Genomic DNA, 57671 nt, shown 5'->3' on the forward strand with positions numbered 1-57671 from the left:
TGCGATTAATTCCGGCCTGGTTCACGGAATGCAGAAAATTTGCTCCAGTTCGTATCCAACGCGCCCCATGGTGTGCTCTTGAGGCGGGGCACAGGAGAGTGAGCATGGCGGCCAGCATCGCATTGGAAGCCTTCATCGACGAGACGGTCCGCCTGTCCAGGCAGAACGGCTATCACCCTACCGCGTTCATCGGAATGCGCCAGCGCCACGGGACCATCGGCGCGATATCGCGGCTGGTGGAGAGCGGCGACGTGCAAAGCGGATTCAAGCGGCTCCGAGACCTCGGGCTGCTGGACTGGACGATAGAGGCCGCCGTGATGAAGTTCCCGGACGAGTTCTCCGCCGCCACGCGGGAATGCGCGGCGTTCAGGCTGCGGCTGGCCGGCGAAGGAACGCCCTAGTCCCAGTCCGGCCTGCCCTCGAACATCGGCTTCCAGCGGGCGTGCAGGAACGCCTCCAACAGCGAGAGAAACGGCATCCCGAAGGTGGCCGGGATGAGGAGGTCGACGCGATCTGTATGGTTGCGTATCCAGTCCGCCGCCGTCCCCTCGTCAAGCTCCGTGGCGCCGACCTTTTCCAAGTTCGACAGCAACGACCCACGCAGGGTGCTCTGCGCGCTTCCGGTATAGTGCTGGTAGGTGAACCGCGGCCCGCTGTTCGGGCCGACCTTCCCCACTTTCAGGGCACGCCCGTCGAGAAAGAAGGCGTAGATGGCCAAATGCCCCATCGGAAGAGTCTTGGCCTTATGGGGCTTGATCAGGATCTGGCGACGCACTTGCTCGAAGGGGGCTTCGATGTGCGCCAGGCGCGCGACCTCCCGGAAGTCGGTGATCGCTTCGGAAACGAGCTTCTCCAGCATCTAGGAAGGCTAGCCGTAAGGCAGGCCGACTTCAAACGGCCCCGCCCTCTACCCTGGCAGCGGCCCTACCACTTCTCCCCGAACGGACGGGCCTCGACCTCGAAACTCCACGCCGAGCAGTCTTGGCGGACCAGGGTCATAGCAAGGTCGGCGACGGCGGAAGGCTGGACGAAGAAATCCTCCGCCCGGTCGGGAAGCTGCTTCCGCGCGTCCGGTCCGCCGACCACGCCGTCGATGACGATCAAGGCGACATGAATGCCGGTAGGCCAAAGATGTCGGGCAAGCGATTGGGCCAAGGATCTCTGCGCGGCCTTGGCAGACGCGAACGCAGCGGTCCCAGCCATGCCACGTAGCGAGGCGGTCGCGCCGACCACGATGATCGCGCCTTTCTTCGTCGCCTTCATCGCCGGGATCACGCGCCGGGATGTCAGGAACAGGCCGAAGGCGTTGACGCGCCACGCCTCCTCGAAGTCGGCGGGAGCGACCTGCTCGACGTCTCCCCAGACGCCCTTGCCCGCGTTGTAGATCAGGACCTCGACGGGACCCAATTCGGCTTCGATGGTGGCGTAGGCCGCCTCGATGGAGGCTTCGGACGTCACATCGCATGCGAAGGCGCGGGCTTCGGGGAGTTCGCTTGCGAGCGTCTCGAGGCGTTCCTTGTTTCTCGCCAGCAGCGCGACCGAATAGCCTTCCACAGCGAAGCGACGGGCGAAGGCCTCGCCGTTCCCGGGCCCGGCCCCGGCGATGGCGCAAACGGGGCGGCGTCCTTCTTCGGCTGGGTTACTCATTCTCCGGCTCCTGAAATGCGGCCCGGGATTCGGACCGCGTCCAATTTTCTATGGATATGGGGCATTGGCATGCACGGCGAGCCACACCGTCGGCTCCTTCGGGTCGGTCCATTCGACCCGGTGCTTCGTGCGTGCCGGGATCTCCACGTAGTCTCCCGGGCGCAGGATGCGCGGCGCTTCCTCTCCCTCCAGCAGCAGGCCGGCGGAGCCGCTGAGGAGCACGACCCATTCGGCTTCCTCCTGATCGTACCAGAAGCCCGGCGGGCTTACCTGCCCGGTCGAGACGATGCGCTCGATGCGGGCGCCGCGGAATTCGGCCAAGGTCGTGAATTCCTCCTCGGCGCCGGCGGCGGGCAGGTTCTCGAACAGGTTGCCGGCGGCGGGCATCGTTTTCCTCCATGAGACGTCACGTGCGTCCTCATGCACCCCGTGGCCCCTCAGATGGAAGTGGTCCCTGCGGCCCGTGAGCATCAGCGCGAGGCCGTCGATGGCCATGAGCACGGTCGATGACGAAAAATACAGCGGCCCCGAGATCTCCATGCGCGCGAGTTCCCGCGTGATCGTCTCCCGGCAATCGCCCATGGCGGCGAGCAGGCGCTCGCGGTCGACGAAACGATCCGACCTTTTCGATCGACTGGGCATGGACTTGCGGCCTCTTGTTCTGTATTCGTTCCGATATGAGCCGAGCGGACAGGTGCAGGTCAAGGGCGGGTTTGATGGGACGGACAGGGCGCGGGGGCTTGGTCGCGATCGCCTTGGCGGCGGCATTCGGCGCGACGGCGCCCGCCGCGGCCGGCGAGGTCGAGGTGCACTACGCCCCGGTCGAGAACCTCGAGCGCGTGGATGTCGACCTGTTGCGTTCGGCTCACGCGAAGATCGATATGGCGGCCTATACGCTGACCGACTGGCCCGTCGTCGACGCGCTGGTCGACGCACATCGACGCGGGGTCGCCATCCGAATTGTCCTCGACCCGAACCAGCAGCACGCCTTCGACCGTCTGCGCGAGATCGAGGGCTTCGTCCGGACGGCGCCGCCCGGCCCCTACATGCACCTGAAGTCCTATGCGATCGACGGACGCGTGCTTCGGACCGGCTCCGCCAACCTGTCGGCCTCCGGGCTCAAGCAGCAGGACAACGACATCGTCATCGTGCGCGACCCGGCGCTCGCGGAACGGTTCACGGCCCGCTTCGAGAAGCTATGGGAGGCCTCCAAGCCGGTCCCGAAATCCGGCAACCTGCTCGCATCCAAAGAGGCACCGAAGGGGCAACCGGCGCCGCCTTCCACCTGCTCCATTAAGGGCAACGTCAATGCGCGCGGCGAGCGCATCTATCATCTGCCGGGAAGCCGGAACTATGCCCGCGTCGTCATGAACGGTCCCGACGAGCGCTGGTTCTGCTCCGAGCCGGAGGCCAAGGCGGCTGGGTGGAGGCCGGCGGGGAGGTGAGCTCGCCGGCCCGCGCGTCTGGAGGTCCCGTCCGTCAGGCGCCTTTCGACGAGCGCCCGCGCCTCCTCCACGGGAAGCGTCGGGACCCTGACATTCATGCAAACGGCGATGCCAAAACCGCCGCCCTCACGTGGCCCGACGGAGGTGTGGCAGGTGACCACGGCGCCGGAAACATCCTTCCGGTGCTGGCGGGCCACCAGCTCCAGCGCACCGCCGAAACAGGCCGCATAGCCAGCCGCGAAAAGGTGCTCGGGCGTCGTCGTGCCGGGCAGACCCGGTCCGCCCATCTCCTTCCGCACCGAGAGGTCGACGCTCACGGACCCGTCGGTCGTCTGCGAGTGGCCGTTGCGCCCGCCGGTGTTCACCGCCGTGGCCGTGACCAGCGGCTTGATCGTATAGGCCGCCATTCGCTTCTCCTTCAGAGGGCCGCGATCCCGCGAAGTCATGCGCACTGCCGACTTCATTTGGATCAGGGCGCGCGGCTGCGAATAGTAGTGGCCGTCCGCGCTGCGCTAGGAATGGACCATGTACGGCCTCGCCTACGTCATCATCCCCACCGAGTTCGCCTCCTTGCAGGGCGTCCTCGACGAGGCGCTGGCGCCGTTCCGCCGGGGCGGCCCCGAAGACTTCCCGCGAGAGAAACTCGCCTTCGACGACATCACCGAGGCTCTGCGGAAGCTTCACGCCGCCCGCTTCGGATTCCGGGTCGAGGGCGGCTGTCTGTCCATCGCCGGGGACGACCCCGCGCTGACCTACGATCCAGACTCCGGCGGCATCCGGGCCTTCCTCGACGCTGCGGGCAAGACGTCGTGGTCGGGGAGCATCGCCGACATCGAGCCGGACTTCGACACCTTCGCGGCGCGCTTCACCAAGTGGAAGGCCCGCGACCCCGACGCGGGCGGCTACGGCCAGTGGCTGAACCCGCTCGGACGCCGGGACTGGTGGGAGCTCGGGGGCCGGTTCGACGGCGCGATCTCGGGCCACCCCCGACCCGGCGCCGGCAACGACAGCATGATCTCTTCGGGCGCGAACCCGGGCCGCGACCTCGTCGGCGGCCTCGCGCGCGCCCTCGGCGGCAAGCCGTCCGACATCGAGGCGGAGATCGAAGCGAACGTCGAGATCGTCTCCGCGCTGCTGGAGGCCGCCCACCGGGGCGAGGATCGCGCCTTCCCCACCGCCATCGTCCTGCCGGCCGGCACATGTGCCGACGAATTCCGTTGGATCGACGCCATCGGCTGGCGCCCCATCCCGCCCGAGACGAAGGCCTTCCTCTCCGTCCCCGACAACGCGTCCTTCAAGGACGTCGCACTCGCCGCCTACGAACGCTTCCATACGATGGCGGCGGCGGGGGTGGCGTTTCATTTCTGAGGCAGTCGGACCGCTTCAGGCGATGACGGAGGAGCAGAGAGGAAGTCGAGTCCGGTCAAGAGTTCTATGCGCATTTCCGCGGAGTTTCGATGTTGACACCATGCTTTTTTGTCGGACGTGGTGAGATCACATTCCATGCACGAATTCGGTTGCCGAATCACGTTTCTCATTTCACCGTCGATAACAATGCTGTTTCGGAGCGTACCTTTATGCACCTCGTCTTCTCATGGTTCGCCGATTCCGGCGCGTGGCCGGAACACCCCGGTGCAGGAATTGCCGCGCTCGACCAAGAGGTCGTAGGTCCCCTGCGCCTGCTGGACCATGTCGAGACGATGCTCGGCTTTGGGCGTCCTCAGACCGCTGCCGTAAAACGCATCGCGATCTTCCAGCGCAAGCTACTCGAAGCAGGCGCCGACCGGTTCTGGTCGAAGTCGTTCGAGGTCGACCCTTGGTCGGCGACGCGCGAACTCTTGTCTTGGCGGGACGAACTGATCGAGGCCGGATGGAAGCCGGGAGTCGGGACCGCGCGCAGCCGCCTCGCCGATCTCTCCGTCGCGGAGACCTCGGGGCCGATCCTGCCGCCCGGGCGGGCGGACCGTTTGCGCGATGTCATTGAAGTGCTCGACGGAAAGCCGTCGTTGCGCCTGTCATCGATCACGCTTGTCGACGACCGCTCCCTGCTGCCGGTCGGCTGGCGCACGCTGCTCGACGCCTTGGAGCGATGTGACATCCATATCGAGCAGATGCAGCAGCCCACCGCTCCGACGCTGGACGACGGTCGCTTGGCGCTGCTCTCCGCCGACACGGAACTTGTCGCCGCCGAAGCGCTCTCGGCATGGCTGGCCGCAGAGCCCGCGAACAACGAGGGTCTCGTCTTCGTCCTCGGGAAGGACACTTCCCTGCTCGATCACGCGATGGCGAGAACGGGCCTGCCGCGTCTCGGACTGTCCGCGCAGTCCCCGCATCGGGCGCTCTTGCAGGTGCTGTCGCTCGCCTTCGCGCTCGCGTGGGACCCGCCGGACCCACGCAGGCTCCTCGATTTCCTGCTCCTGCCCACGGGGCCGATCCCGCGGCGCCACGCGAACCGGCTCGCCGGCGTCGTCGCGGCGCAGCCCGGCATCGGCGGCAAGGAATGGCTTGCGGCATGGCGCGGGATCGAACAGGCGCTCGCCGAGGAGGAAGGCGCCGACGCCAGGAAGGACGCCGAGCGGATCGCCGGATCGCGCGCTTTCGTCGAGCCCCCGAGGCACGCTCCGAAGCAGGGCATTCCCCGGATCGAGGCCATGGCGATCGCGGATCGCGTCGGCTCTTGGGCTCTCTTGCGCGCCGCCTCCGACGAGGACGGCAGCGCCCCGCTGTTCCATCTGCTTGCGGGCGTCGCCGCTGACCTCTCCGAGGCGATCGACACGCTCGGCGCGGAGCGGCTCGACCGAGTGCTGGTCGAGCGGATGATCGAGCAGGCCATGGGCGACGGCGCGTCCGATCCGTTGGCGGTGGCCGAGGCGGCCCCATGGCGCGCGGTCTCGCATCCGGGCGCCATCTGGAGCGAGGCGAAGACTGTCGTGTGGTGGCATTTCGCGGACCCAGAGGAGACGAGCGCGGCGGAGCGCTGGAACAGGCTGGAACGGACCGCCCTCGAGGAGGCCGGCTGCCCCTTGGACGACCCGGAAAACGAACTCGAACTGCTCGCCGCCGCGTGGGAACGTCCCCTGCGCCACGCCCGCGAGAAGATCCTGTTCGTGCGTCCGACATTCGCCGCCGGCGCCGAGACGTCCGCGCACCCGCTGTGGCACTCGCTCAAGGCGCGTCGCAAGGATCTGGAGGACGAGATCTCGGTTCGCGCCGAGACGGTGCTGAGCGATCCGTCGCCGTCCATCGCGGGTCGCGCGCTCACCCGCTCCGCGTTCGAAGCGGTCACGCCGCCGGCGCCAAGGCAGATCTGGAAGGCCCCGCCCGAAGCGGTGGCGGCACGCGAATTCGAGTCGGCGTCGTCGCTCTCGACGCTGCTTTCCTGTCCGCTGCGCTGGACGCTGACGCACGCATCCCCTCTCCGCCCCGGCGTGAGACAGTCGGTTCCGGACGCCGACAAGCTGGTCGGCATCGTCGCCCATCACATCGCTCAGGAGATCCTCGTCCCCGGTGCCCCGCCGTCGCCCGAGGCCGTCCGCAGCTTCGCCGAGAAGCGCTTCGAGGAGCTTCTGCCCCAGATCGCCGCCACGCTGCTCCTTCCGGGCGCCGCGAGCGAACTCGCGGCGGCGCGGCGCTCACTGCCGTCCGCGCTGGCCGAACTCGCCCGCTTCCTTCAAGCGGAGAAGCTCACCGTCGTCGGGGTCGAGTCGCGCATCGAGGAGAAGGACGCCATCGCCCCCGGTGTCGGCGTGGCGGGGTGGATCGACTTGCACGCCGCGACGGAGGCAGGCCGGCCCGTCGTCATCGACCTCAAATGGTACTTCACCGAGACCTACATGCGCCGGGAACTGGAGAACGGCACTGCGTTGCAGCTCGGCGTCTACGCCCGTCACGTCCCCGACGGAAGGGCCGGAGGCTCCAAGGATGACGTCGCCGCCGGCTACTACATGTTGCGGCAGAAGCGCTTCCTGACCACGACGCCTCTCGGCGGCGGGTCGGCGACCGTGATCGAGGGCCCGACGCCGAAGGAGACGTGGGAGAAGGTTCTCGTCTCCTTCAACGCCGCCATGCAGGACTTCCGCTCCGGCGACATCCGGGCCGCCATGGAACACGACGGCGTGAAGCCGACCGACTTCTCCGACCCCTACCTGCTGACGCCGCCGAGATGCGGACGCTGCGATTACTACGGCATCTGCGGAGCGCACGAATGACCATCGCCCGGAAAGGCTCCGTCAGCCTCGTCACCGCGTCCGCCGGGACTGGCAAGACCTACCACCTGACCGAACGCATCCAGCAGGCCATTGCGAACGGTCAGGCGCCCGAGCGCATCCTCGCGAGCACCTTCACCGTCAAGGCGGCGGAGGAGCTTCTGGAGCGCGCCCGCGGCCGGCTGATCGCCAACGGCTACGCCGCGAACGCGGTGCGGCTGCTCGGCGCGAGGATCGGGACGATCAACGGGGTCTGTGGCGGCCTCGTCAAGGAATTCGCCTTCGGCCTCGGCCTGTCGCCGATCGTGGACGTGGTCGACGAGAACGTGGCCAAGGCGGCGTTCCTCGAAGCCGCCGACAAGGCGATCGGCGACCATGCGGACGAGCTCGGGAGCCTCGCACGCCTCTTCGGATACGAAGACGCCTATCCACCATCCGACTGGCGGAAGGACGTGAAGGAGGTCGTCGAGCTTGCGCGCGCCAACAATGTCGGCCCGGACGAACTGACGGCCTGCGCGGAACGCTCCTTCGCCGGCTTCCGGGATCTGATGCGGTCACGGCCCGAAGGCGAGACGGAGGCAGATCTCGACACCGCACTGAAGTCGGCAATGGCGGCGGTCGTCGCCGCCTATGCGAGCGCCACCGGCCTGAAGGGAAAGACTGAGACCGTCCTCGAGGATGTCCGCGACCTCGCCTCGAAAAATCTCTCAGAGATCCCTTGGCAGCGATGGGCAAGGCTCTCCAAGCTCGATGTCGCCGTCGTCGACAAGTCCCGCTTCGAACCAGTGAAGACGGCGGCGTCGGCCTTCGCCCGCCATCCGCGCCTGCTGGAACAGGTCCGCCGCTACATCCTCGGCGTCTTCTCCTGCGCCGCCACGTCCATGCGCGCCTACGAGGACCACAAGCGGGCATGGGGCTTCGTCGACTTCGCCGATCAGGACCGACTCGCCCTTGAGCTCCTCGGCAAGGCCGAACTGAGGGAGCAGTTGGCCGAACGCGTCGAGGCGGTCTTCATCGACGAGTTCCAGGACACCAGCCCGCTTCAACTCGCCGTCTTCGTCGCCCTGTCGTTGATCGCGAAATGGACCGTCTGGGTCGGCGATCCCAAGCAGGCGATCTACGGCTTCCGCGGCACGGACCCCGACCTCATCACCCACGTCGCGCCGAAGGTGATGCGGGCGACGATGGGCGGGGAAAGCACGCTCGAGAAGAACTGGCGGAGCAGGCCGGGACTGGTCGCCTTCTTCAACGACGCCTTCGCGCCGACCTTCCAAGCGGCGGGCATGTCGGAGAAGCAGACGCGCATCGAGGAGACCGACCGCAAGTACCTGCCCGGGCAGGGAACGCCGCTAGCCATCTGGCACGTAGAGGCCGGACGTGGACTCCAGCCGAGGACGGACGGGACCGTCGCCGGCATCGTCGACGCCCTCGCCAACCCGAACGACTGGCTCGTTGAAGATGACGGGGAGGCGAGACCATTGGCGCCCGGCGACGTCGCGGTCCTCTGCCGCGGCAACAAGGCGTGCGCGCGGGTCGCCCTCACCCTCGCGAAGGCCGGCCTGAAGGTGGCCATCGAACGGGCGGGCCTCTTCGGCATGCTCGAGGGACGGCTCGCGTTGGCCGCCTTGCGCTGGTGCGCCGACCGGCGCGACACCGCCGCGCTCGCGGAGATGGCCCACCTCCTCAGCGACGGCGACGAGCAGCCCGCGTGGTTCGCAGCGGGGCTCGAAGACGACAGCGCCGAGGCGATCGAAGCCCTCGTGCCGATCGTGCCCGGACTGCGGGCCGTCGCCGAGGGCTCCGTCCACAAGACGCCTCTCGAGTTCCTCGATGCGGTCCTCATCCAAGGCGGCGTCGCCAATGCGATCGCGCGCTGGGGCTCCTTGGAGGACCGCCTGCTGAACCTCGAAGAGCTTCGGAAGCTGGTCGCCGCCTATCAGGACCAACGCGACCGCGAGCGCGCGCCGACAACCGCGACCGACCTGTGCGCGTGGCTCGGGGCGCAGGAGGCGAGCCGGCCGGCGAGCCGCGCCACGGACGCGGTGACCGTACTGACCTACCACAAGTCCAAGGGGCTCGAATGGAAGTTCGTGGTCATTACCGACCTTGAGGACGAGCCGAAGGGCGACGCGTTCGGAGCCCACGTGGCCAGCGATGTCGCGTCCACGGAGATCAACCCGATGGATCCGCTCGCCGGTCGATGGATCCGCTTCTGGCCGTGGCCGCTCGGCTCGCAGAGGGACGACGTCCACTTCGACGGCGCCGCGGCGAACTCCGAACCCGGTCGGGAGGCGGCGCGCGCCGATACGGCGGAGCGCGCCCGGCTGCTCTACGTCGGCGCGACGCGCGCGCGGGACTACCTCGTCCTCGTCCGTCCGAAGACCAAGAAGGGCTGGGTCTGGGTGGATGAACTGCGCTCGGGCTCGGGCGAGCCGGCCATCGCCGTCCCCGCCGCGGGCGACACGACGGTCCTCGTCAACGGCGTCGCCCACCCGGTCCGCGTGGCTGAGCCGATGCCCGCCGGAACAGCGCCTCCCTTGGTCGCCTCGATCGCCTACGTGACGCCGGCCGCGGAGCCGAAGGAGTTCCCGCCGCTCGCCGTGAAGCCGAGCGAGGGAGACGCGGTCGAGGACGCCAGGATCGTCGAACGGATCGACCTCGGCCACCGCCTGCCGATGGCTGGAACGCCCGACATGAAGAATGTCGGCGAGGCGATCCACCGTTTTCTCGCCGCGGACGATCCCGCTTGGCACGAGGCGCGGCGGCAAGAGCTCGCCCGGCGGCTGCTCGACGCGTGGGGCGTCTCGGCGCTCGACCCGAAGGACGTAGTGACCATGGGAACGCGTTTCCGCAGCTTTATCGACCAGCGGTGGCCGGGGGCCGTACTGCGGCGCGAAGCGCCGATCGTCTGCCGGATGGGCCATCGAACCATGTCCGGGCGCATCGACGCGGCAGCCGAGGCGACCAACATCGTCGTGGTGTTCGACCACAAGAGCTTCCCGGGGCGTTCCAGCGAGTATGCAGATCAGGTCAGGAAGCACGCCGGGCAGCTTCGCCTCTATCGGGAGGCGATCGAGGCGGCCCTACCGGCACCGAAGTCGATCCTATTGGCGCTGCACCTGCCGATCACGGGCGAGGTGCTGCTATTCGATACTGGCGAGAGCAGGGATCTGCATTGAGGCTTTCAAGAGTTGCAATGCACTCAAGTGAAATTTGAACGCGAGATGCGAAATGCATATCAAAAAAATCAATATCCAGAACTTCCGCAGATTGAAGAATGTCGAGATTGAGCTCGAAAGAGATATCTCGATATTCGTCGGAGCCAACAATAGCGGGAAGACGTCCGCGTCGCAGGTTTTACAGCTTTTTCTTTCGGCCTCGCGAGACCGCTTTTCACTGCATGATTTCAGTGCGGACTGCTGGGCTGAAATCAACAATTTCGGGGAACGACGCGAGAATTCGAAGCTTCCGAAGATGTCCATCGATCTCTGGTTTCAAGTCGGAGAAGACGATCTCCACCGTGTGGTGGACCTCCTGCCGAGTTTGGATTGGGAGGGGTCTTTAGTGGGTCTGCGCGTCGAATTCGGAGCCACGAACGAGGATGATCTGCTGGCGCGGTTTGAAGCGGCACGCGAGAAGGCGCGCGCGATGGCACCTTCAAGAGACGGAGGCACAGGCTACGAACCGGCTCCGCGACGTCTGCGTGAGTACCTTGAAGATCATCTAACGCGTGAATTCGACCTAAGCTATTACGTCCTGAATATGGGACCGGCAGACGAAGCCGGACGCACAAAAATCACAGCGATGCCGTTGACCCCTGACAAAGGGCGTAGCGGCAAAGAGATCATCGGCTCGCTGGTCAGGGTCGACTTCCTGAACGCCCAGCGGCATCTGTCCGATGGCGGCGACGGCGGGCGATCCGAAGATCTCTCCAAGTGTCTGAGTCGTTTCTACAAGCGGAACTTGGAAAAGTGCGAAAGCGACTACGACGCGATACACGCTCTCGCCATTTCGGAGGCGATGCTGAACGAGCATCTCGCGAAAGTGTTTGGCCCCACCTTGGACAAGCTCCGCACGCTCGGCTACCCGGGGTTGTCGAATCCGACCCTCGTCCTGAAATCCACCCTGAATCCGGCGGCCATCATGAGCAGCCATGACGGCGCCCGCGTTCACTACGCCATGGGAGAGGCAACCCGAACCGAAACTCCAACCTTGCCCGACAAGTACAACGGACTGGGCTTCAAGAACCTAATCTACATGGTTGTCGAACTGCTCGATCTGCATGCCCGCTGGACGGAGGTCGCCGAGAACAGGCCGCCTTTACACCTTTTGTTCATTGAGGAGCCCGAGGCACACCTGCATGCCCAACTCCAACAAGTGTTCATTCGCAAGGTTATGGATATTTTATCCATCGAAGGCGATGACACGACAAACTACGTCAGCCAGGTCGTGGTCTCGACCCATTCCGCGCACATACTCTATGAGCGCGGCTTTCGTCCCATCAGGTATTTCAGAAGGCAAGGGAGCGCACTGAGCCAATATTCAGATATCCTGAATCTTTCCGAGTTCTACGCCAAAAGCGAGCCCCCGACGAGGGACTTTCTAGAGCGCTATCTCAAGACAATGCACTGCGATCTTTTCTTCGCTGACGCCGCCATTCTTGTCGAAGGCAACGTCGAGCGACTTCTGCTTCCCCAGATGATCGAGATGAGCGCGCCAAGACTCCGGTCGTGCTATCTGACTATCTTGGAGATTGGCGGAGCCTTTGCCCACCGCTTCCGGGAGCTGATCGAGTTCCTAGGAATCACGACGCTGATCGTCACCGACATCGATAGCGTCGAGGGTTCTCCGCCTCTTGCTGCCGATGAAGAAGACCGCGAAGATGATGAATGCGACATCGAAACCGAGGGTGAGGACCAAGGCTCGGAAGACGGCGCTCCTTCCAGCAGAAGGCGAAGACCGAAGGCATGTTTGGGCGACGCGCCGGACGCCGTGACGTCCAATCAGACGCTACTGAATTGGCTTCCGAAGAAGAAGTCGATTGAAGAGCTTCTGGCTGCGGGAGACGATGAGCGCTTACAGCAACCAAACGCCACTAGCAGCGCGCTGATCAGGGTCGCCTATCAAACGCGGACCGAGGTAAGCTGGAACGAAGAAAGCCGCAACCTTGTCGGACGCACACTGGAGGAGTCCTTCGCGTTCGAGAACATCACGCTTTGCCAAGACAACAAGGCGGCCCAACTGAAGCTGCAAATCAGGAAATCCAAGCAGTTGGCGTTGGACGCCCTAATCCAAAAGCTCCACGACCGCATAAAAGCTTCTTCGTTCAAAAAGACCGATTTCGCCCTTGCCCTGCTGGCAATGGACCCAACCGAATGGAAGGTTCCTACCTACATCAATGACGGCTTGGCGTGGCTTCAAGATCAAGTCGCACCGGCGCAGGAGGAGACGTCCGAGGAAGCAATCCAGCCGGAGGAAGCGCCGTGACCAAGCGAGTTCGGCAGCCCGACACGGAAGCGGACATAGAGCTCCGCGCCTGCTTGGATCAACAGCCTCCGATCAGTTTCGTGATGATCGCAGGAGCAGGATCGGGAAAAACGACTTCGCTCGTAAAGGGGCTCGCCCACTTGGCGAAAACGAAAGGACCTGAACTCCGGCGGCGTGGCCAAAAAATCGCCTGTATCACCTTCACGGAAGTGGCGGTCGGAGAGATCTGGGCCGACGTTGGGAGCATGGAGTTATTCCATATTTCCACAATTCACAGTTTTCTTTGGACCATCATAAGACCGTTTCAGGTAGATATTCGAAATTGGGTCATGGAAAGAATCGACGCAAAAATTTCTGAGGCAAATGACAAAATTGGTAAGCCGAGGACACAGGCTAAGACCCGAGAAAAACTTGCGGGTGATATTGAACGCTACGCCGCTCAACGAGCAAAGATACAATCAGTTCCGAAGTTCACCTATGGAGTTGGAAGCGATTACCTTAACGGAATTCTCGGGCACGACGATGTCCTCAAGATAGGCCCGAAATTCCTGTCTGAACGCCCCCTACTGCAAAAGCTGGTTTCTCAGCGGTTTCCCTTCATTTTCATCGATGAAAGCCAAGACACCAACCCTGATTTCGTCTCCGCGCTCATGTCAGCCTCCGATACGGTCGGCGGCGACCTCTGCCTTGGCTTTTTCGGCGACCCCATGCAGAAGATCTACATGTCTGGCGCGGGCGACATTGTCCCGAAAGCAGGCTGGAAGACGATCAAGAAGCGAGAAAACTTCAGGTGTCCTAAAAGCGTACTAGACGTCATCAATAAGATTCGAGCCGAAGGCGACGGCTTGGAGCAGATCCGCGGAAGGACTGTCGACTGTGACGGCCAGCCGGTCTCAGTGCAAGGAACCGCTAGGATCGCCATCATCCAGAGCGACGAACGGCGTAACGAGAGAATTGTTCAGCTAAGGGAGTGGCTGGCGAAAGAAGATGGCGATTCTAGCTGGATTGAAGACGGCGATTCGGTGAGGCTGCTTGTTCTGGTGCACAGGAAAGCTGCGGCTCAGCTAGGATTCTTGGATCTTTTTCAGGCCATCAACGGTCCGGGAGCCTCCGCGCTAAAAGATGGATTGCTGGACGGCTCGGCATGGGCATTCAGGCCGTTCCTCAGTTATCTTTTGCCGCTGGCTTCAGCGGTCATGCGGAATGATGATTTTGAGGTCATTTCGCTTCTTCGAAAGCACAGTCCAGTGCTGTCGAGAGATGAACCGGCTCATCAGAACATGAAAAACGTTCTCTTGAGCCTGAAAACGGACATGCAGAGGCTCGGGGAAATTTTGGGGCCGGGTTCCGATGTCCCGATCAAGGAGGTCGTGACCTTCGTTCGGGATAAAGGAATAGCGGCGATCGACGATCGATTTCTGAAATATCTTGAACCTGCTGTCGGCGAGGAAGATAGCGCCGAGGACCAAGCGGTCCGGGGGTTCCTCGCCTGTCCTGCCGGCCAGCTCTGGGGCTACCGCACTTACATTGAGGACAAATCCCCATTCGCTACGCAGCAGGGCATAAAAGGAGCTGAGTCGGAACGAGTTATAGTTATTCTAGACGACGAAGAGGATAATTATTCGTCCTTTTCTTACAACAAATACTTCGGAACACAGGATCTTTCAGAAACTGACCAGCGCAATATCAGAGAAGGCAAAGAGAGCGTCATAGATAGAACCAGGCGCTTGTTTTACGTCTGCTGTTCGAGGGCCCTCCAAGATTTGGTTGTCGCTATTTTCGTTCCGAATCCGGACGTGGAACGGGCAACAAAGGCCATAATCGAGCGCGGTTTTTTTGAAGAGACCGACGTGATCAGCAAGGTCCATTACCCCTTAGCAGACCCTGAGTGTTGACAGTATTCCAATCCTCTGCGCGGATTCAATCAGTTCCGTTTCCCCATACAAAACAATCCAGATCGTCCAGGCGCCGAAGAGCCGTCATGCAGCAGGTCGAAGTCGATTTCGAACAAGAAGCCGCTCCCGCGAGAGACCCGCACGGCCACGACGAGCCGATCAGGAAGCTCGAAAGGTCGCGAAGCGTCCTCGTCGACCCCACGCGCAACAACCGCCTCATAAACGCGCCCCTGAAGGGCAAGAGGCCTTGGTGTCTCGCCGTCGAAGGACAGACCGCCGACGAAGTCCTCGAGAACCTCCATCGCGACGACGGCTTCAAGGGCTACGCGTTCGGCCCCGTGAGGGACGCGCGAGGTGCCGACAACGGACAGGACGGACTGCCCCTCGCGCTGCCCTCGCCCGAGACCGCGGCCGCGGGCACCGCGGGGGAGCGGGCACCGGCATCCGCCCTTCGGCATCCTGCTGCCCCACATCCCCGACGGCGACAAATGGACGGCCTCCGAATACCTCGCGTCCGTCGCGCGCGTGGTCGCGAGCCAAGCCAAGTGGGAGGTCGAGACGGAGGCCGTGGGCCTCGGCTTCTTCGCCTTCTCGAAGCTCCTGATGTGGCGCGACCTGGACCCGGACCTCTGGCCGAACAACGGCCTCCTCGCCAACGGCCTGATCCGAGCCCTGCTCGGCACTGATACCCCGGTCGAGGGCGTCCCGCCGGTGGTCGGCGATGACGAGCCGATCGACGAGAAGATCGACCTCGCGCGGGCGATCCACGTCGCCGACGCGGGCAGTTCCCAAGCCGTGGTCGTCGCGGAGGCCGAGGCGGGCCGCAACCTCGTCGTCCAAGGCCCTCCGTGCACCGGCAAGTCGCAGACGATCACAAACATCATCGCCGGACGGCGGCGAAGATCGCCGATGTCGACCGGGCTCTCGAGATGGCTGGCGCGGCGCTCGCCAAGGCCGGAAAGCCGCACGTCGACGCATCCGTGCGCGGCGCCGGGGTCGGCCCCTTGAACCCGTTCGACCAGACGCGCCTTCAGGGAAGCATGCAGCCTTCGGTCACAAGAGATCGGGGACGCAGATCGTCGCGCACGTGCGCAAAGGGCTGCTCGCGATGGCGAACGCGGGAAGCCTTATGCGGGATGGCGAGTTCTGGACGGTATCAGGCAGGGATCTTCAGGCGGTCCGCGATCGGAGGAACGCCGCCTCGCACGTGAAGAAGGCAGTGAGCATCGCGCCATCGGAATACCGACTGGCGATGATCACTATCGTCGATCGGTCTCGCTCCTCCGGGACGACCTCGTAGTCCAAACCGCCCGCATACTTGGTTTCGACCGAACGGGCCCGGATCTGAAAGCGGAGATCGAAAGGAACTTTGAAGCCTTGCTCAAACAGAGCCAGTTGGAAGAAGCTGGCGGCAGGTTACGCCGCCGCCCCGATGTGGGTGCCCCTACGGGGAGCTAGATCCATCAACGCTGGCATGGTGCGTCGATCCGATCGCAAGAGACAACCTCAAGAGTCACTCGGGTTGCGAGCCCGGATGAGGCCAAATCACCCGAGCCGTCTTGAAGAGATTCCTTGCGCGCTCGTCGATGCACACCTCGTCCCAGCGCTCCTGATACTCCTTGACCAGCTTGGCGTTCATCCTGAGCATGCTGTGGTCATTCAATGCCGAGCGCTTGCCCCTCTCGCCCGGTTCCGGATCCAGCCACGGGGCGTTTGAGAGCGTCGGGTTGAGCTTCTCGCTGACGAGCGTGAGATTGCCGACAGCATTTATCTTGGCGTCGCGTGCCCGCGCCGCCTCCTCGCCCTCGACCGGCCACGTCTTGTGCCAAGCCTGCGGGAGTATGTGTTCGATCTGAAGCGCGCTGTAGTCGAAGTGGACGATGGGTTCCGCCTTCCCGTCGGCGCTCTGATAATGCTCCTCTATGGCCTGCAAGATCATGGCGACGCGGTCCCGGCGGATGTTCCCGTAGAAGGGCCGACGGAGCCAGTCCCGCTCGAACGCTTGGTCATCCGGCCACCTGATCGTCTTGCTGCCAGTCTGAGCCAAGACGTCGCGAATTCTCTGCGCCGCAGGGCCACCGGCGACCTCGTCGAGCGTTTGGAGAAGCGTCATGCAGAGATTTCCGTAGCCGCGGGTGTCGAGGTAGCAGACCATGCGGCGGACCAAATAGCTTTCCAAGATCACGCCGATCTCGTCGCGGTCGGCTTGGTCTGACGCCTCGCGACCCATCAAGCCCATCAGGAAGGGGTGGAACACGACGAGACCCATCGTCGCCAAGCGACGGAGGGTGACGTCGAAACGTGTGTTGCCATCGGGATGCGTGATGACGCGGAAGCGATTGGCGTTTACATCGATGTCAGCCATGACCGCCGGTACGTCGCACGGCCCTCCGTTCCCCGCCTCGGCGGCCTCGATCTCCATGCGCCTGACGAAGCGATCGTAGAGGTGCTTCACCGGGATCATCTCTCGGCATCTCCGCGACAGCCAGTTCTGAAGGAAGGTATCGATCCTGGCGCGCGCCGCGTGACCGGTGCCAACCTCCTTCCGCCAGTATTCATGGTCGCGGTCGAAATGACGCCAGTGCTTCTCGTAAAGTTTCTCAAGCGGCTCTTGGCTCCCCGCCTCCCATAGGAGCCAGTTCTTGATCAGGTCCGCCGGAAGAAGAGGCGTGCCGTGGGCGTTCAGGGTCTCGAAGATCGCCTGCGGTTCGTCCCTGTCCTCGAGGTCGAGGACGATCAGCCGCAGGTGATCCTTGAGCGCGCCCCCCAAGGCCGGCACCCTCTCGGCAACGGGGCCCATTCCCAGCCACTCCCGGGCCTTGCCCAAGAAGTAATGGTAGGCCGCCGCCATCCGGGATGCATCGGCGCCGATCTCTTTCGGACCGGAGGCGTCCATGACCTGCCGGAAGGGCGCCCGGTCCTCGTTGGTCGGCCAGACCTTGTATCTCTCCTCGTCCTCCGCGTAGGCATTGTTCTCGGTCAGGGACGCGATCTGCCGAGCCGCGACTTTGGATGCCTTGGCTCCGGCATCGTCCCCGGCCTCGGCGGACAGACGCTCCAGTTCGTCGAAGGCATGGCGCACGGCATGCAAGCATATTTGCAGGGTCGTTAGCCGCTGCTGGCCGTCGATGATCTCCCGCATAGCAATAGCGCCTGTCTTGTGCGGCACCTGCTCGAGGACGACGGTCCCCAAGAAGTGCCCTCGCACCGCTTTCGCGTCGGAGTTGGCCAAGACCCGGTCGGCAAGATCCGAGATGTCGTCCCAAAGCGGCTCCCAGTTGTCCTCCTCGTTCCAGACGTAAGGCCGTTGGAACAAGGGAACCGTGTGCCGCGTCTCCGAGCCGAAGATCGTCAAAAGGGGCAGGTAAGACGGCTGCATGGAATCGGTTGCTCCTCAAATGATCGTAATTGTTTCAGGCGGTTTCCCGCTCGCCCCAGCCCCGCGACAGACGCTTCGTGACGTCCGTTCGCGCCAAGACTCGCTCGCACAACTCCCACTGGTGCTTGTCCTCGGTCACGCTCTCGGCATAACGGAGGTCGAAGGCGTTGGTCTGTTGCTGCCGCTTCGTCGTGTAGTCTTTCAATTTTTCAGCGAGGTTTTCGATGTCCTCGATCCACTCGTCCTCGATGACATCCGGCAGCGTGCCGAAGATGTCATAGCGGTCGCGCATGCGTTGCGAGAGGGTCGCGTAGACCTTCTCGTCGATCGTGCCTTGGTAGACGAGGTTGAGCATATCGACCTTCTCGCGACGCTGCCCGAAGCGCTTGATGCGCCCGATGCGCTGCTCCAACCGGGAGGGGTTCCACGGAAGGTCGACGTCCATCAGGGTGCCGAGAGTCTGAAGGTTCAGGCCCTCGCAGGCCGCGTCAGTCGCCACGACCAGTCGGATTTCACGCTCCTTGACCGCCTTCTTGATGAACTCGCGCTCGACGCTCTTCCACTCGCCGTCCCTGAAGAGCCCGGATTTCCCGGCGCCGGCGTAGACGGCCACGGTTTCCCCGGGCAGGCTCGCGGTCAGGCGATCGCCGACCCATTTGGCCGTGTCGTAGTACTGGCTGAAGATGATGCAGCCCATCTCCAGCCACGCCCGCTGCGGGTTGAGCAGGTAGTACATCACCGCATCGAGCTTCGGATCGGCGGGGTCCCTCTCAAGGAGGTCGATGATCGTCTGGAGATGCCGACGCTCCTCGTCCACGATGTCGATCTTGCCGTCCCCGAGCTCCAGCCGGAATTCCTCGTCGTCGATCGGGCGTCCTTCCAGCAGCTTCTTGGCCGTCGCCACGCCAGCGGCAACACTGGAGCACAGCCGTTGGAGCAGAAGCCCCTTCAGGAGGCCGGCGGCCTTCTGTCGCCTGCGGAAGGCGGCGGTGAACTTCTCGGCGGCTTCGTAGGCGCCGCCGAATGACGAGGAGGTCCGCAGCGCGACGCCGTCGAACATCACGGGCGCGGCCTGTCCTTCGAGAGGGTGGACATCGACCGGGATCTTCGGGATCAGGCCCGCATCCTCCAAGGTCGACCGGCGCCGCAGCACCACGTGACGGACGATCGGGTTGTTCTTCTGGAAGAAGGTCAGCCCGTTGGAAGGCTCGACGACGGTCTCCTCGAACAAGGGGCGAAGATCCCCGTATTCGTCAGGGATTTCGCTGTAGGCGCGGGTCGCCACGAACGAGGTGTCCGGAAGCTCGATCGCGTTCCGCACGTGGCCGAATATGACGTCGGCCTCCTTGGCCGGAGGCATCGGGTTACGGAACCATTCCCATCCTTCGCGCTCAGTCGTGGGCCGGACCGCGCCGGTGATCATGGGCACAGCTTGGGACTGGTCGCGCCATTTGCTCCACCCGTCGCCAAGGACGAACTCGACCCCTTGGCTCAACACCTTGAGAAGGTCCCACAGGTCGGCGACATCGGTTTGGATCGGCGTCGCGGTTCCCAAGAGGACGTGTCTTGCGCGCCCCGTGGCCGTCATCATGAAGTCGAGCAAGTTGTTCGCCTTGCGCTCGTCGGCTCCCTTGTTCTTGGCCCCCCTTGCCCGGTGCGCCTCGTCCAGGATCAGCAGGCCGAACTTCCTCGACATCAGGAGCCGCCGCTCCTCCGTCTTGTGGAAGATCAGGCCGGTCGAGACGATGGCGATCTGGCGCGGGCACTTGGTGATGCCCTCCGGTCCGACGGACGGAAGCGGCGCCTCGTCGGGATCAAGTTGCCAAGCCTTTTCGTAGGAAAGCCAGACCGCAGAGGGGATGTTGAGCTTGTCCTTCAGCTCCATCTGCCACTGGTTGGTCAGCGTCGCCGGGCAGAGGATGAGAACCGGCCCGTCGCCGAGCAGCGCAGAGACGAGCGCGCTGCCCGCGAGCGACAGCGTCTTGCCGACGCCCACCTCGTCCGCGAGAAGGAGGCGCACCTTTCCGTAGACCTCGCGGTGATGCAGGAAGAGGCCCACGAAGGCCCTCTGCCATGACATCAACTGCTCGCCACCGCGGTAGAGATTGCTCTCGACGAGGGCCGCCGGCGCGAGATCCTGCGCCTCGAGCTCTTCGAGTTGGACTTCGACGCGTCGCGCGCTGCGGCCTATCTCGTCGACGATGGCGTCCGGGAGCGGCTTCCCGAGCGCCCACAGATGCTCGAACTCGTCCCCGACCCAAGCGACGCCGTCGGGCGACGAGTCCTCCCAGACCAGTTCGTAGTTCTCGCTCCAGCCCTCCCGGGTCTCGTTCAGGCTGCCCATGAAGGCCGTCGACGACCCGTCGGCGCCGCGGATGACCCCCGCCTTGCCGTGAAGGAAGGGCGCGTCGACCCGGGAGACCACGCGGATCTCCACGTTCCCCTTCTTCAGGATCTCGTAGAGCCGCTTGTATCGTGGGCGCCGGAGGAAACTCTCGACGGAATCGTCGACGTCGTTCCAGCGCTCCTTCAGGAGCTGCTCTCGGGCCTGCTTCGCGGCGTTTATGTCCTGAGGGTCGAGGTCGGCGTTGCAGATCACGCGGACCTTGCCGATCGACTCGATCTCCTCGTTGACCAGGTCGAAGATCGAGGAGCGGAAGTAGCCGGCGATCCGAAGATACTCGGTAGCCCCCTGAAGGCGATCCTTCAGGTAGACATGGGACAGGCGCCCGTGGCGGGAGGAGAAGCGGTTCAGCCTCCCGCCCCCTACCAGCGCCGTTTCCCGCTTCCCGCCCGCCGCCGCATCCATCAGGTCATCCGAAACGTTCGTTGCGAATCAATCCATGGAGGATACCCGCCGCCCGGGATTCTGCATCGTCCTTCCCGACGCGCTTGGTCGCGACGTATTGGGCCAGCGCCATCAACTCCTCGCGACTGTTGAAGTAATCAGGGACCAGATCGCGAAGGTGCGCGAGGACATCGTCTCCTTCGACGTCGTTCTGAAGTTCGTAGATCGCGTAGAGCAAGGCGCGAGATTTCGAGGCGCCGAACTCGCTGCCCTCGAAGCCGGCCTTTTTGAACTCCTTGGCGGACTTCAGGCGCGCGTCGTTCGGGGCCATCGATCCCATCAGGTCGTCGTATTTGGCGACCCGGAAAGCCTTCCCGAAGTTCTGGTAGTTGTCGAGCTTCTTCGCCCCGGTGGTCTCAATGTCCATCATCTTGAAGAAGAAGCGCTCGCAGCCAGAGAGGCTCTCCCAGACCTTCGGAGGCATGCCCTCGGGGACCATGTGCTCGTTCGCGACCTGCACCGCGAATTCGATGATTTCGCCGACGATCCCCTTCTCGCCCTTCTTGCGCGGACGCAGGGCCTCCTTCGTCATGTCGACGCCATCGATCTTCGCGTATTTGGTCAGCACGCGCAGGGCAGCCGCGTAACCGGCCATCTGAAGGTCGGCGTCCTCAAAGAGGTTCTCGACGCGCCCATGGCCCTTCAGGGACTGGTTCAGGCCGACCATCGTGTCGATCTGCTCCGCGACCTCATAGCGGACCTCCTGAACGACCTCGTCCTTGAATCCGTCCTCGCCGTCTTTCCGCTTGCGGAGGACGAGGGTCACGGTTCCTTGGACGTAGCCGCCCTTCTTGGTCTCGGACGTCGTCTCCGTCGAAACGTACCAAGCGCCCATGACCCTTAGCCCGGCGCCCCAGAAGATCTGCGCCATGTCGGCCCACACGGCGGCGTCCTGATGGGTGAACATCACGATCTGGAGGCCGTTGTCGGGCATGTGCTTCGCCATCGCGCCGTAAGCGTCGACCATGGCTTTGCGGAACGCCTCACCATCGCCAGCGATTGCCAGAGATCGACGAGAGTCCCAAGTCCATCCAGCGAAGGCCGGCGCAGGGTTTCGTCTCAGCCACGCGATGAAGAATTCGGTAATCTCATGATAGTTTACGGCGTCGGCATAGGGCGGATCTGTAATGAAGAGATCGGCGCTCTCCTTGATCGCCTCAGCCGGGTGTGTGACGACCCGCGAACTCGCCTCCAACTGGCAGAATTTGTAATTGATCCGTTCGTTAGTGCGGAGTCCATAGAACGCGCGGGCGCCAAAATTATAGAAGGTGTTCAGCGCTTGATTGTAGAAGACGTGTTCTACACCATCCGCCGAGGCGGCGCGGTCTTCCCGTCCCGGAGAACCTAGACGCCACTGCGACAAGCGAGCCGACTTGTCTGCCAAGAATGTCCGGTCGAAAGCGAGGCAGCCTCGAATCTCCCCGTCCTTCTCCTTATTGATTTCCTCGGCCACGTAGGCCGCGATCAAAAGCTGTCGCGGAGAATAAAGGTGGTGCCAGTGGGTCCAACCCCGCGTTCTAATAGGTTCGTCAGTCTTTTCGCCCGGTTCAATCTCCATGTCCGGGACGAAGCCTTTCTCCTGCCACGCGGCAAGATTTTTCCGAACCAACTCGACGACTTTCGCCTCCCGCTCAAGATCCTTCTCTGACGGAGCCGCGAAGAACGTCGTTTGACGCCCTTTGTCGAGCGTTTCCTTCGCGATCCATTGGATGCAATAAAGACGCTCTCCGAGGATGTCATCCGGACGTGGGACGACATCGGATTTCTCCCAGCGTCGAAGCCGGTTCTCAGTGTCGCGGCCAGCCTTGCGGACGTCGCCACGAAGCGTGGCGATCGGCGTGCGATGCTCCTCCCCGTCGAGCGAGTAGACCAGCGCGCTTTTCTGCACCGTTCCCTTCTTCGCCGCCTCCAGCTCCTTCATCGAAACATTAGAAACAATCTCTATGTCGAACCGCTTCTCCCCGTGGTTCGGCACGAGCCGGCCAATTGTCCGGCGGATCTTGCTGATGACGAGCGACGGCAGGAGGGGGACCAGCCAGCCCGTGCTCGGGCAGCGCGCCTCGACGCAGTAGAGATAGGCCTTCGCCCTGTTACCCTCCTCATCATGCTCGATGCCCAGATCGACTATTTTCTTGTCGACGGCGTCGGTGACGCGCTTCTGGGCAGCCTCCAGGCTGTCTTTTAGCCGATCGCCACCGCCGATAAGATGGAGGGCGCCCCACGTCAGCATGCATGCGATGGGATTCAGATCGGACGCATAGACGTCGCACCCCACCCGCGCCGCTTCGAAGGGGATCGAGCCGGCGCCTGAGAATGTATCGGCGACCTTGGGTCGGTGGCCGAAGCGCATGATACCCAACTGCTCGACCAATTCGACGATCGAACCCGCCTTGGTCCCAAGATGGCGATTCACCTCTGGCCAGATGGCGTCATATGCCGAATTCGCCAGCTCTTCAGGTCGAAGACACTTGGAGACTTTTCCTTCGTAGCTCCACTGCGAGTAGGCGGCGAGCCGGAGTCGATCCTTTTCGCTCTCCGGACAATTCCACTCCAGTCCACCCGCCTCCAACGCAAGTTCGAAATCGTCCTGCGTCGGCTCCTCCACGCGGCGGACCGAAAAGAAACGTGAAAGTTCAGCCTTCTCCAAGGCTCCAGCTTGGACAGCCAGCCCGGCGATTTCGAAAGGCTTAAGCTTGATCTCGCGCGCGAGGAAGGCTCGGTCGTCGATCGCCATCAACTTCTCGAAGACATCGAGATCCGTCTCAGGATCGCCCGTCGCCGGGAGGAGGGCTCCAAGCACGCAGGCGCGCACATAGACAAGGCGTTTCCGCCCTTTCCAATAGGAGCCGAGGGGGGTCAGCGTCTGGGCGCCATGCGCGTCGAATTCACGCTTAGTTTCAACGGAAATCTTCTGCGCCGGCCAGACCCGCTCGATGAGAGAGGGCGCGTCCTTCAATGAGAAGGGCGTCACCGGCACCTTGGAAATCAATTTGTCCATCTCTTTATCCACTCAATCCTCGAACAGACGCGGAAGCTCGGGGCGGTCGGCCTTGGCCTTTTCCTTCGCCTTGACCTTGCTCGTCCGAATGGCGGCGACCTCCTCCCCGGTCGGATTTTCCGTCAGGGCGATCCTGATGGCCTTGCGCCAGCCTACATCGCCGTCGTCCTCACCCCCGGTCATCGCCGATGCCATTGAGAAAAGCCACCAGCGCTCGTCCGACCTCAGGCCCACCCAGTTGCGGATCGCGTTGGAGATAAGGTCCTTCGAGGCCGACTCCACCGCCCAAGCGAGCACGCACAATTCCCGCCCGAGAAGGCGCTCCACCTTGTTGGTCCCGCTCGACCAGCGGCTCGTCGATAGCTTCTTCTCCTTGAGCCGCTCGTTCAGGACGCGTTTCGATTCCTCGGCGATGGCGCCCCATGCGGCGCGCGGCAGGCGGCAACGAACGACGGAATCTGGGCGGCCATCGCTGCCGCCGCGGAGCCCGAAGTGCTCCGTGATGACGACAGGCTCGGTCCGCGCGGCAGGGATCTCCACCGTGAAATGGTGGGGATCCATCTCGTTCGGAACGCCGAAGCCGATCGTCTTCTTGCCACTCACTGCTGGACCTCTTCGGGGTCTACGCTGATCTGGGCGGACGTCTCATCGAGGAACTCCTTCAGGTCCGCGCCGCTGGCGAACCTGAACTCGCCGAAGGCGAACTCGACTTCCGCGCTCTCGTCGCCGAGGGCGGCGCGCGCCGCCGTGACGAAGTTCTCGACGGCCTCGGACGTGAGATCTGTCCCCGGTCCGAAGCGCGTCGTGGCGTTGAGGTCGCCCTTGCCGACGGTGATGACGACTCCCTTGCCGAAGACCGCGTTGGTCTTCTTGCCGGCCTTGATCGTCGTGAACGTGTCCGCCGTCGTCGCGAGCTTGGTTTTCTTCGGGACCAATGCAGGCTTCGCCGGGTCGATGATCGCCTTGCCGCCGGTGACGGCGCGGATCGTGAAGTTCTTGGTCGCCGAGACACCGGCGTCCTCGGCGTAGACGTAGAGGGTCGTCTCCGCCTCGCCGGGGATCTCGATGGGCCCGCCGTAGATCTTGCCTTCCTTGACGTTCGTGCCGTCGATGTTCCACCGGATCTCGCCCCGCGGCTTGACGGTGAGGGCGACCGTCCGCTTGCCCATGACCTCCTTGGGGTCGTGGGTGATCGTCAACGTGTTGGTCCACCTCTCAGGGGCACCGGTTTCGTGCTTGCCCTCCGGGTCGACCGCGACGAACCACAGCACCGTCGCGTCCGTCTCGAAGGTGAACTCCTCGACGGTCGGAGAGGATGCGGAGACGTCCTCGGTCGACGCGTAATGGATGCGGGCCTTGTCACCGGCGTTGGCCGCCGTCAGGTCGATCGTCGCCTTGCCGGTCGCGTCGTCATAGGCGCGCGTGACAGCCTTCACGGAGGTCTTGGCCGCCGGGAACGGCCCCTTCTCGATGTAGCCATCGCCGTTGTCGCGCCAGACGCCGGTGTTGAGCGCGCGCTTCAGAAGCTCGTCGAGGCCCTTGGAGGGGAGCCACGGCCAGCGCACGTTGCAGATTGCCTGCTCCTGGATGTCCTTCCAGCGCGCCCGCCGGTCGCCGCCGATCCACAGCATCGCCTCGGCGCGGCTGCGTAGCGTGTCCCAGTTCTCGTCGGTGATTAACCGGTAGAGCTTGGAAGCCCCGACCGAGGCCAAAGCCTCCTCTACGGCCGTCTCGCCGTCGATCGTATTCGACTTGCCGTCCTTGGCCTTCGTCGGCGTCATCTTGAGGGCGACGGCGAGGAGCGTGGCCTCGCCGCTCTTGGCGTCCCTCCCGGGGTACAGGAGCCGGTTGAACAGGGTGGTGAGCGTCGAATTGAAATCGAACTCGGCCTGCTCCGTCTCCTCGTTGAGTTCCGCCGCATTGGGGGACTTCTCGCCTCCGTCCTCCGCGAAGACCTTCGCCACCGCCCAGATGCGGCGAACCTTGTCTTCGAGCTTCGCGAGATCGCTGCCGTCGCCGGTCAGTATGCAGAAGTTGTTCTTCTCGGGGACGGCCTCGAACAGGCGCTTGGCGTCCTCCGGCGGCACCTTCTTGTCAGGGCTGAGAACCAAGAGGAGGCGTCCGCTGCCCGTCTTGATGTCCTCGACCTTCGGCAGGGCGAGCGCTTGGGAATAGGCGATCTTCCGGGCGGGTTCGAACACCGCGAGCAGACGCCGTTGCATCTCGGTGTCGATCTTCGGCTGCGGCGCCCCCTCGGCGTATTTCTCGATCTTCTTGCGGAGGTTCTCGTTCTTGGCGAAGACCCACGCCTCGTTTTCCCGCTTGTGGAGATACCAGCACTCGGCGCGCAGCTTCTCGAACGCCTCATCGAAGGAGATCGGCGACCGGAGGGGGGCGACGAGGTTCTCGACGATCTGCGGCTTGGTGAGCCCCTTCACGGCGCCGCTAGCCTCGGGGAGGGACGCCATCAGCAGCAGGCTTGCGACCTGACTGGCCGCGTCGCTGCCCATCTGCTCGTCGATGACCTGCGCGTGGCCGCGGGCGCTCTCGGTGCCGGCGATGTCGTGCGCGATGGCGCCCGAGAGGTCGTAGATGTTGGTCAGGCCGTCGCGGATGTCGGCCTGCGTCAGGTCGATGTGCTGGCAGCCGACGAGGTAGACATCGTTCGTGCCCCGCGCCTGCACGGAGCGCACCATCATCGCCGCGAGCGTCATCAGGCCGCGCGTCTGGCGAAAGCTCTCGTTGTCCTTGAAGAGGGCTAGGATGTGCTTGAACGAGGGGTGGAACGGGTAGGAGGCGACGATCTCGTCAGCGATCTGCTCGGCGGACTTGGTGACCGTCTTCGACTTCACGGCGTCCGAAATCGCCTCGGAGAAGGAGGCAGCGACCGCGTCGACCACGTCGGAGTTCGGCTCCTCCAGCAGCAGGCGCTTGCGGAGAATGTGGTAGATCTCGTCGGAGCCGAGTTCGACCGGCGTAATGCTCTTGGCCTGCCGGTTCGCCTCCTTCTGGAGGTCGCCGACGGACTTCTGGATCATCCCGGCGATCTGCTTCGTCGCGTCGTGATAGCTGCCCGACAGGTTCGAGATGACGATGCACAGGCGCTTCAATTTCAGCGCCGCCGACAGCAGGTTCGAGACCGCGTAGACGGTGATGTCCGCGAGATTGCCGCCGCCGACCTGCTGGGTGACGCCGTAGCCGAAGTAGGGCGGAAGCTCGTCGAGCAGGATGAGCGTCGGCTCGTCGCCGAAGAGGTCGATCCAGTCCTTCTCGTTGGGCGCCTGCGGGCTGCCCTTGTAGAACTCAAGGAACTTCTCGGCCTTGCCGAGCTGCGCTGCGAGGTCGCCCCAGAGATACTTGTCGCGGGAGATCGAACGCCCGGAGATCGCGACGACGCGGGCGATCGACGGCGACAAGTCCTTCACGACATCGCCGGGGACGAGGTGCGCGAGGGAGGGGTTCGCGGCCAGATACCCCAATGCGAGCATCGAGTGCGTCTTGCCGCCGCCCATGGACTGCTTGAGTTCGAAGACGGCCTGTCCCGCGGACCCGGCAAGGCGCTGGAGACCCTGCCGGAGAAGGGTCTTCATGCCGTTCGTGACATAGGTCTTCGCGAAGAAAGCCTCGGCAGATTTCTCGTCGTGGCCGACGAGATCCTCGAGCTGTTCAATCTGCTCGCTCAGGGCGTAATCGATGGCCTTCGGGTCGAACCGGCAGGCGTCCTTGACCGTTTGCAGCATCTTATAATCCCGCTCCTGAAATCCATTTGCTTCGGCAGAGACGTCAGCCGGAACGCTTCTTCCCGCGTCGTGCGAGCCAGTCCCCGACCGCCTCCTCGACGATCTCGTAGGCGTTGCGTTCGTCATCCAGCGCGGCTTTCTTCAGGTTCTTGATCAGCTCGGGTTCGAGGTAGGCCAAGAACGGCTTGCGCCCGTCCGCGCGGACGGGTTTCTCCGATTTGGCCTCGCCTTTCTTCCTTCCTACCATGGAAACCTAGATATCTGGCTTTCTGACTTTCAACATAATTAACGTGGCATGAGGACACCGATTCGCCAACCCGATTCCGCGGAAGCCGCGGGAAAACCTGGCTTTCCCGCCAACCCATTGATTCAAATGAGCGGCATCATTTTTCGAAAAAACACGGCTTGGCCGGCTTGCCTCTGTTCTAGGTTTGTTCTTATTTTCACATCCATGAACACGGCTCTCACCATACGCGAACGCACCTTCGAACGGCTGCCGATACGCAGCCGGCCGGCTCCGTTCGTCCTCCTCGGAGCCCGGAGCCACTAAGGCGTAGCGTGGAGCGTGAGTATCGGACCGTCTTCGGGCGGAGGCAGAAGATCCCGGACTGATCAGGCGGTCGCCCCCAGATTGCAACAGCGCTCAGGTGCCTCTCACCTGCCCCGTCGCCTGCGACCGCCCGGCCTCCGGGCCATGTCGGGCCATCTGGCGCCGAACAGGCTCCTTCAGTATCGTCCCGCCATGTGCGGACGCTTCACCCAGCACCTGTCATGGGCGCAGATCCACCGGCTCGCCGGGCTGATCGGCCAGCCGCGCAACCTGCCGCCGCGGTACAACATCGCCCCCACGACGGCGGTCGAGGTCATCAGGCCGACGGAGGACGGCGCCGAACTCGTCCCGATGCGGTGGGGCCTCGTCCCTTCGTGGTGGAAGAAGCCGCTGAAGGAGCTTCCTGCGACGTTCAACGCCCGCGCCGAGACGGTGGCCGAGAAGCCGATGTTCCGCTCGGCCTTCAAGGCGCGCCGCTGCATCATCCCAGCGAGCGGTTTCTACGAATGGACCGGCGCACCGGGCTCCAAGACGCCCCACTACTTCACGGCGCCTTCCGGCGAGCCGCTGGCCTTCGCCGCACTTTGGGAGCAGGCGAAACATCCCGAGACCGGCGAGCCGCTGACGTCGACCACGATCGTGGTGGGTCCCGCCAACGGCTGGATGAGCCGCTTCCACGACCGCATGCCGGTAATCCTCGACTGGCGCGATGCCTCAGCGTGGATGCGGGGCGACGACCCGTCCTCGCTGCTCAAGCCGCCGCTTGAGGATGCCTTGCGGGAATGGGTGGTGTCGACCCGGGTGAACCGGGCGGGCGTTGGAGACGATGATCCCGACCTGATCTCGACCCTTGACGTCGCCTGCACATCTGCCACGCTGAAGTGATTCTGATTCTTCGCTCGATTGATTTGAGAGGAAGCAACGTGAATTTCGATGTCGTTGGCCCGTTCGTCATCACGAGGCACGGTCCGAACAACCTCATCGACACACAATCCTATTTCGACCTGAGGCAGGAGGCCGACGATAAATGGGAAGGCCTTTCGAGTGCTTGCGGGTGCTATGTTTTTGCGATCCGCGCCGGCAAGGGATTCACGCCGTTCTACGTGGGACAAGCATGCGCGACCCGCCTTGTCGCAGAGGCCATGAACGCCTCTAATTGTCTCAAGTATAATCGCGTGCTCCCCAAGAGGGGCAAGCCGGTGATCTTTCTCCTTCCGATGATGACGACAACTGGCAGGCTCAGGAAAAGACCCAAAAGCGGCAAGCTGCTCTCGGTCGACTTCCTCGAGAAGTGGCTCATAGCAACCTGTTTGGTCAAGAACCCGCACCTCCTCAACAATATGCAGACCAGATTGCTCAAGAAGCTCCACGTGACTGGAGTTTTGAACGCGAAGCAAGGCGCGTCAAATGGCGCATCCAGCGCCTTCAAGCGCGCCATCTTCTGACGTTTGAGTCGTTCGCAGGTGATATCCTTGTCGGACCTGCACACCAGTTCGTCAGCCAGTTCTGGGCGCTCCCCCAAAGGCTGCCGAAGTTCGACGTGGCCGTGCTCGCCGGGGACATCGCCGGGTCGCCCCGGCAGGCCGTGCACTTCGGGCATGAGAGCTTCCCCAACAAGCCGGTGATCGTCGTCGCGGGGAACCACGAACTCTACGGACGCGAGGTCGAAATCTCGATGCGGACCGGCAAGGAATACGCCGGGACGACCGCGCACGTGCATCTGCTCGACTGCGACGTCGTCGTGATCGACGGCGTGCGCTTCGTCGGCGCGACCCTCTGGACCGACTATAAGCTCTTTGCACATCCCGAGTGGTCGATGGCTCAAGCCGCACGCGGGCTCAACCACTATCGCATCGAGCGTCGGGGCCCGATGGGGTCCGCCCGCTTCTCGCCCGAGGACGCCCTGGACCGCCATGTCGACGATTGCCGGTTCATCGAGACCACCCTCGCTGCGCCGTTCGACGGCCCGACGGTGGTCGCGACCCACCACGCCCTGCTTCGTCATCGACCTCTCGGACGTCATCGAGGCCCGCCGGCCGGCGCTTTGGATCCACGGGCACACGCACGATAGCTTCGACTACTGCGCGGGCGCGACACGCATCGTCTGCATAGTCGGGGTTGATTAACAGCCACCAAGGAATTGGCCAGCGGCTGAGAGATAGTGAGCCTGGGGCTTGATTTTACTTCAAGCCTTCGGCGGCCGACTTGCGTACGATTCACAGCGGCGGCCCCTACTAAACGAGAGGGCCGCCCACCAGCGCGCATCCAGGAAAGCCAGAAGCTGCCTCAGGGATCACGCGACGCTAACTTAGCGCCTCCCCGCGAAGACCGATCTCCATCGCGAAGGGCGGCAACTGCCCGTAGGTTGCGGCAGCTGTGAGCGCTCCTGCAGCGATTTCGCTCATTCGATCGAGCACATCATTAGACAAAGGGACCGAACTCGATCGAGCTGTCGCCAAGTCGACAATCTCCGTCAACGCTTCAGTGAGGATTGAGAGTTGAGCAATGGCGTCGTTCGTCATGGGCGACCTCTCAGAACTCGTAATCATCTAAGAATGGCGCAAAATCAGCGTCCTCACAACTATTGTGGCCCCCGAGGAATGAGAGCAAGCGCGATGCGAAGGCGTGACTCGTAGAGCCAAGAACGCTCGTCGCCCTAAAGCGGGGTCCCGGACGCTCTAAAGTATATTTTAGCACAGAACCGCCGCCCGCTTGACAGAGAGGGACAGTGCGCGCCGGCACCAAAACGGATCAATCTCGATCGAACCGCTGCACGAATTTCTAGTGCGCACTAAGGCACTGCCTGTAATTACCTTTTCAACCTTTGGTCCCTCGGAACCCCTAGACACAGCCAGCATTCCATAGCCGGGATCCCGCCGGAAGCTTCCGGCGTGGGTGAAAAATTCCGTCTCGGGGCGCTTGCGCCGTTGGCTCGATTTCGTTTAGTATATATTTTACTAGAACACAGAGGCAAGATGCGCGGCCCCGCTCTCGGAATTCTCTTCGCTTTAGGCGCTGCGTCGCAAGTTCTCGCGGGCGAAGCAGCGATGATCGCGCGCGGGCGCACCCTGGAAGCGGTTGTTTCGCCGTCTGGCAAGGTGGTTCCGGCGCCCGTCGCGGACTCAGAGGCCGAACGCGTAGCCGAAGGCGGCGCGCAGAAGGGGGCGGGTTGCCCGAGATCACAATCAATGCCAGCAAGCGCCGCGCGCGACCTCGTGGAGAAAATCGCCCGCGAGGGGAATTTCTACCCCGACTTCGTATTGGCCGTGGCGCGCGCCGAGTCCCAGTTTCAGAGCGACGCGGTTTCGCCGCGCGGAGCGATCGGGCTCATGCAGCTCGAGCCCGAGACCGCCAAACATTACGGCATCGATATTTGCGACCCCGCCGACAACGTCAGAGGCGGGGTCCGGTTCCTGCGCGACTTGCACAGCCGCTATCGGAATCCGCTTTTCATCCTCGCTGCCTACAACGCCGGCGAGAAGGCGCTCATCGAGCATGGCGGCATTCCACCCTTTCCGGAAACTGTGAGCTTCGTCGCCGCGGTCGTGAACGAGTTCTACGACTGGCCCAAGATCAACGGAAAGACTCGTGACGACCGCGCCTCTAGCGCCGCGGCGCCGCAGATAGAAAGCGTCAAGGACCGTAATTGGCGGTCTGGATTCGTTTGGAATCTCGAACAGAATGGTGAACAGGAATGAGGCATTTTAGCAAAGCTGGTCGCGGCAAGATTTCCATTCTGGCCGCGCTGGCGCTGCTCCACGCAAGCTCTCCGGCCTTTGCGACGGGTGGCACGCTTTCCCCCGTGCAGTCGACTCTGCAAACGCTTGTTCAGACTCTCACGGGGCCGATCTCGACGTCTCTCGCCATTCTTGCCGTCATCGCCGCCGGTTTCCTTGCTTGGGCGGGCCGAATGACCTGGGGCATCGCCGGCTCCATCATCTTCGGCATTGTGCTGGTCTTCGGCTCGACGCAAATCGTTCAATTCTTCCAGTCCTCGGTCGGCGGCTGACGATGAGCAACGCCGATCCTGAGAAGCCAATGATCGTCCCGCTCGTCAAAGCGCTGACCCGGGCCCCGACGATTGTTGGCGTTCCCTACATGTATTTCATGTTCGAGATGGTTACGACCTCGGTGATTTTCCTCGCGACGCACAACCTCTTCAATCTGCTCTGGATGATCCCATTGCATCTCTTTGGCTACGTCATGACCTTAAGAGACGATCGGATCTTCGAGGTCCTGTTCGTGAGATCCTCCAAATGCCCGCCGCGCTCCCGTGAGTTTTGGGGTTGCGACTCCTATAAGGTTTGAGGGGGCTTAATGCTGCGGGCGCTGCAGGACCAGATGAGCTTTGGCGCGGTGTCGCGGCGGGAACGCCCCGTCTCGTCGCATTTGCCGTATCTGCGCCACGTCGACGACTTTATCGTCAAATCCAAGTCTGGCCTGTTGATGACCTTCATCAAGCTGGAGGGCTTCTCGTTCCAGACTGCGGACTGGTCCGACATCAATGTCCGGATGCTCGGCCGCAACGACCTCGTGCGCACGCTCGGCAACAGCCGCTTCGCGCTGTATTCGCACATCATCCGGCGCGAGATCGAACCGACGATCCCGTCTAGCTTCGATAACGCATTCTGCCGGGAGCTCGATGCGCGCTATCACGCGGCGCTGTCGAAGCGGCGCATGTTCGTCAACGACATATACCTCACCATCATCCGCAGGCCGCTGCAGGGGCATGCCGGAACCTTTGAAGCGTTGATGCAGACGGTCCTGGGCAAAAAGACCGGCGCCGGCGACTCCTTCGATCAGCATGAGGCGCAAGCGGAGCTGCGAGACGTCACGACGGCGGTCCTCTCCGCCATGGCGGCCTATCGTCCGCGCCATCTTAAGGTCGTCGAGCGGGCAGGGGCCTGGTTTTCGGAGCCGCTCGAATTCCTGGTCCAGCTCGGCAATGGGGCCATCCCGCGACCAATGCATCTTCCCAGAATGTCTCTCGACCAGGCGCTCGGGACAAAGCGCCTGTTCTTCGGCAAGAATGCGCTCGAAATCCGCGGCGGCTCGGCGAGCGAGACCCGCTTTGGCGCGACGCTGTCGGTGAGGGAATATCCGGCGCAGACGGGACCAGGCTTTCTCGACAACCTCCTCGCCATCCCGCACGAATTCATCGTCACGCAGTCCTTCGCGATCATCGACCGGCCTGTCGCGCAATCCCACATCGACCGCGTCGCGCGCCAGGTCGATATGTCCGACGAAGCTGGATCGATCGTCGCCGAGCATTTGAACGATGCGCGGGACGAGTTGCTCGCCTCCGAGGCCCTCTATGGCGAGCACCATATGACGGTGCTGGCGTTGGGTAAGAGCATGCAGGAGGTCGACGCCACGGCTACGGCGGCAGGCGCAGCGCTCACCGATCGCTCCGTGATCTGGGTGCGCGAAGACCTCAATATGGAGCCGGCCTTCTGGGCGCAGTGGCCAGGGAACTTCCCCTATATCGCGAGGAACTCGATCATCAGCTCGAAGAACTTCGCGGGCTTTGTCTCGCTGCATAATTTCCCGAGCGGCTCGCCCGCCGGGAACCACTGGGGGCCGGCGATCTCGGTGTTCCAGACGGCGTCGCAGACGGCCTACTTCTACAATTTTCACGTTGCTGATCTCGGGAATTTCACGGTCGTCGGCCCCTCGGGCTCAGGGAAGACCGTGTGGCTCTCCTTCATCGCGGCGCAGGCGCAACGCTTGACGCCTCGGCCCCGGCTCGTCTTCGTCGACAAAGACCGCGGCGCCGAAATTTTCATCCGGGCGCTCGGCGGCCAATATGAGGCGCTGGAGCCCGGAACCGCCACAGGTTTCAACCCGCTGATGTTGCCTGACGGCGGCGAGACGCGGGAATTTCTCGACCGGCTCTTCTCCTTCCTGCTGCGACCCAAGGGCGGATTGGACACGGACCTCTCGGCCACGGAAGAGCAAGTCATCCGCAATGCGATCAAGACCGTCGTCTCCGGCCCGCGGGAGGGGCGGAACCTTCCTGCCTTCCAATCGCTGCTGCGCGGCCGAATTCAGGCGAGCGAGAGCGATCTCGCCTCGCGACTGGAGCCGTGGATCCGCAAGGACCAGAACGGCTGGCTGTTCAATAATCCTGAGGACCGCTTTTCGCTTAACGCGATCTTCGGCTTCGACATGACGCGGGTCCTCGATAATCCGACGATCCGCACGGCGGCGCTCCTCTATATTTTCCACCGCATCGAGGAGCTGATCGACGGGACGCCGATCATGATCTTCCTCGACGAGGGCTGGCGGCTGCTCGATGACGAGGTTTTCTCTTACTTTATAAAGGACAAGCTCAAGACTCTCCGTAAGCAAAATGGCATCATCGGCTTTGGCACCCAAAGCGCCGCCGACATCGTGCGCTCCAAACCCGCGAACACTTTGATTGAGCAGACCGCGACCAATGTGTTCTTCGCCAACGCCAAGGCGGACGACGAAAGTTACCGCAAGGCCTTTCAGCTCTCCGACCGGGAAATGCGCTGGATCAGGGAGACGGTCCCGGAGGGGCGATCCTTTCTGATTAAGCACGGGCAGGATTCGGTCATCGCCAAATTGGACCTCGGCGGCATGCCGGAGGTCATCAAGGTGCTCTCCGGGCGCACCGAGACAGTCGCCGAGCTCTATTCGTTAATGGAGGCGGTCGGGAGCGCGCCCGAAGCCTGGTTGTCGATTTTCATGGGGAGGACGGTCTGATGCGCGTCCTCCTCACATCAGCTCTCCTTCTCGCCTCAGCGACCGCTGCCCTCGCTGATATTCCGGTCGAGGATGCTGAGCAGCTCACGCAAAAAATCCAGACCTCGGCGCTGACGACGACCCTGGTCCCGGTGCAGCAGAAGCAGCGCGACGGGCAGAAGGGGATCGATTGCGCGACCCACACAGGTCAGAAGGGCGCCGTGAAAAACAACACCGCGACGCCAGATAGGGCCGCGGGCGCCGCCGCTGTCCAAAGCTACGATTCCCAAATGCCGATGACGCCTGCGGCCAACGCCAGCGGCCCGACGCTGGCGACGCAAAACCTCGGTTCGGTCGCGGGGGACGTCGTCGCTGGCAATATGGCGACGCAGGCGACGATCGTCACCAACGGGCCGACCTACCAAAACGCCTCGGTCCTCATCGGCGGGTCGCCGACGATCATGGCCGGCTATGACCAGAATTCCTCCGGAGGCGCGCAGAACGGCGTCAGCTGGAACCAGGTGCTCGCAACCGCCAATCTGCTCGTCAGCGCCTACAATGCGATCAATATGATGCGCGTATCGCAGGCAAGCCAGGCCGCGCGCGGCATGAGCTTCACGTCCTTCGCCTCGGGAAGCGGGCTTCTCCCCGGCAACGCGATTTGCGGCGCTGGCTACCGCGGCGGCGGCACAGCGAATAGCCCCTGCATACTGGCGTCAAGCCAGTTCTGCCAATCGCTGCTCGATGGCGGCTGCGTCGAGCGTCGCGCCACCGACGCTCTCGGAAATGTGACCGTTTATCTCGAACGCGCACAGTCGCAATAAAAAAGGGCTTTCCATGAAACGGGCGATACTAGCTTTTTGTTTGGCGCACCTTTTCTTCGTTCGCGGCGCCCATGCCCAGGTTCCGGTGATCGACGCCGCCAATCTCTCCCAGTCACAGCAGACGGCGACGAACACCAAGCAGATCCTCTCCACCGACCAAGATATTCTTTCCAATGTGCAGAAGACCCTGCAGGCCGTAACCGGCGACCGCTCGTCGCTGGCGCAAGGGCCGCTCGCGCAGATGGCGCTCGGCGGCGGCTTTTCGATGGGGAGCGCGCCGTCGCTCGGCTCGGTCATTTCAGGGGGACCGCTATCTTTCGCGGGGCTTGGCGGGAATTCTCAACAGATCATCAGCTCGCTCATCAATGGGCTCAATCTCGTCAAAACGCTCTCCGGGCTACAAGGCGCGCTCCCGAGCGACACGGCCTATCTCAACTCCTCGAACACAGCCCAACTCATCCTCGGCCTCATCAACTCGACGCAAGGGACGGTCAAGAGCGCAAGCAACGCCTACACGTCCGGCGGGCAGCAGATCGGAAGCTCCCCCGACGTAAAAGGATCGATCGATCAGAATTCGCAAATCCAGGCGCAGAACGGCCAGTCGATCGTCCAGCTCAATGGCGCCGTCAACACCGCTGCGGCGGCGGCCAACCAGGCCAATCTCGACCGCATCGCCGGGCTTTCCGCCGCGGCCCGCGCCATGCAGTTCCGACCCTACGGACAATGAAATTGATGCGGCTTTTCTTTATGGCGAGCGTCGCACTGATCGCGGCCGCTCTTTCTGGCTGCGGCTACAAGCCGTTGGAGGCGCCTTGCGCAATGTCCGAAGGCGGCATGCTAGCTGCGGCGGAACAACCCACGCCCGCGCCGGCGGGCCCGCAACAGAACGCCGTGCAAGCCTTGTTCTATGCCGAGCCGGAAGCCAAGCGCGCGCCTGCGCCCTTCAGCTCCGCCGCCGACGACTGCGGTCCCTTGCGCCCGATCAACGCGGAGCGGCTTAAGTGACCGTCCTGCAGAACTGCTCGGCGCAGAATTACGGGTCCGGAGTCATTCCCCAGATTCTCTCCGGCGTCGACCAGACCGGCTGCACCTATGTCCAAGGGGCCTTTCAGGAGCTCGCCCGCGACGTGACGGCGGGCGGGGCAGGGGCTTCGATCGCCTCGCTCCTTCTCATCGCCTATGTGATCTTTTGGGGCTTCGGCGTCTGGTTCGGGACCGCCACGGGAACCGCGACCGACGCCGCCTTCCGGCTGTTTCGGGCCTTTGTGATCTACGCGCTCGCAACCTCCTGGAGCGACTTCACGAGCTTCGCCTACACGCTCTTCAACGACGGACCGGCGGCGATCGGCAATCGGCTGCTCAGCGTCGGCAACAATAATACTTACACGTCCCCAAACGCCGTCGTCTCGGCGCTGGAAGCGATCTGGAACCAGGTCGCGCAAGGCTTCCAACTGCATTTCGCGTTCAGCCTGCAATCCTTCGCCTCGGCCCTCGTTGGGCTCGCCTGCGTCATCATCATTGCGCTCTTTCTCGCCGTCGCCACCTTCACGATCATTCTCTCGAAGGTTTTTCTGTGGCTGATCCTCGGGATCGCGCCCTTGATGATCCTGCTCCTGCTTTTCGATGCCTCCACGCGCTTCTTCTCCGGCTGGCTCACCGCCGCGGTGATGTACGCGATGCTGCAGGTGCTGGTTTACGCCTTTCTCGCCTTCTACCTCACCGTCACGCAGCCGATCTTCGCGGGTCTTGGCGCCGCCATCAACAGCGGCCAGGTGGATTGGGGCGCGCTCGCGCCTTTCTTTCTCGTCGGTCTGACCGGCCTTTTCCTTTTGAGCCAACTCCCCGGCATGGCTGCGGCGATTGCCGGCGGCATTCCTCTCTACGCGACGACGATCGGCGGAATGTGGCGCTCGATCACGGCGAACGGCGCGCTCGTCGCTTCAGGCGCTTATCGCGCCCGCTTGCCTTTTGGTTACGGCGCGCGCCTCGGCCTCGACCGGTCGCTGCAGGATCGCCTCACGCGCGCCCGCTATGAGCGCATCTACGGCCAGCGCGCCGCCGATGTGCTCGCCAAGAAAATGGATCGGATTTGACGATGAGGAAACCGCCGTTTTGGCGCCTCTGGCGCGGCGTGTTGCGAGAAGAGTTCGCTCCCACTGCGACGGGCCCTGGGGCTTCCGCGACAGGGGAGGGCGGACGCTATTACCGGGAGGGCGGGACCTGGGAAGAGGACCGGACGCTCTGGAAAAACTCCTCGCTCTCGATCGCTTGGATCATCGCCGCCGTGATGACCGTCATTGCGCTCGGCGCGATCGTCTCCCTCGTCAGCCTCGCGCCCCTCAAGACCTTTGAGCCCTATATGATCGTCGTCGACAAATCCTCAGGCTTCGTCGAGGTCAAGCGCCCGATGGCCGAGGGGGCGCTCAGCCAGGATGAAGCCGTCACCATGTTCAATGTCGTGCGCTATGTGAAGGCGCGCGAGACCTACGATCCCAAGGCGCTCAAGGACAATTTCGATCTCGCGCAGCTGCTCTCGACCGGCGATGCCGCCCGCGATATCACTGATATTTTCAGCCCCGCCAATCCGAAGAACCCGGTCAAACTCCTCGGCGCGACCACGGAGGTCGCCGTCTCGGTCAAATCGGTGACCTTCCCGAACCAGCGCACGGCGCTGGTGCGCTTTGGCACGGACGAGAAATCCGCCTCTAACATCGTCCATCGCGACTGGGTGGCGTTGGTGCGTTTCCGCTATTCCGGCTCGCCCATGTCGAACCAAATGCGCTTCGACAATCCGCTCGGATTCCAGACGACGGAATACCGCCGCGACCAGGAAACAGTCCCGACCGCAACGGGAGCCGACAAATGACCCGGCGTCTCGGCCTCCCCCTCCTTCTCGGCTTGCTCGCGATCGGCGCTCCGAGCCTCGCGCAGGCTGAGGAGTCTCCCTGGGCGGGCCGCTACGACGCTCGGGTGCGGGAAGTAAGTTTTCGTCCCGACGAGGTCGTCGCCATCAACGGCTCCTATGGCGTCTCGACGATGATCGTGCTGGGCGAGGACGAGAAGATCGAGACATTGGCGCTCGGCGACTCTGTCGCCTGGAGGGTCGAGCCCAACAAGCGCGGCAACATCATCTTCGTCAAGCCGGTCGAGAAGAATGCGTTCTCCAATTTGAACGTCGTCACGTCGAAGCGGATCTATTCCTTCCTCCTGCGGGCGGATTTCCGGCAGGGCAGGGCGCAAGTGTTCAAGGTGCGCTTTCGCTTCCCCGAGGACGAGGCCGACGCCAGGCTGATCGCGCTCGCCAAGGAGCGCGCAAGCTATCCCAATACCAAGAATTTCAACGTCGCCAACGCCAACAGCGATTACGCCTATAAGGGCTCCTCGCTCTCGAAGCCGACCGCGGTCTTCGACGATGGCGTCAAGACCTGGTTCCGCTTTGCGCCCGATCAGGAGACGCCGGCGATCTTCGTTGTCGACCGCGACCGCAAGGAGAGCGTCGTCAATTTCCACAAAGAAGGTCCCTACATCATCGTCGACAAGGTCAATTTCCAATGGACGCTGCGCAACGGCGCGGAAGCGATCTGCGTCTTCAATCGGCGGCTGAACAATCTCCACGAACCTGACGGCCTCGAGCCCTATGCGCCAGAGCGCGTGGGCTTCAATGGCCTTCGATTTTGGTAGGGAGCGAAGATGCCGTCGCCCGAACATTATCGTTCGCTCGAGCTCGAAGACGCGGCGAGAAGCTCGGTCCAGCGCGCGTCGCACGTGATGGGGAATTTCATCAAGATCGGCGTCCCCAGCGTCGCAGCGCTCTTCGTCGGCTGGATGGTTTACGCCTCCCAGCATAAGGAGACGCGGCCGATGACCGCGCCGGAGAAAGAGGAATTTCACACCACCGCTTTTCCGGCGCCCGCGATCGACCAGCGCCCAAATCTGGATCTCGGCAAGATGACGGCCCCGCCGCCGCCCCCAGCCGCCGAGGTTCCCCCGCCGCCGGTCGCCCCTCCCACGCCTCTTGTCGCGCCGCCGGCCTTCGACACCGAGAGCGAAGCGAAAGTCGACGACGCCGAGGCCCGGCGTCTCGCCGCCGAAGAGGAGCGGCGGCGATGGGAGCGGCTACGCGCGCCCCAGCTCGTCGCCGATGGCGCAGTCGGCGCGGCGGCAGGGAACAATGAGCAGGCAGCGGGCAGCGCCTCGGAAATCGCCGACGACGATCCCAACCGGCGCTTTCTCGCCCGCGCCGGCTCGGCCGGCGTCGAGCGGTCCATCGCGACGAAAAATGAACGGATCGACGCCCTCGTGCCGCAAGGCACGATGGTCCACGGCGAGCTGCTGACCGCGATCCAGAGCGACCTCCCGGGCTCCGTGAAAGCCATCACCCGCGAAGATGTCTGGTCCTTCGACGGCCGCCGTGTGCTCATCCCCTCGGGATCGACCCTGATCGGCGAATATCGCTCCGGGCTCGCCCGCGGGCAGACGCGGGTTTTCGTGGTCTGGACAAGGCTGTTGCGCCCCGACGGCGTCTCCGTTCAGCTCGGCTCCCCGGGGACCGACGACCTCGGCCGCGCGGGTAACTCCGGCTTCCTCGACAATCACTATGTCGAGCGTTTCGGGGCGGCAGTGGCGCTCAGCGTCATCGGCGGCGTCTCGCAGTTTGTCGCGACGCTCGGCCAAAACGTCAACAGCTACCAGCAACAAAGCCAATATGTGCTCGATCCCCTCACCGGCCAGCTTACCGCGGTCACGACGCTGCCCAACCAAAATCTGATCAACGCCAGGCAGATCGGCGCGCAGCAGGTTTCGCAATCATTGACCCGGCTCTCGCAAGAGGCGCTGCGGGATTCCATCAACATTCCTCCAACCGTCTACGTCGACCAGGGCGCGCGCATCGTCGTCTTCATCAAGAAGGATCTCGACTTCTCTTTATTTTATCCCGACCCCGTCAAGGAGGAACTGAGGGAGCTGCGTCGTGAAGCCAAGGCTCGTCGATAAGGACGCCGACGCCCATACGGTCTTCCTCGAGGACGCGCTCGGGCCGCTGCGGCAGTGGCTGAACGACGAGACCGTCGTCGAAATCGTCGCCAACGGCCCGGGCGAGCTTTTCGTCGAGGTCATGGGCGAGTCGTCGATGCGACGCATCGAGGCGCCTGCGGTCACGAGCGATTGGATCAGGCATCTCTGCGAGCGCGTCGCGGGATTTTCGCACCAAAGCGTCAACAGCGAGCATCCCCTGCTCTCGGCCGCGCTCGCCACCGGAGAACGCTTTCAAGGGGTGCTCCCGCCGGCGACGACCAACGGCGGAGCCTTCGCGATCCGCAAGCAGGTGATCAAAGAGCTTGCGCTCGAGGACTATCGCCGCATGGGCTCCTTCGAGCGGGTAAAGGTGTCCGCCGGTGATGAACTGTCTGATTTCGACTGCGCGCTCTGCGAGCATTTGGACGCCGGGCGGATCGAGGCCTTCATCCGGCTCGCTGTCCATAACCGCTTTTCGATCCTGCTTTCCGGGGGCACCTCGTCGGGCAAAACAACCTTCCTCAACGCGATTTTGAAGGAGGTGGCCCCCGAAGAACGGATCGTCACGATTGAAGACACCCGCGAGGTAAAGCCGCTACAGAAAAACTTCCTGCCGCTGGTCGCCTCCAAAGGCGACCAGGGTCAGGCGCGGGTGACGATCGAGAGCCTGCTCCAGGCCGCCATGCGCCTGCGCCCGGACCGAATTTTTCTCGGCGAGATCCGGGGATCCGAGGCCTATTCCTTCCTGCGGGCGGTCAACACCGGTCATCCCGGCTCGATCACGACCATTCACGCCGACAGCCCCGCGGGCGCCTTCGAGCAGCTTGCGCTGATGGTCATGCAGAGCGGACTTGGCCTGCGTAAGGAGGAAATCATCTCCTACGTGAAGACGGTCCTGCCAATCGTAATCCAGCAGAGCCGGCGGGGCGGCTGGCGCGGAACGTCTGAGATCTATTTCTCGCGCATGGCGGCCTGGAAGCAGCATGCCGCAGCGCGGTCGAGCTGAAAGGTCGGCCGCCGATGACGCGGGAACATCTCGAGCGGCTGGTCATTGGGCTACTCTTGTCCCTCGCCGCGTCGCTACTCTGGGTCGTGCCCTATGGGATCGTGACCGGCTTTCGCTCGGGCTTCTCCAGGCCTGCGCAGAAATGGGCGCTTCTCAAGAGGGTCACGACTGAAAATCCCCGCGTGGACCTCGAGCAGTTTCCGCCTCTCTCCTTCGACCACGGCTTCCCGCTCGCCTACAAGCATTTCTATGTCTATGCGCAGGACGAGCGCGTTTCCAAACTTGCGCTGGAAAACGGCGCCATCGCCGCCGGCGTGGTGCTCGCGCTGTTCGTCGCCCTTGGGGTCTTTCTCTACGTAAACCGCAAATCGACGCTTCATGGCGACGCGCGGTTTGGAACGCTCTCTGAGGCGCGCCGCGCGGGGCTGGCGGCAAAAAGCGGAATTATTCTCGGCCGCCTCAAAGGGCAAACTTTGGTCTCAAGCGATCCCGGCCACGTTCTCATTGTTGGCCCGACCCGCACCGGCAAGGGCGTGAGTTTCGTGATCCCGAACGGGCTCGCCTGGCCGGGGTCCATGGTGACGCTCGACATCAAGAGCGAGAATCTGAAATCCTTCGGCGCGGCGCGTGCAGCGAAGGGAGACGAAGTCTTCGTCTTTGCGCCGGGCTCGGCCTCCTCCCACCGTTACAATCCGCTTGACTATGTACGGCCCGGCGCAGAAATGGCGACGGACTGCGCCAATATCGCGAGTTTCCTCGTCGCGATGGGGTCAGTCGAGAACGAATGGACGCTCGCCGCGCGCAAGACTGTCGCGGCGCTGCTTGGCTATGTGATGACCAGCATCCATTGCGAGAAGGCGCGGCATATTCGCTCCGCCGTGCGGGTCATCTCGACTGGGCACGACATCGCCGACGTGCTCAAAACCATCGTCGCGACGGAAAATGACGGCTCCGTTCCCTCCTGGGTGCTCGACGCCTTCAATCAATTTGCCGCGATTCCCGACCGCACGCGCGGCTCGGTCATGTTCAACGTCAATAATGCTTTCGCGCCTTGGGATTCGCCGCTCATCTGCGCCGTGACGGAGACATCGGATTTCGATATTCGCGAACTGCGCCGCAAGCGCATGTCGATCTTTATCGGCTCGCCGCTTGCCGATCTGGAGAGCTACCGCCCGCTCATTCGCATCCTGTTTCAGCAGATCCACGATGTGCTGATGCGCAATCTTCCTGGCGCCGACGAGCCGCATCAGGTCCTTCTACTCCTCGACGAATTCTACACGCTTGGCAGAATGTCGTCGCTCGCCTCCAAGATCGCGGTCAGCGCCGGTTATGGCTTCCGCATGGCGATCGTGCTGCAAAACATCTCCCAGCTCGACGAGACCTACGGCAAGGCGATGCGCGAGACGCTCGTCGCCGGCGCAGCGCTAAAGCTCTTCGTCGCGATCAACGACAATGAGACCGCGAAATATGTCTCCGACGCGCTCGGGACGTACACGGCGACGCATACGACGAAGATGATGGGAGCCGGACTCTCGCAATCTCGCGTCTCGCTCGGCCACATGGCGGCGCCGTTGCGTCGACCGCAAGAGCTGACCCGCATGCCCAAGGACAAGTCGATCCTGCTCGTCGCCAACGCGCGGCCGTTCGAGATTGGGAAGGTTTATTTCTTTCGTGATCGTCGAATGCGGCGGCTCATTGAGCAGGTTGGGACCGCGCCGGTCTACCCTCCGGCCTTGCGACGCTGGACCGAGACCTCTGCATGGCTCGACGCTCATTCGAAATTGGAGTTGGCCACGAAGGCGGCGCAATGCGAGTCTGAGACGATCCCGGCCGTGGACGCGAGCGAGGGCTCCGCTGTCGAGGAGCCGCCAGGAAACTCTGACGGCGAAAGCGCGCATAAGGGGCGTGCGGCAATCGACGTTGAGATTTCGGATGCGATCGCCGGGATAAACGCAGAGTCGCAGCGCACGGTCAGCTCGGACTCTGGCGACGACGTCAGATCCGCTTTGGAGGATTTGACAGCAATAACGGCGAAAGTCCGAAAAGGTTGGACTGCCGCTTAGGTTCCAGGTCGCCTAAGAATTTGGACTTCGTGAAGTGTTTCATCGGCTCTCTGGACACAACGGTGTTGCGCTGCTGCTCGGTGCGCCCGAGAATGGACAAAGCGTTGTCGGCGTAGCGGTGTAGCATCGAACGGAAGTGGGTAAAATGCCTCGGTCTGGGTGGACCAAGCCCTGCCGTTTGGAAGGTGGACCGGCTTCTTCGCCACGGGTCAGATCACGCGGTCGCCTGAGTTCCGTCAAACTGACGGAGAATGCCCGGGGACATCGGCGGAATTTCCAGCCGCGCGGTTACGTCAGCCGCCCCGCGCTCATTGAAGTCGATCGTGTATCGCCGCCCGCCTTGCTCCGGTGTGCTGAGCATCCGTCGGCAAAGCAAATCGGCGAGGGCTTCATCCTCGACCGCCACGACAACCTGACGACCAACTTGTCGGAATGACGAAAGGACTTCGACGAGATGCAGCGCTCTGAAGTCGTCGATGTGTTGAACTGGATCGTCCAACATGAGCGTTTCCCATCGGGACCACGGCCTAGCCAGATGAACCGACAGAAGGAAAGCGAGACCCGCGGCTCGCCTCTGACCGCTGCTGAAGACGAATTGCGGATTAAGGTTGTCGCCCACCTTCAGACTGAGGAAGCGTCGGACATCGCCGCGGATGCTGTAGTCGATGCTGCGCCAGTTCGTGTGCGGGCGGAGCCGCTGGTAAATCTCGTTCAGCAGCGGGCTGATGCGAGCAAGCCGCTCATCAACGATTTCGGCCGCCGAACGCCGAACGCTTTTCTCCAGAGATTTGGCTGACGCCACCGCGCCCTGAGCGCGCGCGAGTTCGTCCGCAGCAGCGTCGGCTTGGCGCCGCAAAAGCGAAACTCGCGCATCAACCGAGGTCAACGCATCGACGGCCCGCGAGGCCTCTAGGGCGTTGAGCGCACGCTCGAGCTCGACCAATTGCTCGTGCTCGTCCAATGCTTCTCGGTCAAGCGCGTCCGGGTTCGCCGCGTTAGCTGGATTCAGCCCGTAGCGTTCGAAAATTTCGATATGGGCCTCCTCTCGCGCGCGCAGGGTCCGCAACTGTTGTTCGATCGCGTCCCAGACCGCTTCCGTCTCCGCAACTTGCTGTTCCGCCTGGTTGGCCGCCCGACGGGCGCTCGCGAGATTGTCCCGCGCTGAATTCACGCCCCCGGCAAGCTGATCGATCCGCGCCCGGGCGCTCTGAATGCCCGCAGCGAATTCGGCGTTGGTTCGCGTTGCCGCGCAAAGCGGACAATGCTCGTCGTGGAGGCCCAACGCCTCCCCGTGTTCAACGAGGATGGACAACGAAGCGGCAATTTCGTTTGCCGTCGCCTCAAGGTCATAGGCACGCTGCGCCACTTCCAACTCGGCCTTCAGGCGATCGAAGTGGGATCGAGCAGCTTCCAGCGCCGCATTCGCCCGCTCTCTGCGCGCAACCTCGTCTGGCGAATTGAACGCCCTTTGGTGTGCTGCGATTTCGTGCCCCTCGAACGCGGCAAGGCCAATACCTTCAAGGCGCCGGCGTCGATCGGGAAGGGTTCGCTGAGCGAGGTCGATCCTCTGTGCAAGTTCTCCATCCCTCGGCGGGATGACCCGATCGAGTACCGCCATCGCCGCGGAAATGTCGCCGCTTCGGTTCGCTGCGTCATTCGCCTCCGACAGTTGCACGAGCCCGCCCTGCAGCTCCGACCGGGCCTGTTGGTAGGACGCCTCAACACGGTCGCAGGCCGCCTCCGCGAGCGTGACCACAGCCTTCGCCTTAGCGGCGAGATCAGCGCCCTCGACGGACCCAAGGGCCGCGCGAACCAGATCGAACCGTTGCGTTTCGCTCAAATCCAGACTGAGGCTCGCGATCCACTCGTCCCTGATGACCGAGGTTTTGCAGAGCTGCCTAAGCGGATCGTCCGGGGCCGCACCCTGACAGAGCTGGGCTTCGATTTCCGCCGGGGTCTTGTCGGCGCCACCGTCGCGAGTCCGTGTGATGGAAAACGCTTTGCCGTCCCGATCGACAAAAGACGCGGTCACATAGTGGCTGGTCGGTGAACCATCACCTCGCCACCATATGTAGTCACGAACCGTCTCCTTTGCGGCCGATTCCACCGTGTACTTCGCGATCTCGCCGAGAATGGTGAATTCAACAGCATCGCAGAGCGTGCTTTTGCCCACCCCATTGCGCCCGGTGATGACGGTGAACCCCGGTCCGAAGTCGACACGGACTTTCTCGCGAAACCCACGGAACCCGCAAACTTCAACGTAGTCGAGCCTCATGTCGGGCTCCCCAATATCTCGGCGACGTCCTCTGGCCGCAGATCGCCCAAGAAGGCGTTCAGCGCCTCGATCGGAACGTCTTTCGCGCGCGCGCGCAATCGGTCGGCGATGTCAGCGTTTTCGAGAAGCGGCTGAGCCTTGATCGGGCCTAGGGGCATCAACACGTTGGTCACGTCTTCCGCGGTTTGGATCGCGGTTCGTGCGATTTTTCGTGTGAGAGAGAAATTCTCCTCCAGCTTCTCGACTTGGTGCTGGAGGGTTGGCGCCAGCTCGGAGGTCAGGAACACAGAGTAGACGTTCCACGCCTTGGTGCCGGCCGCTCGAAGCCCCGGCGCGTGTCGCGCCAGAACCCGTTGCTGGGCCGCTTCCCAAGTATCCAGCAGTTCTTTAGCGCTGCGAAAGACATGCACGAACCCGACCACCGTCGCGCTTTCGAAGCAGATCACGGGCGGGGACGCGCCGGTCCATGGCCAAGTCTCATAACCAGCCTCACGAAGGACGACCTCGGACCGTGTGCCTATGTCCATCATATGCCCAACTCCGCCCGCGCGCCGTCAAGATCGTACCAGTCGCCCATCGCCGTCGGACGGATAAAGCTACCAGCGGACCCCGGCCGAACGACGCTTCCTGGCAGGGGCAGGTTAGTGGCACCGGCCGCTACGACAATATCTGTCGGAGCAACCGCAGGCGCTTCAACAAATTTGGAGCGGAGTTGGTTGAGAACCGCACCCGCGCCATTCACGACCCGAATCGATCGGCCCGCGAGATCGTAGCCCATGGCCGTCGGCGCCGCTCCAGCCTGCCTGAGCAGCAGATGGAACACCCCAAAGATCTCGCATTGGCTCGGCTTTGACCTACTGGCCGGCTGTCCCTTAGGGACTCCTTCAGCGTCGCGTCTCAGACTATACAGAGTCTCGTTGTCAAAGTCCGGCGGCTCCAGCCATGCTGGATCACAAGCCACTCCGGTCGACGCCTCGAATGCCGGCTTACCGGCAGCAAGAACCCCACGAAGGTAATTCCGGGAAAAAGCCTTTCGAAGCTCGGCCAGCGCCTCTGCCCCGGATTCCTGCACGTGCGTGAATTCGACTTGTGGGCCGTTGGCTAAAGCCCATAGGTCCGGGGCTTTGGCTTGAAGCGCCGCCGCACCCGCTAAGTCGATCACTGTGACGGAGAGTGGAGCAAGCCCGTCGAGGACCGTTCCCAGGAGGGTGTTCATATAGGCCCAGTCCGACCAGAAGCCGACGACCAGCAGGTCCTTCTGCCGGAGGTTTGCCGCCATCCACGTTTTGCTCTTCGCGATGCGTTCTGCGATGGGCGGTTCGCCCAACTGCGACGGTGCCCATACCGTCGCCAGCCGATCACGCGTCGCGCATCCGTGAAATTTCAAAAGCGGGCTCTGGGTGCGGGACCGAGTGGTCGCCTCGTCTCCGTCCAATGAGTTTTGAAAGTCAAATCCGTTCGCAACCGCGGACTGCTCGATCAGCGTGTCGTAGTTGGCGGATAGGGCTGCTGCGGCCGCTCGCGTGACAAGGAAATCCGCCACCGCCGCGTGGCCGGCGTTGGGCGGCTTCACAAACATCTGCCAGGGTACGAGGCTTTCGATGAACACCGACTGGAGCGTGTGAAGGCCGACGAAGTGCTGCGCAAACGCTTCGAGATCGTGACGCATTGCCGGATCGCAAGCGGGGTCCGTTTCAAGAGCGTACTTATCGAAACTGGCCTCAGCGACCCGCCATGCCGCCGGCAGGCTGCTGGGCGCAGCCATCGACAGGCCAGCGCCACAAACTACCAACAGCCGTCCCGCGTGCATCGACGCGAGCAGCTTCGTTTTGACTTCAGCTTGCAATCTCCCGCCTCACCCAATCGGTCAGCCAACTATAACATCAAGAACCTCATCCCACCTTCTGCGGCGAGGGACCCGCCGTCCTTGCTTGCCACGGTGGACACCATGTGGATACCACGCCAGTTAAGCGAAGGGCTACCTCGCGGTGGAGCTTTCTTAGCTCTCTGATTTCCTTGAGGAGTTTTGGAGCGGGCGAAGGGATTCGAGCCCTCGACCCCAACCTCGGCGAGGCTGCTCAAAGGCGCTCAGTCAGAGTGGCCGCTCAGCCTCTGATTCACTCGCTTCCATCATTGTTCGATCTCGGGCTCTGCCGCCTTGCCGGCTTCCTTCTCGGCCGAAATTTGCCGAAGCTTTTCCATTTGTTCCCGGCGCAACGCCTCAAGCCGCGCGTCGACAGCAAGCGAAGCCGCGAGAGGCGCCGTGGCATTGGCTGCCAGCAGACGTTGCGCCTCCTGGGCGGCGTGCGCGCGGGCTTGTTCATCCGCGGCTTTCCTCTCAGCTTCACGGACGATGACGCGAGACGTGTCGATATCGCGCCCGCTGGCCGGCATTGGATTGGCTGCCGCCTCGACGTGGCGTTCGACGGCCTCGGCGCGTTCCACGAGCCTCCGCGTGCTGATCGCTGCGCGATCTTCGGCGCGAGCGATGCCCGCGACCCGCTCCACGACAGGAGCGAGGGCCGCTTGCGAGGATTTGGCCTCGAATTCCCGCTGCATGTCCACGCGCGCTGCTAGCTTTTCGAGATAGCGTCCCGAACGCTCGAAAAACGCGGACCTCGTATCCACCGGCAGAACGGCGCCGACCTTGTCCACGGCTTCGTTCAGTAGCTTGAGGTCGGATCCCATTTGCGCGGCGGTGATTGGCATGGCGCTGCTCCTCGTGGTCTGGGTGATGAGAGCCTGATTGACGAGCGTGACGATAGCTTGCCCGGCGGCTTGAGAGAATTGCATCCGCTGGGCGAGAGCGATTGCCGTCGCGCTCTGCGGTTCCTCCCCAGCCAGCTGCCGCCACGTCGAGGCCGTGTCGTTCGCGACGGCGAGCTGACGCTCCGAGGCCGGCATGCGGATTGGATTCGTCCGCGCGATCTCGATGCGCCGACGCGCATTGTCCATGAGCGTCTTGTTCGCGGGGTCGCTCGCGTAGGCGCGATCGCGCGCCTCTCGACCCGGCCGAGGATGATCGGCGGCGTCGACAATCGCCTTGTCCTTGGGGCCATAGCTCTGCGACGAGGCGCGTTCTGCGGCCGAGGTCGCAACGATCTTTAGCCCTTGCATCTGGGCATGCTCCGCGAAGGTCTCGCGCCAGTGTCCAAAATCCTGCGGCCCGGGATGAATTTTCACGCCCTCGGCGTCCCGGACAGCGACGATCACATGGGCGTGGACATGCCCAGCGTCAGCCTTGTCGGTGTGCACGCCGAACATGAATTTGTGCGCGGCGAACTGCTCATGGACGAAGCGCCGCACGGCGGTTCTGAAGGTGTTGACGTCGACGCCGGCCTTGGCGGAGACGATGAGATGCATCGTGTCGCGCGGCTTGAACGAGCGCAGATCCCGCCGCCAAGCCCGCGACTCTGCCTGGATGGCGCTTGGGTTGTCGAGAAAGGCGCCGCTATCTGAGGCCGCCGCGCCATGCTCTTGGAGCCGCGTCAGGCGATCGACGACACTTGTGGGGCCGTTACCGGGTGCGCCCGGCTCGAGCACGATGCGATGCTGGCAGATCCCGGTCGCCGCCTCGATGCGCGCCTTCATTCGCGCCTCGGATTTGGGCGCGAACACGCGAGCTTCAAAACCCTCGGCGACGTGGCGTTCGGTTACGTAGAAGCGTTCCCGCGTGACCGCTTCGCCCTCGCCGAGCGTCCCGGCGAAGGCGACGACAGCCCGCGCTTCGATGGCGCCATCCTTCAAGGCGTCGATCCGATAAGCGTAACGATGTCCGGCGAAGGCGGCTGACATCGCTTTCTCCACAGTTCCGCGGTCGGCCGGCGTGTCTTTGAGGCCCATGATCTGGAAGCGCACGCCGGCGACGTCCTGGCTTTCCTTCCGTGGTTCAAAATCCTTTGCCCATTCGGCGATTTCACCGTTGATGGCCGCGCGCCCTTTCAACTCGACGCCGTCCTGGGTTTCGAGAAGGGCGTCTTCGCGGTCGACGTAATTCGCGGTCGCCGAGGCCCGCGCCGCACCATGCGCATAGGAGACGACCTTGATGACGGCCGGTTGATAGCCTTGCGCCAAGGCTCTCGCGCGCGCCATCAGTGGCGCGCCGCGGCCGATGACGGCGGGGGAAGACGCCGCGACGCCACTCGAACGCGGTCGCGTCCCACCTTTCGCGGAGACGTCCGGCAACCGCCGCCGCTTCTCTTCGTCCTCCCCGCCCGTGATGGACATTCCACGTAGAACGCGGTCCGAGGCCAAGGCACGCGGGGCTGGCTCCAGAACGGAGACCCGTGAATGCTCCAGTGAGGAGGCCGTCGCCGGCCTCAATCCTACGACCCTATCAGGCCGCTCCTCGAGTCCCCGCTTCTCCCGCGCCGCGCGAGAACGCCGAGATGCGCCCGCCGCAAGGGCGAGCCGGTTCATTTCCGCGACAAGGGAGGCGCGGAGGTGCGTTCGAGCCTCGCTCACGACGCCTCCGTCCCGGGAAGCGGCTTCAGGTCCGCGACGCGCCGAACCCGCACGCCATAGGCGGCGGTCATTTCGTGAACGAGCGCGTTGATCTCGGAGAGCGCCCGATGGGTGGCGACGAAAAGCTCCTCGTCGTCGGCAAGCTGCGGCGCATAGCCGAGGTTAATGCCTTTGACGATCTGCGCGATGTTGCGCCCGCAGGCGCGCAGCTCCCGCGTGGTCGCTGCGAGCGCCTCGACGTTGTCGACGCTAAGCGCGGGCCCGACGTCGATGGACGCGCGCACGAGCCGGCGCAGGAGGTCGGACTTCCCGAGTCCGAAGATGGCGCAGGCTTGCTCGAGCCGCGCGAAATCCTCCGGCGAAAAGTCCGCCTGGACGCGATGCTTGGCGATGTCGGGCTTGCGCGGAAGGGGCACGGCGATCCTGGGGCAGGGAAAGGAAGGCGGGCGCTTTTGCTTCTTGTATATTTTATACCATACTCACGAAACCGGTATCTTGTCAAACCAGGAAACAACCAAAACGCCCGCTAGCCCTTTCCTTATCAGCATTCTATCGCAATTTTGTCCCGCCAACGCGTCTCACCTCTTTATGTGGCATTGTCTCACTTTACACTTTAGCATATTGATAGATGCTCCGCTGCGTACCGGAAATGTATCCGCAGGCGTATCGCGCACGCATCACGACAATGCGTCGATACGTCTCGCGAATGTCCGAGCATAATGCCACAGAGGATTCGCGCGCATGACGCAGAGACACACCGAAGCGAACTGGGCGCAAGCCCTCGCCGATTTGCGCGAGGCGCCCGCAAAACCCCGTGGCGCAAAAAGCCTCAGGCAGGCGATCGAAGACGCGATAGACGACGTCATGTCTTGCCGAGAACGGGGGCATACGGACAGCGATATCCTCGCGATATTCGCACGAAACGGGATCCAAATGAGCCTGCATACGTTTCGGCAATATGTGCGGCAGGCCCGCCGCACGAAGGCGCAGCAAGCATCGGGGGGAAGGGGCAAAGCCGCGCGCGCATCCAATGCACATAGCCCCGATATCTTCAGCCATGCGCAGACAACAAAGGCGGAAAACAGCCGCGAAGCAGACGCGACAAGGCCGGAGCAGTCTGTGGCGCAACGCGTCGATACGCCCGTGGCGCCGCCGACGATGTCGGGCGCGCAGGACGCTGCGGCGCCGATTTCACAGGCTGTCGCAAAACCACCGAGACAAACGGGAAAGACAGCCGCTGAGGTGCTCGGCCATCGCTTCAATGAAGACGTGTAGGCGGAAAGCCGGCGCGCCTCCGCCTCGGAAGGGGTGGCGCTCGGATTATTATTCTATATAGTTTAGGAGAATGGAGCTCTGGAGGCAGGAATGGCGTCGAACGGCAAGCGACGGGTGGCGTTGATCGCCAACGAAAAAGGCGGTGTCGGCAAGTCCGTATTCACCCGCGCTTTGGTGGACTGGCTGCGGACGCAGGGAGAGCGCGTCCTTGCCTTCGACGCGGATGGCTCGATCGGCGCAACCATCCGCGTGCTTGGGACGCGAGAGACTGAAGGGTCCCTGTCCAAGACCCAGGATCCCGCAGTCGGGATCGGCTTCTACAATGGCCGCAGCGACAACGAGCGCAACATTCTGCTCGACTCGATCGCCTCGAACGATCCGCTTTACATCCATGACCTCGCCGGCGGACTGCTCGCCGACCTAACGAAGATCGTCGACGACGGCGAGGGGCTCTCCGGCCTGCTCGACGCCTTCGCGACGCACGGCTGTCGGCTGACGGTGTTCCACGTGATCTCGCCCGACATCGGTTCCGCGCAATCCGTCGCCCGCTGGCTTGATCTCACCGGCGCGAGCGTCGACCATGTCGCCGTCGTCAATCTGAAGCACGGCAAGCCGCCAGGCGACTTTCCCTTCTGGTTCGGGTTCCGCGACGCTAAGGGCGAGAGCAAGGGCGGCGGCACGCGGCGTCGCCTGCTGCAGGAAGGCGGGTTCGAAATTGAGTTCCCCTCGCTGCAGAGCGGCACCTTCGCCAAATTAGACGCCGAAAACATTCGCTTCTCGCACGCGCAAGCGGTCGGCTTGCTGACGATTACCGAACAGGCGCATGTCGCGAAGTTTCAGCGTGATTTCGCGGCGATGATTGCGCCGGCCCTCCCGCTGCTTGGGCTGGAAGGCCCCTGATGGACGCGGGCGCGAAGTCCCGCTTCGATAAAGCCGCGGAGGCGCTCAACGTCGATCCCACGGTCCGTGAGACGATGTGGCGGCGGATAGGCGATTTGCAATTGTCTCCCGACGACCCCACCGTCGTGTTTTTGGCCGTTGCCGGCGTGTTGGAAAAAGCTGCAAGCGATATTCCGACAGCGCTGGCGGCCTTTCCGCAAAAGATGCAAGATGCGGTGAATGAGGCTCTAGTTCCCTTGGCGACTGCGGCGACTGCGGCGGCTGCGGCCGCGCGGCCAACCGTCGCCGACGAGATCGCAAAAAGCGTCAAAGAGACCAAGAGCGAAGTTCGGCAGGCGGCAACGCTTGCGCTGCAGGAAATTAGCAACCGCCGCGACGGCAGGCGAAGCTTTCATTATTTTCTGGGCCTGTGTCTTGCGGCGACTCTCGGCGTAGCTTCAGGATATGCTGCCGGTCGTGTTGACCAGGCTGGGATTCGGCGAGGCGTCGAGGCGTTGGCTCTGCGCGCCGACGCGGAGAGCTGGGTTTCCTTGATACGCGCCAACACTGATTTAGCCCGGTCGTTGCGAGAGAACTGCAGCGCTGGTGGAAAAGGCGTGTATCTCGTTCAAGGCGCCCGGGCTTGCGCGTTGCCGCTGTGGCTTGACGCGCCGCCCGGAGCGCCAGCGAGCGCCGGTGGACACACGGTCACAATTCTAAGCTGGATCGACCGCCTACCCACGGCCGTGTGGGTCGCGCTCGGCGTCGCCGGCGGTTTTCTCATACGGAGGGTGATCTTGGAATTCGGCCGACAACGCTCGGTGCGGTGGCTGCTCGAACTATGAAAGATGGGAGGTGATAAAGTTCATGTGCTCGGGCCAGCCAGCTGCGGCGATTTGTCAGCCTCCCCGAAGTTGGCTTCACGATAAGATCTTCATCCAACAAACAAAAAGATCGGGGCAACCATCGGGAAAATCGCCTCGAATGCCGCGGGGAGGTCTGACATGTGCTTTTATTTGGAAGGACGGTTGATCTCCGATGGGACGCATTTCAGGGTCGACGACAAATATTTGACCATTGAGGCCGCGCTTGAAGCGGCGCGGAATCGACTCCGCTACGAGGCTGCTCGTTTCTGGATCATGGACCATCAACAACGGCTCATATTATCCTTCCAAGAGGTGAGGGACCGGTTAGAGGCGCTATCGTTCCCCCCTTCGACCCAGGAAACCGCAGGCCAAGCATAGTCCAGAGAGCGGCCTACCCTTAGCTTCGGTAATTCTCGAAATAGAACGGTTCGAACCCGACACACGCCGCAGTTTCGCGCCGCGCGTTCGTTAGCAGGTGCTATGGCCGACTTTCAGGGCGGCAATCAGATATAGCGACGTCGCCACGGCCCCAAGAACGGATCTGCCCGCATGGAGGCGGCCCCAACGCGTGAGAAGCAGCCTTGTGTCGCTAGACGCCCCGGTCGAAAGCGATGCTTCGAGGCGATGATTAACGGGCATGATCACGATCAGTGTATAAGGCCAATTTGCGATGATAAAAATCGCGCCGAAAACCCAAGTCATGACCCCAGTTGTCCACCACGCGGCGGCACCGAGCACGCCGGAAATCATCGCAAGCGAAGCTTGCATAGCAAAGCCGCGCTTGTAGGCCGGACCCCATTGCGCCAGAGCGGCCCGGTCATCGAGACCCAGCCTTGCTGGCTGCTCGGCAAAGCTTACATAAAAGGCAGCCCCGAAGAAGGTTGCAGCCGTCACGAGCGCAAGCAATCCAAACATGTTTCCCGCCTTGCTCCGTCTGGAAGAAAGTAAAGCTTTTTCCCCGCCGATCGTCTGAAATGCTAAGCCCTGGATAAGCGAATGGCAAAACGCCAAGGTTATGATGGCGCAGTGTCTCGCGACCGACCTGCTGCGCTAAAGAGAGCGAACGACGATTCTTTCGGCCTTGCAAGCGAGATGGCGCGCCGATGCGAGAGGCGAGGGCCACCCCGTAGGGTGGCGCTCCATTTCACGCGGCCGCAGATTCGGCGGCCTTCTTTTTCGGGGCGCGGCTAAACTCGTCGCAGATCAGCTCGACCACATAGACGGTCTCGCCGTCGCGCTTGAAGCTGTTCTGGCGCAGGCGGCCCTGCGCGCGGACGTAGTCGCCGGATTCGACGTTCTCGGTCACGTATTGACGCGTGTTCTTGTCGAAAATCACGATCTCGTTCCAGTCCGTCTCGTCCATCCATTGGCCATCCTTCTTATAGGAGGCGTTGGCGGCGATCGACACGCGGATGTTCTTTTCGAAGGTCTTGATCTTGCCGACGCGGCCGAGGATGTGGAAGCGGGCGAAGTCGAACATCGTCTTTCTCCTGATATTCGCGAAGGAGCCATCCCCTTCGCTTATGTCGCGCAAGACGGGCGGCACAGGGCAGGGCAGAGCCCGAGCCGAAGGCGAGGGGCCAGCGAAGCGCCGCGCCACGCCCGGCGACGGAGATTTTGAAAGGGCGTTTGCGCCCGAGCGCGAGGAATTGCCGCTGCAAGCGGCAAGGGGAAAATGTTCGGCGGCAGTGGCCGACGCACGGCCCGCCGGACGTATGCGTAAATGACTTAAGCGAAAGGGGAGGCGTCTTGGAGCTTAGGAGAAAGCGCTCGACGTCGCCATCGGTTCGCCCCGGCGGCCTCGGCGACGGACCCTCGATATGACTGCGAGTGACTGCGCGTGATGCAACCGGGATCGAAGCTCGGCATGGGTCCGACGCTGCTGGAACGCTTCACTTTCGTTGTTTCGAAATTCGTGACGAATGTGAGCTCCGATTGAATCTACCAATGATCTTAGCCGCGCGGGCACGGACCAAACACGGCTCAGCGCGACCGATGCGATACTCGGATTCGGCCTCCCAAGAGGATCGTCACAGCCATCCGCGCAACGCGGCAACCGAAGCGCCTGACCGCCCGCAAAAGGGCCGCGGGCTAGGAGGAGGCGCCCCTCATGCTGTCATCGGCGCCCATTGCGCTCGCGCCGGCGGCGCATGGCGACTAGCTCCCTCTCGAGCGGATGGCGGCCACGCTCAATCTCGCGGGCGAGCATGACGAATAGCCCTCCCGGAGAGCGTATCGGCGTGCCGCCGCGTTGTTCCCCATCGGCATGACGCTGAACGACAAAGAGGGCAAGTAGGCCGGCGTTGACGACTCCGAGACGCGTCGAGGCCGCGTCAAAAGCGTGGCGAGCGAGGCCGCAGGCCCGAATGAATTGAGCTCCCAGGGTCGCAGCGCGCTCGATCGTCGTGACTGTTCCCCATTCGGATAGCTCAGGGCAGGCGGCGAGCCAGAGCGGGAGGTCCTTGGGGATGGCTCGGTCGGCCGCCTCCAGCGTCCGTTCGCTTCGCCGAACGTCGCCGCCCCTCTTTTCTCGATAAGCCTCATTGCCGGAGTCGCGGGACTGGTCGAATGGCGTTACGGAGTTGAGGCGAGAGGCGTTGCAATCTTCGATACAGGGTTTGGGATTTTGCTCTGAGTGAGGGCCAGGATGGCCGGCAGAGCGGGGCGTTTGAGTGGAATGATCGCGCCGATAGCGGATTTCGCGAGCTTGCTCGGTCAACGCAACATAGGCTTCGATCGCTGCGGCAAATTCTTCTGGCGTGGCGTCCTTCAAAGGTGTCGCCACGCCCTTCGAGCGCGCCAGAATCTCCGCATAGGCGCCGGACGGATCCTCGGCGCACAGGTCGAACAGCGCGTTGCGGGCGGCCGTGAGGTCGTCGCGGAGCTGCCGGCGCACACGATCTTCAATATCGAGGGCGCGAGCGCGCTCCGCAAATTCCGCGGCGCGGGCGTGCAGCGGCGTCAGATCGAAACCCCGAGCGTCGACGATCTCGCCTTCGGCGTTCGAGATCGGGAAGCGCTTCCCATTGGCGCTGTCGCGCATCACGATCAGACCGCGCTCGCGAAGCTTTACGATCGTCCGACGGATCGTGCGCTCGCTCATGCCGGTTTTCTTCTCGATCTGCGCGTTCGACGGCCAGCATAGCAGGCCATGCGCCAGCTGCTGCTCGCCAAAGCAAACCGCAAGGCATTCGACCAACTGACGTTCGCTGCGGTCGAGGGCGAGCGCACGCACAGCATTGCGCGCGGCTTTCAAAAGCTCCTTGCGCGAGACCGCGAAGAGAGGCGCGTCAAAAAGCTTGCCGACACGCCAGCTCGCCGCGCAATCGCGGCGACGGCCTGTCGCGTTCAATTGGGCATGGGTCATCCTTTTGCTCTCCGCGCGTTGAGCGGAAAGCAGGCAAAGAATTTCCGTGGCGCGAAACGCGCAAAACCTCTTGCGTAATGAGAAAAGCCCGCTAAAATTCCAAACACGGTTGGTGTTTGGCTGTGAAGGGATTGCCGTCCCTTTTAGCGAGCTGTTCGAGAGGTCCGGCCTTCGCGCCGGGCTTTTCTTTTTTGGGGCCTGCTTCCCTCCATGCGATTCTTGCGACTACAGTTTATAGTTTAGTAGAATCAGAAAGGCCACCCGCCAGCTCCCTTGGCGGCGGGGGATGGTCGTGGCAACGGCGCGCGCCGATGCTGGCCGCATCTTGAAAATCCCAAGCGCTTGAAAAAATCGGAGACTGCGGCGCGCCTAAGTGGCGCAGGGTTGAACGCCGCCATTCCGTTCAAGGTCAAAGGCCACAAATCGTTGGCGAGGCGTCGGCGAGACTTCTGCTGGCCAAACTCACAAAAGCTCAGCGCCGCCCCGGGCAACGGCGCGGATGCGATGCCCGCACCGTCCAGAGCGCCGCTCAGATTTGCGTCGGCGCCACGACGATGTCGCTGCTGGCGAATGCGGGCGGCGCGCCGAGGCTCGGCAACGTCGTCGAGGCGTTCGGCGTGGCCGAGGACGCCACCACGCCGCCTGCGGCGTCGGGGCAACTCGAATTCGAGCCCGAGGAAGAGCAAGTGCTCGTGGCGGAGGCCAGAAGCGAAGGATCGCTGTGGAGCTTTCCGTAG

47 protein-coding genes (1 of these 47 only partly in view) are annotated in these 57671 nt (G+C 63.0%); 27 read left to right on the forward strand and 20 right to left on the reverse strand.

Going from position 1 to position 57671, the window contains the following annotated elements:
• Positions 1-104 precede the first annotated feature (104 nt).
• Entirely contained in the window at positions 105-401 is a 297-nt protein-coding gene (locus ACETII_RS01205; RefSeq protein ID WP_472785536.1) for a hypothetical protein, read from the forward strand.
• On the opposite strand, the gene ACETII_RS01210 is transcribed toward ACETII_RS01205, so the two are convergent.
• The 3 genes from ACETII_RS01210 to ACETII_RS01220 form a co-directional block, all read right to left on the reverse strand.
• The gene (locus ACETII_RS01210; RefSeq protein ID WP_472785537.1) at positions 398-859 is read right to left on the reverse strand and encodes a hypothetical protein; all 462 of its coding nucleotides are present in this window, start codon (positions 857-859) and stop codon (positions 398-400) included. The genes ACETII_RS01205 and ACETII_RS01210 overlap by 4 nt on opposite strands.
• Before the next feature lie 65 nt (positions 860-924).
• Positions 925-1647 (reverse strand): SDR family NAD(P)-dependent oxidoreductase, encoded by a 723-nt coding sequence (locus ACETII_RS01215; protein ID WP_472785538.1) that lies wholly within the window; start codon positions 1645-1647, stop codon positions 925-927.
• 48 nt (positions 1648-1695) lie between these two features.
• On the reverse strand, positions 1696-2034 hold the full coding sequence (locus ACETII_RS01220; protein WP_472785553.1) for a cupin domain-containing protein: 339 nt from the start codon (positions 2032-2034) through the stop codon (positions 1696-1698).
• A 353-nt stretch (positions 2035-2387) separates the two neighbouring features.
• On the opposite strand from ACETII_RS01220, the gene ACETII_RS01225 reads away from it, so the two are divergent.
• Complete coding sequence (locus ACETII_RS01225; protein WP_472785539.1) at positions 2388-3092, forward strand: phospholipase D-like domain-containing protein; 705 nt, start codon at positions 2388-2390, stop codon at positions 3090-3092.
• On the opposite strand, the gene ACETII_RS01230 is transcribed toward ACETII_RS01225, so the two are convergent.
• Positions 2999-3538, reverse strand: coding sequence for an Ohr family peroxiredoxin (locus ACETII_RS01230; RefSeq protein WP_472785554.1), 540 nt, complete (start codon positions 3536-3538; stop codon positions 2999-3001). The genes ACETII_RS01225 and ACETII_RS01230 overlap by 94 nt on opposite strands.
• 79 nt (positions 3539-3617) lie before the next feature.
• Between ACETII_RS01230 and ACETII_RS01235 the strand changes: the two genes are divergently transcribed.
• From ACETII_RS01235 to ACETII_RS01260, 6 genes are all read left to right on the forward strand, one after another.
• Positions 3618-4460 carry a hypothetical protein gene (locus ACETII_RS01235; protein ID WP_472785540.1) on the forward strand — a complete coding sequence of 281 codons (843 nt, stop codon included), beginning with the start codon at positions 3618-3620 and terminating at the stop codon, positions 4458-4460.
• Positions 4461-4669: 209 nt separating this feature from the next.
• A complete protein-coding gene (locus tag ACETII_RS01240; protein WP_472785541.1) occupies positions 4670-7300 on the forward strand; it encodes a PD-(D/E)XK nuclease family protein in 2631 nt (876 codons plus the stop codon).
• Entirely contained in the window at positions 7255-10476 is a 3222-nt protein-coding gene (locus tag ACETII_RS01245) for a UvrD-helicase domain-containing protein (RefSeq protein ID WP_472785542.1), read from the forward strand. Before ACETII_RS01240 ends, ACETII_RS01245 begins: the two co-directional genes overlap by 46 nt.
• Before the next feature lie 52 nt (positions 10477-10528).
• Positions 10529-12784, forward strand: coding sequence for an ATP-dependent nuclease (locus tag ACETII_RS01250; protein WP_472785543.1), 2256 nt, complete (start codon positions 10529-10531; stop codon positions 12782-12784).
• Positions 12781-14679: a UvrD-helicase domain-containing protein gene (locus tag ACETII_RS01255; protein WP_472785544.1), complete on the forward strand. Its 1899-nt coding sequence runs from the start codon at positions 12781-12783 to the stop codon at positions 14677-14679. Before ACETII_RS01250 ends, ACETII_RS01255 begins: the two co-directional genes overlap by 4 nt.
• 525 nt (positions 14680-15204) lie before the next feature.
• Entirely contained in the window at positions 15205-15687 is a 483-nt protein-coding gene (locus ACETII_RS01260; RefSeq protein ID WP_472785545.1) for a hypothetical protein, read from the forward strand.
• 505 nt (positions 15688-16192) lie between these two features.
• Here the strand turns inward: ACETII_RS01260 and ACETII_RS01265 are convergent.
• The 6 genes from ACETII_RS01265 to ACETII_RS01290 are packed head-to-tail and all read right to left on the reverse strand — an operon-like array spanning position 16193 to position 27822.
• On the reverse strand, positions 16193-18058 hold the full coding sequence (locus ACETII_RS01265) for a DUF262 domain-containing protein (protein ID WP_472785546.1): 1866 nt from the start codon (positions 18056-18058) through the stop codon (positions 16193-16195).
• A gap of 34 nt (positions 18059-18092) precedes the next feature.
• Entirely contained in the window at positions 18093-20867 is a 2775-nt protein-coding gene (locus ACETII_RS01270) for a phospholipase D-like domain-containing anti-phage protein (RefSeq protein ID WP_472785547.1), read from the reverse strand.
• Positions 20868-20871: 4 nt separating this feature from the next.
• The gene (locus tag ACETII_RS01275; protein WP_472785548.1) at positions 20872-23904 is read right to left on the reverse strand and encodes an anti-phage-associated DUF1156 domain-containing protein; all 3033 of its coding nucleotides are present in this window, start codon (positions 23902-23904) and stop codon (positions 20872-20874) included.
• A gap of 12 nt (positions 23905-23916) precedes the next feature.
• Entirely contained in the window at positions 23917-24507 is a 591-nt protein-coding gene (locus tag ACETII_RS01280) for an anti-phage-associated DUF3780 domain-containing protein (protein WP_472785549.1), read from the reverse strand.
• Complete coding sequence (locus ACETII_RS01285) at positions 24504-27644, reverse strand: anti-phage-associated DUF499 domain-containing protein (protein WP_472785550.1); 3141 nt, start codon at positions 27642-27644, stop codon at positions 24504-24506. The genes ACETII_RS01280 and ACETII_RS01285 overlap by 4 nt, the downstream gene beginning before the upstream one ends.
• Before the next feature lie 43 nt (positions 27645-27687).
• Positions 27688-27822 carry a hypothetical protein gene (locus ACETII_RS01290; RefSeq protein ID WP_472785426.1) on the reverse strand — a complete coding sequence of 45 codons (135 nt, stop codon included), beginning with the start codon at positions 27820-27822 and terminating at the stop codon, positions 27688-27690.
• Positions 27823-28338: 516 nt separating this feature from the next.
• Here ACETII_RS01290 and ACETII_RS01295 point away from each other — a divergent pair.
• The 3 genes from ACETII_RS01295 to ACETII_RS01305 all read left to right on the forward strand — a co-directional run bounded on the left by ACETII_RS01295 (position 28339) and on the right by ACETII_RS01305 (position 30265).
• The gene (locus ACETII_RS01295) at positions 28339-29079 is read left to right on the forward strand and encodes an SOS response-associated peptidase (RefSeq protein WP_472785427.1); all 741 of its coding nucleotides are present in this window, start codon (positions 28339-28341) and stop codon (positions 29077-29079) included.
• Between the two features lie 38 nt (positions 29080-29117).
• The gene (locus ACETII_RS01300) at positions 29118-29639 is read left to right on the forward strand and encodes a hypothetical protein (protein ID WP_472785428.1); all 522 of its coding nucleotides are present in this window, start codon (positions 29118-29120) and stop codon (positions 29637-29639) included.
• Positions 29640-29734: 95 nt separating this feature from the next.
• Positions 29735-30265 carry a metallophosphoesterase family protein gene (locus tag ACETII_RS01305; protein WP_472785429.1) on the forward strand — a complete coding sequence of 177 codons (531 nt, stop codon included), beginning with the start codon at positions 29735-29737 and terminating at the stop codon, positions 30263-30265.
• Positions 30266-30497: 232 nt separating this feature from the next.
• Here ACETII_RS01305 and ACETII_RS01310 read toward each other — a convergent pair whose 3' ends face one another.
• Complete coding sequence (locus ACETII_RS01310) at positions 30498-30716, reverse strand: hypothetical protein (RefSeq protein ID WP_472785430.1); 219 nt, start codon at positions 30714-30716, stop codon at positions 30498-30500.
• Between the two features lie 369 nt (positions 30717-31085).
• On the opposite strand from ACETII_RS01310, the gene ACETII_RS01315 reads away from it, so the two are divergent.
• Genes ACETII_RS01315 through ACETII_RS01375 form a run of 13 tightly spaced genes read left to right on the forward strand, consistent with a single transcriptional unit; the run spans position 31086 to position 43808 of the window.
• Positions 31086-31892: a lytic transglycosylase domain-containing protein gene (locus tag ACETII_RS01315; RefSeq protein ID WP_472785431.1), complete on the forward strand. Its 807-nt coding sequence runs from the start codon at positions 31086-31088 to the stop codon at positions 31890-31892.
• On the forward strand, positions 31889-32203 hold the full coding sequence (locus tag ACETII_RS01320; protein ID WP_281932785.1) for a TrbC/VirB2 family type IV secretion system protein: 315 nt from the start codon (positions 31889-31891) through the stop codon (positions 32201-32203). The genes ACETII_RS01315 and ACETII_RS01320 overlap by 4 nt, the downstream gene beginning before the upstream one ends.
• Positions 32204-32205: 2 nt before the next feature.
• Positions 32206-32502, forward strand: a complete 297-nt coding sequence (locus ACETII_RS01325; RefSeq protein WP_472785432.1) for a VirB3 family type IV secretion system protein — start codon at positions 32206-32208, stop codon at positions 32500-32502.
• A gap of 9 nt (positions 32503-32511) precedes the next feature.
• The gene (locus ACETII_RS01330; protein ID WP_472785433.1) at positions 32512-34923 is read left to right on the forward strand and encodes a VirB4 family type IV secretion/conjugal transfer ATPase; all 2412 of its coding nucleotides are present in this window, start codon (positions 32512-32514) and stop codon (positions 34921-34923) included.
• The gene (locus ACETII_RS01335) at positions 34923-35726 is read left to right on the forward strand and encodes a hypothetical protein (RefSeq protein WP_472785434.1); all 804 of its coding nucleotides are present in this window, start codon (positions 34923-34925) and stop codon (positions 35724-35726) included. The genes ACETII_RS01330 and ACETII_RS01335 overlap by 1 nt, the downstream gene beginning before the upstream one ends.
• Positions 35727-35766: 40 nt before the next feature.
• A complete protein-coding gene (locus tag ACETII_RS01340; protein WP_472785435.1) occupies positions 35767-36453 on the forward strand; it encodes a TrbJ/VirB5 family protein in 687 nt (228 codons plus the stop codon).
• Positions 36454-36458: 5 nt separating this feature from the next.
• On the forward strand, positions 36459-36731 hold the full coding sequence (locus ACETII_RS01345) for a hypothetical protein (RefSeq protein WP_472785436.1): 273 nt from the start codon (positions 36459-36461) through the stop codon (positions 36729-36731).
• The gene (locus ACETII_RS01350; RefSeq protein WP_472785437.1) at positions 36728-37819 is read left to right on the forward strand and encodes a TrbL/VirB6 family protein; all 1092 of its coding nucleotides are present in this window, start codon (positions 36728-36730) and stop codon (positions 37817-37819) included. The genes ACETII_RS01345 and ACETII_RS01350 overlap by 4 nt, the downstream gene beginning before the upstream one ends.
• Positions 37820-37821: 2 nt before the next feature.
• Positions 37822-38592: a VirB8 family type IV secretion system protein gene (locus tag ACETII_RS01355; RefSeq protein ID WP_472785438.1), complete on the forward strand. Its 771-nt coding sequence runs from the start codon at positions 37822-37824 to the stop codon at positions 38590-38592.
• On the forward strand, positions 38589-39407 hold the full coding sequence (gene virB9, locus ACETII_RS01360) for a P-type conjugative transfer protein VirB9 (protein WP_472785439.1): 819 nt from the start codon (positions 38589-38591) through the stop codon (positions 39405-39407). The genes ACETII_RS01355 and virB9 overlap by 4 nt, the downstream gene beginning before the upstream one ends.
• Positions 39408-39416: 9 nt before the next feature.
• Positions 39417-40718 carry a type IV secretion system protein VirB10 gene (gene virB10 / locus ACETII_RS01365; protein WP_472785440.1) on the forward strand — a complete coding sequence of 434 codons (1302 nt, stop codon included), beginning with the start codon at positions 39417-39419 and terminating at the stop codon, positions 40716-40718.
• A complete protein-coding gene (gene virB11 / locus ACETII_RS01370) occupies positions 40696-41745 on the forward strand; it encodes a P-type DNA transfer ATPase VirB11 (RefSeq protein ID WP_472785441.1) in 1050 nt (349 codons plus the stop codon). Before virB10 ends, virB11 begins: the two co-directional genes overlap by 23 nt.
• 14 nt (positions 41746-41759) lie before the next feature.
• On the forward strand, positions 41760-43808 hold the full coding sequence (locus tag ACETII_RS01375) for a type IV secretory system conjugative DNA transfer family protein (RefSeq protein WP_472785442.1): 2049 nt from the start codon (positions 41760-41762) through the stop codon (positions 43806-43808).
• Between the two features lie 214 nt (positions 43809-44022).
• Here the strand turns inward: ACETII_RS01375 and ACETII_RS01380 are convergent, their stop codons facing one another.
• The 5 genes from ACETII_RS01380 to ACETII_RS01400 form a co-directional block, all read right to left on the reverse strand.
• Positions 44023-46083 (reverse strand): ATP-binding protein, encoded by a 2061-nt coding sequence (locus ACETII_RS01380; protein WP_472785443.1) that lies wholly within the window; start codon positions 46081-46083, stop codon positions 44023-44025.
• Entirely contained in the window at positions 46080-46613 is a 534-nt protein-coding gene (locus ACETII_RS01385; RefSeq protein ID WP_472785444.1) for a hypothetical protein, read from the reverse strand. The genes ACETII_RS01380 and ACETII_RS01385 overlap by 4 nt, the downstream gene beginning before the upstream one ends.
• Positions 46610-47893, reverse strand: coding sequence for an SIR2 family protein (locus tag ACETII_RS01390; RefSeq protein WP_472785555.1), 1284 nt, complete (start codon positions 47891-47893; stop codon positions 46610-46612). The genes ACETII_RS01385 and ACETII_RS01390 overlap by 4 nt, the downstream gene beginning before the upstream one ends.
• A gap of 320 nt (positions 47894-48213) precedes the next feature.
• On the reverse strand, positions 48214-50175 hold the full coding sequence (locus ACETII_RS01395; protein ID WP_472785445.1) for a relaxase/mobilization nuclease domain-containing protein: 1962 nt from the start codon (positions 50173-50175) through the stop codon (positions 48214-48216).
• A gap of 368 nt (positions 50176-50543) precedes the next feature.
• Positions 50544-50963: a hypothetical protein gene (locus ACETII_RS01400; protein ID WP_472785446.1), complete on the reverse strand. Its 420-nt coding sequence runs from the start codon at positions 50961-50963 to the stop codon at positions 50544-50546.
• Positions 50964-51336: 373 nt separating this feature from the next.
• Here ACETII_RS01400 and ACETII_RS01405 point away from each other — a divergent pair, with 373 nt between their 5' ends.
• The 3 genes from ACETII_RS01405 to ACETII_RS01415 all read left to right on the forward strand — a co-directional run bounded on the left by ACETII_RS01405 (position 51337) and on the right by ACETII_RS01415 (position 53546).
• Complete coding sequence (locus ACETII_RS01405) at positions 51337-51822, forward strand: hypothetical protein (RefSeq protein WP_472785447.1); 486 nt, start codon at positions 51337-51339, stop codon at positions 51820-51822.
• A gap of 90 nt (positions 51823-51912) precedes the next feature.
• On the forward strand, positions 51913-52722 hold the full coding sequence (locus ACETII_RS01410) for a nucleotide-binding protein (protein ID WP_472785448.1): 810 nt from the start codon (positions 51913-51915) through the stop codon (positions 52720-52722).
• Positions 52722-53546 carry a hypothetical protein gene (locus ACETII_RS01415; protein ID WP_472785449.1) on the forward strand — a complete coding sequence of 275 codons (825 nt, stop codon included), beginning with the start codon at positions 52722-52724 and terminating at the stop codon, positions 53544-53546. The genes ACETII_RS01410 and ACETII_RS01415 overlap by 1 nt, the downstream gene beginning before the upstream one ends.
• Before the next feature lie 489 nt (positions 53547-54035).
• On the opposite strand, the gene ACETII_RS01420 is transcribed toward ACETII_RS01415, so the two are convergent.
• The 4 genes from ACETII_RS01420 to ACETII_RS01435 all read right to left on the reverse strand — a co-directional run.
• A complete protein-coding gene (locus ACETII_RS01420; protein ID WP_472785450.1) occupies positions 54036-54482 on the reverse strand; it encodes an anthrone oxygenase family protein in 447 nt (148 codons plus the stop codon).
• Positions 54483-54711: 229 nt separating this feature from the next.
• Positions 54712-55047 carry a single-stranded DNA-binding protein gene (locus ACETII_RS01425; RefSeq protein ID WP_472785451.1) on the reverse strand — a complete coding sequence of 112 codons (336 nt, stop codon included), beginning with the start codon at positions 55045-55047 and terminating at the stop codon, positions 54712-54714.
• A 636-nt stretch (positions 55048-55683) separates the two neighbouring features.
• Positions 55684-56934 (reverse strand): plasmid replication protein RepC, encoded by a 1251-nt coding sequence (gene repC / locus ACETII_RS01430; protein WP_472785452.1) that lies wholly within the window; start codon positions 56932-56934, stop codon positions 55684-55686.
• A 529-nt stretch (positions 56935-57463) separates the two neighbouring features.
• Positions 57464-57671 carry the final stretch of a transglycosylase SLT domain-containing protein gene (locus tag ACETII_RS01435; protein WP_472785453.1) on the reverse strand. Its footprint extends 509 nt past the window's final position, so 208 of the gene's 717 nt are visible here — the last part of the coding sequence; its start codon lies off the right edge, out of view; it ends in the stop codon at positions 57464-57466.

The sequence above is a fragment of the Methylocystis sp. NC52PC genome (assembly GCF_055698645.1).

Bases quoted from the DNA above. Each gene is read 5' to 3' on its own strand.
- repC (WP_472785452.1), bottom strand. From the start codon at position 56,934: ATGACCCATGCCCAATTGAACGCGACAGGCCGTCGCCGCGATTGCGCG.
- ACETII_RS01230 (WP_472785554.1), bottom strand. From the start codon at position 3,538: ATGACTTCGCGGGATCGCGGCCCTCTGAAGGAGAAGCGAATGGCGGCC.
- ACETII_RS01270 (WP_472785547.1), bottom strand. From the start codon at position 20,867: ATGGATGCGGCGGCGGGCGGGAAGCGGGAAACGGCGCTGGTAGGGGGC.
- ACETII_RS01310 (WP_472785430.1), bottom strand. From the start codon at position 30,716: ATGACGAACGACGCCATTGCTCAACTCTCAATCCTCACTGAAGCGTTG.
- ACETII_RS01325 (WP_472785432.1), top strand. From the start codon at position 32,206: ATGAGCAACGCCGATCCTGAGAAGCCAATGATCGTCCCGCTCGTCAAA.
- ACETII_RS01240 (WP_472785541.1), top strand. From the start codon at position 4,670: ATGCACCTCGTCTTCTCATGGTTCGCCGATTCCGGCGCGTGGCCGGAA.
- ACETII_RS01355 (WP_472785438.1), top strand. From the start codon at position 37,822: ATGAGGAAACCGCCGTTTTGGCGCCTCTGGCGCGGCGTGTTGCGAGAA.
- ACETII_RS01205 (WP_472785536.1), top strand. From the start codon at position 105: ATGGCGGCCAGCATCGCATTGGAAGCCTTCATCGACGAGACGGTCCGC.
- ACETII_RS01345 (WP_472785436.1), top strand. From the start codon at position 36,459: ATGCGGCTTTTCTTTATGGCGAGCGTCGCACTGATCGCGGCCGCTCTT.
- virB9 (WP_472785439.1), top strand. From the start codon at position 38,589: ATGACCCGGCGTCTCGGCCTCCCCCTCCTTCTCGGCTTGCTCGCGATC.
- ACETII_RS01245 (WP_472785542.1), top strand. From the start codon at position 7,255: ATGCGGACGCTGCGATTACTACGGCATCTGCGGAGCGCACGAATGACC.
- ACETII_RS01215 (WP_472785538.1), bottom strand. From the start codon at position 1,647: ATGAGTAACCCAGCCGAAGAAGGACGCCGCCCCGTTTGCGCCATCGCC.
- ACETII_RS01285 (WP_472785550.1), bottom strand. From the start codon at position 27,644: ATGCTGCAAACGGTCAAGGACGCCTGCCGGTTCGACCCGAAGGCCATC.
- ACETII_RS01250 (WP_472785543.1), top strand. From the start codon at position 10,529: ATGCATATCAAAAAAATCAATATCCAGAACTTCCGCAGATTGAAGAAT.
- ACETII_RS01235 (WP_472785540.1), top strand. From the start codon at position 3,618: ATGTACGGCCTCGCCTACGTCATCATCCCCACCGAGTTCGCCTCCTTG.
- ACETII_RS01265 (WP_472785546.1), bottom strand. From the start codon at position 18,058: ATGCAGCCGTCTTACCTGCCCCTTTTGACGATCTTCGGCTCGGAGACG.
- ACETII_RS01375 (WP_472785442.1), top strand. From the start codon at position 41,760: ATGACGCGGGAACATCTCGAGCGGCTGGTCATTGGGCTACTCTTGTCC.
- ACETII_RS01220 (WP_472785553.1), bottom strand. From the start codon at position 2,034: ATGCCCGCCGCCGGCAACCTGTTCGAGAACCTGCCCGCCGCCGGCGCC.
- ACETII_RS01410 (WP_472785448.1), top strand. From the start codon at position 51,913: ATGGCGTCGAACGGCAAGCGACGGGTGGCGTTGATCGCCAACGAAAAA.
- ACETII_RS01320 (WP_281932785.1), top strand. From the start codon at position 31,889: ATGAGGCATTTTAGCAAAGCTGGTCGCGGCAAGATTTCCATTCTGGCC.
- ACETII_RS01380 (WP_472785443.1), bottom strand. From the start codon at position 46,083: ATGAGGCTCGACTACGTTGAAGTTTGCGGGTTCCGTGGGTTTCGCGAG.
- ACETII_RS01390 (WP_472785555.1), bottom strand. From the start codon at position 47,893: ATGCACGCGGGACGGCTGTTGGTAGTTTGTGGCGCTGGCCTGTCGATG.
- ACETII_RS01415 (WP_472785449.1), top strand. From the start codon at position 52,722: ATGGACGCGGGCGCGAAGTCCCGCTTCGATAAAGCCGCGGAGGCGCTC.
- ACETII_RS01335 (WP_472785434.1), top strand. From the start codon at position 34,923: ATGCGCGTCCTCCTCACATCAGCTCTCCTTCTCGCCTCAGCGACCGCT.
- ACETII_RS01330 (WP_472785433.1), top strand. From the start codon at position 32,512: ATGCTGCGGGCGCTGCAGGACCAGATGAGCTTTGGCGCGGTGTCGCGG.
- ACETII_RS01210 (WP_472785537.1), bottom strand. From the start codon at position 859: ATGCTGGAGAAGCTCGTTTCCGAAGCGATCACCGACTTCCGGGAGGTC.
- ACETII_RS01275 (WP_472785548.1), bottom strand. From the start codon at position 23,904: ATGGACAAATTGATTTCCAAGGTGCCGGTGACGCCCTTCTCATTGAAG.
- virB10 (WP_472785440.1), top strand. From the start codon at position 39,417: ATGCCGTCGCCCGAACATTATCGTTCGCTCGAGCTCGAAGACGCGGCG.
- ACETII_RS01425 (WP_472785451.1), bottom strand. From the start codon at position 55,047: ATGTTCGACTTCGCCCGCTTCCACATCCTCGGCCGCGTCGGCAAGATC.
- ACETII_RS01385 (WP_472785444.1), bottom strand. From the start codon at position 46,613: ATGATGGACATAGGCACACGGTCCGAGGTCGTCCTTCGTGAGGCTGGT.
- ACETII_RS01295 (WP_472785427.1), top strand. From the start codon at position 28,339: ATGTCGGGCCATCTGGCGCCGAACAGGCTCCTTCAGTATCGTCCCGCC.
- ACETII_RS01395 (WP_472785445.1), bottom strand. From the start codon at position 50,175: ATGGCGCGCGCGAGAGCCTTGGCGCAAGGCTATCAACCGGCCGTCATC.
- ACETII_RS01420 (WP_472785450.1), bottom strand. From the start codon at position 54,482: ATGTTTGGATTGCTTGCGCTCGTGACGGCTGCAACCTTCTTCGGGGCT.